This is a genomic window from Streptomyces sp. NBC_00846 (assembly GCF_045207325.1).
Taxonomy (GTDB): domain Bacteria; phylum Actinomycetota; class Actinomycetes; order Streptomycetales; family Streptomycetaceae; genus Streptomyces.
Window position 1 is genome coordinate 56,584 of record NZ_CP108846.1, and the last position, 56,111, is coordinate 112,694.

The 56,111-nt window shown below is 68.5% G+C and carries 54 protein-coding genes and 7 pseudogenes (2 of these 61 only partly in view); 25 read left to right on the forward strand and 36 right to left on the reverse strand.

Annotated elements, in window-relative coordinates; translation table 11 throughout:
* Window positions 1-293 carry the final stretch of an IS110 family transposase gene (locus OG936_RS00305; RefSeq protein ID WP_406491655.1) on the forward strand. The gene continues 625 nt to the left of window position 1, outside the view, so 293 of the gene's 918 nt are visible here — the last part of the coding sequence; the start codon falls outside the window, past its left edge; its stop codon occupies window positions 291-293.
* A complete protein-coding gene (locus tag OG936_RS00310) occupies window positions 280-714 on the forward strand; it encodes a transposase (RefSeq protein WP_406491657.1) in 435 nt (144 codons plus the stop codon). Before OG936_RS00305 ends, OG936_RS00310 begins: the two co-directional genes overlap by 14 nt.
* A gap of 88 nt (window positions 715-802) precedes the next feature.
* Here OG936_RS00310 and OG936_RS00315 read toward each other — a convergent pair.
* From OG936_RS00315 to OG936_RS00325, 3 genes and pseudogenes are all read right to left on the reverse strand, one after another.
* Window positions 803-1,248, reverse strand: a pseudogene (locus tag OG936_RS00315) (dihydrofolate reductase family protein); the annotation flags it as partial.
* A gap of 34 nt (window positions 1,249-1,282) precedes the next feature.
* Complete coding sequence (locus OG936_RS00320) at window positions 1,283-2,263, reverse strand: ankyrin repeat domain-containing protein (RefSeq protein WP_406491658.1); 981 nt, start codon at window positions 2,261-2,263, stop codon at window positions 1,283-1,285.
* A gap of 170 nt (window positions 2,264-2,433) precedes the next feature.
* On the reverse strand, window positions 2,434-2,835 hold the full coding sequence (locus tag OG936_RS00325) for a hypothetical protein (protein ID WP_406491659.1): 402 nt from the start codon (window positions 2,833-2,835) through the stop codon (window positions 2,434-2,436).
* Window positions 2,836-3,721: 886 nt separating this feature from the next.
* Between OG936_RS00325 and OG936_RS00330 the strand changes: the two genes are divergently transcribed.
* Complete coding sequence (locus tag OG936_RS00330; protein WP_406491661.1) at window positions 3,722-5,614, forward strand: SMI1/KNR4 family protein; 1,893 nt, start codon at window positions 3,722-3,724, stop codon at window positions 5,612-5,614.
* Window positions 5,615-5,833: 219 nt separating this feature from the next.
* On the opposite strand, the gene OG936_RS00335 is transcribed toward OG936_RS00330, so the two are convergent.
* From OG936_RS00335 to OG936_RS00350, 4 genes and pseudogenes are all read right to left on the reverse strand, one after another.
* Window positions 5,834-6,553, reverse strand: a complete 720-nt coding sequence (locus tag OG936_RS00335) for an IS6 family transposase (RefSeq protein ID WP_406491663.1) — start codon at window positions 6,551-6,553, stop codon at window positions 5,834-5,836.
* 89 nt (window positions 6,554-6,642) lie between these two features.
* Window positions 6,643-7,078: pseudogene (locus OG936_RS00340) on the reverse strand (relaxase domain-containing protein); the annotation flags it as partial.
* 357 nt (window positions 7,079-7,435) lie between these two features.
* Entirely contained in the window at window positions 7,436-8,200 is a 765-nt protein-coding gene (locus OG936_RS00345) for a DUF899 family protein (protein ID WP_406491664.1), read from the reverse strand.
* A 339-nt stretch (window positions 8,201-8,539) separates the two neighbouring features.
* Window positions 8,540-9,757, reverse strand: a complete 1,218-nt coding sequence (locus tag OG936_RS00350) for an IS110 family transposase (protein ID WP_406491666.1) — start codon at window positions 9,755-9,757, stop codon at window positions 8,540-8,542.
* 324 nt (window positions 9,758-10,081) lie between these two features.
* Here OG936_RS00350 and OG936_RS00355 point away from each other — a divergent pair, with 324 nt between their 5' ends.
* Together OG936_RS00355 and OG936_RS00360 are read left to right on the forward strand one after the other, a co-directional pair.
* Complete coding sequence (locus tag OG936_RS00355; protein ID WP_406491668.1) at window positions 10,082-10,414, forward strand: hypothetical protein; 333 nt, start codon at window positions 10,082-10,084, stop codon at window positions 10,412-10,414.
* A 49-nt stretch (window positions 10,415-10,463) separates the two neighbouring features.
* Entirely contained in the window at window positions 10,464-11,006 is a 543-nt protein-coding gene (locus OG936_RS00360; RefSeq protein WP_406491670.1) for a GNAT family N-acetyltransferase, read from the forward strand.
* Between the two features lie 77 nt (window positions 11,007-11,083).
* Here the strand turns inward: OG936_RS00360 and OG936_RS00365 are convergent, their stop codons facing one another.
* The 3 genes from OG936_RS00365 to OG936_RS00375 form a co-directional block, all read right to left on the reverse strand.
* A complete protein-coding gene (locus OG936_RS00365) occupies window positions 11,084-12,541 on the reverse strand; it encodes an IS701 family transposase (RefSeq protein WP_406491671.1) in 1,458 nt (485 codons plus the stop codon).
* 234 nt (window positions 12,542-12,775) lie between these two features.
* Window positions 12,776-13,072, reverse strand: coding sequence for a hypothetical protein (locus tag OG936_RS00370; protein ID WP_406491673.1), 297 nt, complete (start codon window positions 13,070-13,072; stop codon window positions 12,776-12,778).
* Window positions 13,073-13,121: 49 nt separating this feature from the next.
* Window positions 13,122-13,610 carry a hypothetical protein gene (locus tag OG936_RS00375; protein WP_406491674.1) on the reverse strand — a complete coding sequence of 163 codons (489 nt, stop codon included), beginning with the start codon at window positions 13,608-13,610 and terminating at the stop codon, window positions 13,122-13,124.
* A gap of 436 nt (window positions 13,611-14,046) precedes the next feature.
* Between OG936_RS00375 and OG936_RS00380 the strand changes: the two genes are divergently transcribed.
* Together OG936_RS00380 and OG936_RS00385 are read left to right on the forward strand one after the other, a co-directional pair.
* Complete coding sequence (locus OG936_RS00380) at window positions 14,047-15,225, forward strand: DUF418 domain-containing protein (RefSeq protein ID WP_406491676.1); 1,179 nt, start codon at window positions 14,047-14,049, stop codon at window positions 15,223-15,225.
* Between the two features lie 48 nt (window positions 15,226-15,273).
* Window positions 15,274-15,603: a helicase associated domain-containing protein gene (locus tag OG936_RS00385; protein ID WP_406491677.1), complete on the forward strand. Its 330-nt coding sequence runs from the start codon at window positions 15,274-15,276 to the stop codon at window positions 15,601-15,603.
* Window positions 15,604-15,625: 22 nt separating this feature from the next.
* On the opposite strand, the pseudogene OG936_RS00390 reads toward OG936_RS00385, so the two are convergent.
* From OG936_RS00390 to OG936_RS00420, 7 genes and pseudogenes are all read right to left on the reverse strand, one after another.
* Window positions 15,626-16,708, reverse strand: a pseudogene (locus OG936_RS00390) (IS630 family transposase).
* Window positions 16,709-16,791: 83 nt separating this feature from the next.
* Window positions 16,792-17,106, reverse strand: a complete 315-nt coding sequence (locus OG936_RS00395) for a hypothetical protein (RefSeq protein ID WP_406491678.1) — start codon at window positions 17,104-17,106, stop codon at window positions 16,792-16,794.
* Window positions 17,107-17,345: 239 nt separating this feature from the next.
* The gene (ltrA, locus tag OG936_RS00400) at window positions 17,346-18,812 is read right to left on the reverse strand and encodes a group II intron reverse transcriptase/maturase (protein WP_406491680.1); all 1,467 of its coding nucleotides are present in this window, start codon (window positions 18,810-18,812) and stop codon (window positions 17,346-17,348) included.
* 606 nt (window positions 18,813-19,418) lie between these two features.
* On the reverse strand, window positions 19,419-20,423 hold the full coding sequence (locus tag OG936_RS00405; RefSeq protein ID WP_406491681.1) for an IS3 family transposase: 1,005 nt from the start codon (window positions 20,421-20,423) through the stop codon (window positions 19,419-19,421).
* Between the two features lie 20 nt (window positions 20,424-20,443).
* Entirely contained in the window at window positions 20,444-20,827 is a 384-nt protein-coding gene (locus OG936_RS00410) for a hypothetical protein (protein ID WP_406491682.1), read from the reverse strand.
* Window positions 20,828-21,297: 470 nt separating this feature from the next.
* Complete coding sequence (locus OG936_RS00415; protein ID WP_406491683.1) at window positions 21,298-21,666, reverse strand: hypothetical protein; 369 nt, start codon at window positions 21,664-21,666, stop codon at window positions 21,298-21,300.
* Window positions 21,663-22,526 (reverse strand): IS5 family transposase, encoded by an 864-nt coding sequence (locus tag OG936_RS00420; RefSeq protein WP_406500278.1) that lies wholly within the window; start codon window positions 22,524-22,526, stop codon window positions 21,663-21,665. The genes OG936_RS00415 and OG936_RS00420 overlap by 4 nt, the downstream gene beginning before the upstream one ends.
* A gap of 394 nt (window positions 22,527-22,920) precedes the next feature.
* Here OG936_RS00420 and OG936_RS00425 point away from each other — a divergent pair, with 394 nt between their 5' ends.
* Entirely contained in the window at window positions 22,921-23,046 is a 126-nt protein-coding gene (locus OG936_RS00425; protein ID WP_406491685.1) for a hypothetical protein, read from the forward strand.
* A 292-nt stretch (window positions 23,047-23,338) separates the two neighbouring features.
* On the opposite strand, the gene OG936_RS00430 is transcribed toward OG936_RS00425, so the two are convergent.
* Both OG936_RS00430 and OG936_RS00435 read right to left on the reverse strand, forming a co-directional pair.
* A complete protein-coding gene (locus OG936_RS00430; protein WP_406491687.1) occupies window positions 23,339-24,016 on the reverse strand; it encodes an NADAR family protein in 678 nt (225 codons plus the stop codon).
* A gap of 121 nt (window positions 24,017-24,137) precedes the next feature.
* On the reverse strand, window positions 24,138-24,569 hold the full coding sequence (locus OG936_RS00435; RefSeq protein ID WP_406491689.1) for a hypothetical protein: 432 nt from the start codon (window positions 24,567-24,569) through the stop codon (window positions 24,138-24,140).
* Window positions 24,570-24,738: 169 nt separating this feature from the next.
* Between OG936_RS00435 and OG936_RS00440 the strand changes: the two genes are divergently transcribed.
* From OG936_RS00440 to OG936_RS00465, 6 genes and pseudogenes are all read left to right on the forward strand, one after another.
* The gene (locus tag OG936_RS00440; RefSeq protein WP_406491690.1) at window positions 24,739-25,020 is read left to right on the forward strand and encodes a hypothetical protein; all 282 of its coding nucleotides are present in this window, start codon (window positions 24,739-24,741) and stop codon (window positions 25,018-25,020) included.
* 314 nt (window positions 25,021-25,334) lie between these two features.
* Window positions 25,335-25,671 (forward strand): annotated as a pseudogene (locus OG936_RS00445) (transposase); the annotation flags it as partial.
* Between the two features lie 755 nt (window positions 25,672-26,426).
* Window positions 26,427-27,080: a hypothetical protein gene (locus tag OG936_RS00450; RefSeq protein ID WP_406491692.1), complete on the forward strand. Its 654-nt coding sequence runs from the start codon at window positions 26,427-26,429 to the stop codon at window positions 27,078-27,080.
* A 62-nt stretch (window positions 27,081-27,142) separates the two neighbouring features.
* Complete coding sequence (locus OG936_RS00455; protein ID WP_406491694.1) at window positions 27,143-27,670, forward strand: DUF6207 family protein; 528 nt, start codon at window positions 27,143-27,145, stop codon at window positions 27,668-27,670.
* A gap of 103 nt (window positions 27,671-27,773) precedes the next feature.
* Window positions 27,774-28,442 (forward strand): annotated as a pseudogene (locus OG936_RS00460) (hypothetical protein).
* Window positions 28,443-28,655: 213 nt separating this feature from the next.
* A complete protein-coding gene (locus OG936_RS00465) occupies window positions 28,656-29,078 on the forward strand; it encodes a hypothetical protein (protein WP_406491696.1) in 423 nt (140 codons plus the stop codon).
* Window positions 29,079-29,221: 143 nt separating this feature from the next.
* Here the strand turns inward: OG936_RS00465 and OG936_RS00470 are convergent, their stop codons facing one another.
* From OG936_RS00470 to OG936_RS00480, 3 genes are all read right to left on the reverse strand, one after another.
* Entirely contained in the window at window positions 29,222-29,503 is a 282-nt protein-coding gene (locus tag OG936_RS00470) for a hypothetical protein (protein WP_406491697.1), read from the reverse strand.
* 500 nt (window positions 29,504-30,003) lie between these two features.
* Window positions 30,004-31,695 (reverse strand): DUF885 domain-containing protein, encoded by a 1,692-nt coding sequence (locus OG936_RS00475; RefSeq protein ID WP_406491698.1) that lies wholly within the window; start codon window positions 31,693-31,695, stop codon window positions 30,004-30,006.
* A gap of 710 nt (window positions 31,696-32,405) precedes the next feature.
* On the reverse strand, window positions 32,406-32,834 hold the full coding sequence (locus OG936_RS00480) for an SRPBCC family protein (RefSeq protein WP_406491700.1): 429 nt from the start codon (window positions 32,832-32,834) through the stop codon (window positions 32,406-32,408).
* A 349-nt stretch (window positions 32,835-33,183) separates the two neighbouring features.
* On the opposite strand from OG936_RS00480, the gene OG936_RS00485 reads away from it, so the two are divergent.
* A complete protein-coding gene (locus tag OG936_RS00485) occupies window positions 33,184-33,363 on the forward strand; it encodes a hypothetical protein (protein ID WP_406491702.1) in 180 nt (59 codons plus the stop codon).
* Between the two features lie 194 nt (window positions 33,364-33,557).
* Here OG936_RS00485 and OG936_RS00490 read toward each other — a convergent pair whose 3' ends face one another.
* From OG936_RS00490 to OG936_RS00500, 3 genes and pseudogenes are all read right to left on the reverse strand, one after another.
* Window positions 33,558-33,842 (reverse strand): hypothetical protein, encoded by a 285-nt coding sequence (locus OG936_RS00490; RefSeq protein ID WP_406491703.1) that lies wholly within the window; start codon window positions 33,840-33,842, stop codon window positions 33,558-33,560.
* 25 nt (window positions 33,843-33,867) lie between these two features.
* Window positions 33,868-34,062, reverse strand: a pseudogene (locus OG936_RS00495) (helix-turn-helix domain-containing protein); the annotation flags it as partial.
* 1 nt (window position 34,063) lies between these two features.
* A complete protein-coding gene (locus OG936_RS00500) occupies window positions 34,064-34,192 on the reverse strand; it encodes a hypothetical protein (protein ID WP_406491704.1) in 129 nt (42 codons plus the stop codon).
* A 118-nt stretch (window positions 34,193-34,310) separates the two neighbouring features.
* On the opposite strand from OG936_RS00500, the gene OG936_RS00505 reads away from it, so the two are divergent.
* The 5 genes from OG936_RS00505 to OG936_RS00525 all read left to right on the forward strand — a co-directional run bounded on the left by OG936_RS00505 (window position 34,311) and on the right by OG936_RS00525 (window position 39,509).
* A complete protein-coding gene (locus OG936_RS00505; protein ID WP_406491706.1) occupies window positions 34,311-34,904 on the forward strand; it encodes a DinB family protein in 594 nt (197 codons plus the stop codon).
* Window positions 34,905-35,480: 576 nt separating this feature from the next.
* On the forward strand, window positions 35,481-35,759 hold the full coding sequence (locus OG936_RS00510; RefSeq protein ID WP_406500279.1) for a maleylpyruvate isomerase N-terminal domain-containing protein: 279 nt from the start codon (window positions 35,481-35,483) through the stop codon (window positions 35,757-35,759).
* A gap of 80 nt (window positions 35,760-35,839) precedes the next feature.
* Entirely contained in the window at window positions 35,840-36,643 is an 804-nt protein-coding gene (locus tag OG936_RS00515; protein WP_406491708.1) for a methyltransferase domain-containing protein, read from the forward strand.
* 313 nt (window positions 36,644-36,956) lie between these two features.
* Window positions 36,957-38,159 carry an enoyl-[acyl-carrier-protein] reductase FabV gene (gene fabV, locus OG936_RS00520; RefSeq protein ID WP_406491710.1) on the forward strand — a complete coding sequence of 401 codons (1,203 nt, stop codon included), beginning with the start codon at window positions 36,957-36,959 and terminating at the stop codon, window positions 38,157-38,159.
* A gap of 705 nt (window positions 38,160-38,864) precedes the next feature.
* A complete protein-coding gene (locus OG936_RS00525) occupies window positions 38,865-39,509 on the forward strand; it encodes a hypothetical protein (protein WP_406491712.1) in 645 nt (214 codons plus the stop codon).
* A 587-nt stretch (window positions 39,510-40,096) separates the two neighbouring features.
* Here the strand turns inward: OG936_RS00525 and OG936_RS00530 are convergent.
* The 5 genes and pseudogenes from OG936_RS00530 to OG936_RS00550 all read right to left on the reverse strand — a co-directional run.
* Window positions 40,097-40,314 (reverse strand): annotated as a pseudogene (locus tag OG936_RS00530) (lipase); the annotation flags it as partial.
* Window positions 40,263-40,574 carry a DUF664 domain-containing protein gene (locus OG936_RS00535; protein ID WP_406491713.1) on the reverse strand — a complete coding sequence of 104 codons (312 nt, stop codon included), beginning with the start codon at window positions 40,572-40,574 and terminating at the stop codon, window positions 40,263-40,265. The pseudogene OG936_RS00530 and the gene OG936_RS00535, both read right to left, overlap by 52 nt.
* Window positions 40,553-40,675, reverse strand: a complete 123-nt coding sequence (locus OG936_RS00540) for a hypothetical protein (protein WP_406491714.1) — start codon at window positions 40,673-40,675, stop codon at window positions 40,553-40,555. Before OG936_RS00540 ends, OG936_RS00535 begins: the two co-directional genes overlap by 22 nt.
* 90 nt (window positions 40,676-40,765) lie before the next feature.
* Window positions 40,766-41,434 carry a tyrosine-protein phosphatase gene (locus tag OG936_RS00545; protein WP_406500280.1) on the reverse strand — a complete coding sequence of 223 codons (669 nt, stop codon included), beginning with the start codon at window positions 41,432-41,434 and terminating at the stop codon, window positions 40,766-40,768.
* 50 nt (window positions 41,435-41,484) lie between these two features.
* The gene (locus OG936_RS00550; protein ID WP_406491716.1) at window positions 41,485-42,768 is read right to left on the reverse strand and encodes an RNA-guided endonuclease InsQ/TnpB family protein; all 1,284 of its coding nucleotides are present in this window, start codon (window positions 42,766-42,768) and stop codon (window positions 41,485-41,487) included.
* Window positions 42,769-42,788: 20 nt separating this feature from the next.
* Between OG936_RS00550 and tnpA the strand changes: the two genes are divergently transcribed.
* Window positions 42,789-43,217 (forward strand): IS200/IS605 family transposase, encoded by a 429-nt coding sequence (gene tnpA, locus OG936_RS00555; RefSeq protein ID WP_406491717.1) that lies wholly within the window; start codon window positions 42,789-42,791, stop codon window positions 43,215-43,217.
* Here tnpA and OG936_RS00560 read toward each other — a convergent pair.
* Window positions 43,139-43,417, reverse strand: coding sequence for a tyrosine-protein phosphatase (locus tag OG936_RS00560; protein WP_406491719.1), 279 nt, complete (start codon window positions 43,415-43,417; stop codon window positions 43,139-43,141). The two genes, tnpA and OG936_RS00560, sit on opposite strands and share 79 nt — an antisense overlap.
* Before the next feature lie 200 nt (window positions 43,418-43,617).
* Here OG936_RS00560 and OG936_RS00565 point away from each other — a divergent pair, with 200 nt between their 5' ends.
* On the forward strand, window positions 43,618-44,220 hold the full coding sequence (locus OG936_RS00565) for a YoaK family protein (protein ID WP_406500281.1): 603 nt from the start codon (window positions 43,618-43,620) through the stop codon (window positions 44,218-44,220).
* Window positions 44,221-44,364: 144 nt separating this feature from the next.
* Here the strand turns inward: OG936_RS00565 and rpmG are convergent, their stop codons facing one another.
* Entirely contained in the window at window positions 44,365-44,529 is a 165-nt protein-coding gene (gene rpmG / locus OG936_RS00570; RefSeq protein WP_383758066.1) for a 50S ribosomal protein L33, read from the reverse strand.
* Window positions 44,530-44,875: 346 nt separating this feature from the next.
* Here rpmG and OG936_RS00575 point away from each other — a divergent pair, with 346 nt between their 5' ends.
* Complete coding sequence (locus OG936_RS00575) at window positions 44,876-46,330, forward strand: PP2C family protein-serine/threonine phosphatase (RefSeq protein WP_406491721.1); 1,455 nt, start codon at window positions 44,876-44,878, stop codon at window positions 46,328-46,330.
* A gap of 164 nt (window positions 46,331-46,494) precedes the next feature.
* Here the strand turns inward: OG936_RS00575 and OG936_RS00580 are convergent, their stop codons facing one another.
* Window positions 46,495-47,994: a hypothetical protein gene (locus OG936_RS00580; protein WP_406491723.1), complete on the reverse strand. Its 1,500-nt coding sequence runs from the start codon at window positions 47,992-47,994 to the stop codon at window positions 46,495-46,497.
* 231 nt (window positions 47,995-48,225) lie between these two features.
* Here OG936_RS00580 and OG936_RS00585 point away from each other — a divergent pair, with 231 nt between their 5' ends.
* A complete protein-coding gene (locus tag OG936_RS00585) occupies window positions 48,226-49,362 on the forward strand; it encodes an aminoglycoside phosphotransferase family protein (RefSeq protein WP_406491725.1) in 1,137 nt (378 codons plus the stop codon).
* Window positions 49,363-49,518: 156 nt separating this feature from the next.
* On the opposite strand, the gene OG936_RS00590 is transcribed toward OG936_RS00585, so the two are convergent.
* Window positions 49,519-50,850: an N-acetylmuramoyl-L-alanine amidase gene (locus OG936_RS00590; protein ID WP_406491726.1), complete on the reverse strand. Its 1,332-nt coding sequence runs from the start codon at window positions 50,848-50,850 to the stop codon at window positions 49,519-49,521.
* 384 nt (window positions 50,851-51,234) lie between these two features.
* Here OG936_RS00590 and OG936_RS00595 point away from each other — a divergent pair, with 384 nt between their 5' ends.
* Window positions 51,235-53,448, forward strand: coding sequence for a germacradienol/geosmin synthase (locus OG936_RS00595; protein WP_406491727.1), 2,214 nt, complete (start codon window positions 51,235-51,237; stop codon window positions 53,446-53,448).
* Here OG936_RS00595 and OG936_RS00600 read toward each other — a convergent pair.
* Together OG936_RS00600 and OG936_RS00605 are read right to left on the reverse strand one after the other, a co-directional pair.
* Complete coding sequence (locus tag OG936_RS00600) at window positions 53,424-55,658, reverse strand: glycosyl hydrolase family 95 catalytic domain-containing protein (protein WP_406500282.1); 2,235 nt, start codon at window positions 55,656-55,658, stop codon at window positions 53,424-53,426. The two genes, OG936_RS00595 and OG936_RS00600, sit on opposite strands and share 25 nt — an antisense overlap.
* A gap of 304 nt (window positions 55,659-55,962) precedes the next feature.
* Window positions 55,963-56,111, reverse strand: partial view of a hypothetical protein gene (locus OG936_RS00605; RefSeq protein ID WP_266744363.1) — the final stretch only. It continues 352 nt past the right edge of the window; 149 of the gene's 501 nt are visible here — the last part of the coding sequence; its start codon lies beyond the right edge, outside the window — the gene reads right to left on this strand; the stop codon is at window positions 55,963-55,965.

Genomic DNA, 56,111 nt, shown 5'->3' on the forward strand with positions numbered 1-56,111 from the left:
CGGATCTGGCCCACGGCACGATCAAGGCCAGCCACGCCACCCTGGCCGAATCGTTGACCGGCCGTTTCGAGGAGCATCACGGGTTCATGTGCCGGATGCTGCTGGACACCGTCGACTACCTCACCGTGCAGATCGACAAGCTCACCGCCCGTATCACCGTGCGCCTGGCCGAGCTGTCCACCACCGAGGACGACCAGGGCCCCGGGCAGGGCACCCTGACCAATCACCGACATCGAACGCCTCGACGAGATCCCCGGCGTCGGCCCGAGCACCGCACAGGTGATCCTCGCTGAGATCGACCTGGACATGACGGTGTTCCCCACCGCCGGACACCTCGTCTCGTGGGCGAAGCTCTCCCCACGCACCCTGCAGTCCGGCAACATGAACACCTCCGGGCCCACCGGCAAGGGCAACCCCTGGCTCCGCGGCGCGCTCGGTGAGGCGGCGATCTCCGCCGCCCGCACGGACACCTTCCTCGGCGCCCGCTACCGCCGGATCGTCAAACGCCGCGGCCACATGAAAGCCCTGGTCGCCGTAGCCCGCTCGATCCTGGTGTCCGTCTGGCACCTCATGAACGACCCGAGCGCCCGCTACCGCGACTTCGGAGCCGACTTCCACACCCGCAACCTCGACCCCCACCGCAAGAGCCGCGACCTCGTCCGCCAGCTCAAGGCCCTCGGCCACGACGTCACCCTCACCCCGGCAACCGCCTGACCCCGCCCGCACCGCACCACGAGAACCTCCCGGCCGTCACCGCCGAAGGGCTATCTCGCCGTACCCATCTGACCGTTGAGTTTTCCGGTCAGACGTCACTGACTGGCCCGTTCTCCCCAGGGCTCGGAGGACGAGTCGGCTGGCGCGCCACGCGGTAGCGGAGGTAGACGACTCTCGAGCTGAAGGTGCGGGTCTCGACGAGTTCGAGATCCACCCGGCGCTCGCGCCGGGGAAAGAACGGAATGCCACCGCCCACCAGCACCGGGTAGACCTGGCCCGGTACTCGTCGATCAGACCCAAAGCGGCCGCCTCGGCGGCGAGAGCCGCGCCGCCGATCGCGATGTCGCCCTCCCCCCGGCTCGGCTCGGCTCGCAACCGCTCGATCTCCTCCGCCAGGCCGCCGGAAGCCAGGCGGGCATGGCCCTCCACCACCGACAGCGTGGTGGAGAACACCACCTTCGGCAGCGGCTTCCAGAGCGCGGCCCACTCGAGCATGGAGTCGTCGAGCGAGGGATCCTGGTCGGCGGTCTCCCAGGCCGAGATATCGCAAATACGGCTTCTCAAGACCTCAACGGCACCGCACGATACGGCGCGGTCCACGGCTCAATGCCCAGCAGTCCCTGCCGTTTGCCTTGGTGATGCCTCCCATCGCGCAGGCATACGCGAGGAGGTTGGCGTCGTAAGGGAAGGTGATGCCGGGTCGCTGCCAGAAGCGGTAAAGCCAGTGCTCCGGCGGATCATCCGCGAACGGTGTCAGAGAACCTATCTCCTCATGCAGTACCTTGGTGCCGTCGCGGTAGAGCGTGCCGGAGGTGCCGCCCTTGGGGTTGAAAAAGAGGCTGTAGGTGGTGGCCGGCGCCAGCCTGCGGGCCAGTTCATCGTCGTCCAGCTCATTCGAAAAGGGCTGGCTGATGATACAGCCCAGCGCGGTACCCGTGACGCCAACCGCATAGTTCCCGCCGGCGTCGAACAGGTCCATCTGGTCCATCTTGGAATCCTGCTGGAATACAGGGCACTCCGCAGGATCGGCACCGAGCCGACGGATGACCTCATCCTCACCGATGACATCGGTGAAGGTCACTCCCAGGCCTTCGGTGTAGATCTTCTCTGCTGAGAAGACGCTGATCAGCCGGTCCGCCCGCGCCTGCTCGGCCCGTTGCGCAACCGTCAACGGCACTGCCCCGGGCGTGCCTTCTACCAAGGGTGCAAGGCCCGTCGTCAGGGCGAGCCGCCCCGGTGTCCACTCATCCACGCACGGCCGCCACGCATCGGCTCCCGACTCCAGCAGCACCTGCACGGTCTGCCCCTGCAGGTGCTCGACTGCCCACCACAAAGGCGTACGCCCCAGTTCATCAGGTATATCCACCTCCCGCGTGTGGGCGAGCATCGCGGTCACCGCCTCAGCGGCGCCCGCCGCTGCCGCCAGATGCAGGGGTGTCTCCTCAAATGACCCATAGCGGGCAGTCGGAGACTCCCCGCCCGCAAGCCGCGCCCTGACAGATGCCAGATCGTTCCAGTTCTGGAGATGCCAGAAGTCTCTCGTACTCATCCCGTGATCATCGCAAACTGTGATCTCTCGGTTTCGGGACAGTGGTGGTGAGAGACAGTCGGCGTTGGTGTGTTGTCACTGGTCAGCGGTGGTTTTTGGGGTGGGGTTCGCTGTCTTGGAAGTGAGAGATGGTGTGCGTGCCTGCTGTCACCGGGCGATAGATGTGCAGGTCAGGCGCTGGCACGAAGGCGAGAGTTCTCAACGTCATGCGCGCGCCGGGCCGCTTCCCCGCTCTTGAGACCGGCCCGCTCACCGCGGGTCAGGTCCCGGCGGATCGCCCGGTGCAACGTGGAGAGCGACGGCACCGCCGGGGCGTCCGGATCCTCGGCCGCCCGCTGCACCAGCTCGGCGTGGACCCGGGAGGCGTTACCGCCCCACAGCGCCAGCAGCCGCCGGACTTCCGCGGTGACCGTGAAATGGGACGACTCCACCCGGGCGAGGCGGTGATCCTCCCGGGCAGCGGCCAGCCACCGCCACACCGTCCGCTCCGATTTCCCCAATGCCCGTGCCACCAGGCGCACATGCGCGGCCGTCAGCTCTCCACGCCCGTCGAGGTTCAGCAGCCGGGGCATCGCCGCCTCCCGCCCCAACCGGGGCGGGAACACGGCGGCTGGACCGCCCACACGATCCTGGTCAAGGCTTCTCGGCATGGCGGCCCCCGTCCCACAAGCACTGGACGACACGGTTTGGCGTCCTGGTCCCAGATATCCCAGCCCTTCGTCACCCAACTGACCGGTATCGGCATACGACTGACAGCAATCACCGCCATCCGATACAGCAGCGGTCGCGTACGAAGCTCCACCGCCGCTGAGCTTGTTCTTTCCTCGATCCGGTCAGGTTGGCGAGTTCAGGTCGGCGAGGAGGTAGGCAACGGCAAGGCCGGTGATGAGGTACTCCTCGAAGATCTGGTTGTTCAGGGCCAAGGGGGATCGTTCCTGCCGTATGGCCTCGATGGCTGTCGTCGCTTCCCAACCCAGCTCGATGAGGGTCTGCGCGATGACGAGGCCAGAGCGGTTGTAGCCAGCGTTGCAGCGGACCCAGACGGCGTGCGCGCCGCCTCGCGGCTACTCCTAGGGCGACCCGCCGCCGGGGCCGACCGGGCGGCGGGCAAGGCCTCCTGGCGCCGGGGCCCAGGCGGCGTCGGCCGGGAGCGGCTGCGGTCCGCGCGGTGGTGCGGGCCGGCGCCCAGCGGGCGGCGCTCGACCATCCGCCCAGTCGCCATATCTCCCTCCCGACCCCAGCGGCCGGACCGAGGCGCGTACGGAACGGCTGCCGGTCAAGAAGTCGCCGTACGGCCCACTGGGCGCCTCCGAGTACGAAACGACCCTCCCCCCGTCGGAGCAGTGCCCGAAGGGCGCTCAGATGGCAGCCTGCGGCCTCGTGTTGTGCGCGCTGGCGGAACGGAGTCAGGAGCGCGAAGCGGGGCCGGCTGTCGGTGGCGGCTGCCACAATCGGCCCGTGATCGAGAACCGCTTTGACTGGCAGCAGTTCTTCCGTCGTTGGCAGGAGGAATGGATCCCGGACGAGGACGATGTGGAGGACCTGGCGGAGGGCGGCCTCACCCTCGCCGGCCTTGCCCTCTCCGCCGCGCCCGCGGCCGAGGCGGAGATAACCGCCGCCGAGGAACGCCTGGGCACCCGGCTCCCTCCGTCCTACCGGCAGTTCCTCGGGGCCAGCAACGGCTGGCGGCTCGACAAGGGGTCCATCTACCGGCTGGGCGCGGCTCACGAGATCGACTGGTTCGGGGATCCGCTTGAGCTGACCGCGATCTACCAGGAGGGGTTGACCGAGCACTCGACCGAGCAGGAGGTGCTGCTGGCCGGGATGTGGCGGCGGGCACTGCAGTTGGAGACCGACTCGGACATGTCCTACGCCCTGCTGGACCCGGGCGACACCGACGAGGACGGCGAGTGGGCTCTCTACGTCTACAAGGGGTGGAGCGGCGAACCGCCGGATCGGTACCCGTCGTTCCGCGCCTACATGCAGCGGATGTACCAGGACTTCCACTCCGCCCGGGCGGGCAGTCCCGGCTTCGTGAACGACACCACCCGGGCCCTGGACGCCGACGTGGAGCGCGCGCGGCGGGAGGCCCTGAGCGGGAGGTGGGAGAGTGCCCAGGAGCTGCTCACCGAGGCGGAGCGATACGGACGGCCCTGCGCCCGGAGCATGCTGCGGCAGCTGGAGGTGCTGTCGCGCGGCGGCGGGTACTACGGCTTCGGTGAGCTCGTCGCCGATCCGCGCTACACGGGCGAGCTGGTGCCCGTGATGGCCGCCGCGCACCTGCGGGACAACCGTTCCGGCGTCCTGCCCCGCCGGTTCGTGCTGGGCACCGAGACCGACGACGGCGTCACGGCGGGCGCGGACGCGATCCTCGCCCAGGTGCGCGACGGTTCCTACCGCTATGCGTCGGACGGTGCCTTCGGACGGGCGGTGGCCGAGGCGCGGGAGTCGGCGAGGTGGGGGGACACGGACGCGGCGTGGCGCATGATCCGTGCCGCGCTGCCGTTGTGGTCGCAGCCGGGGCCGGACCTGCTGGCGCCGCTCGGTCTGCTGGCGGACCCTGTACTGGGTCCGGTGGTGACGCGGGAACGCGGCCTGGAGCTGCTGGCCACGCCTCGGGCCGGCCGACCGGGCCCTGTGCCCGATCCGGTGCCGGACCTGGATCCGCCGGGACTGTGCTGGCTGGCGGACACTCCGCGGTGGAACGCCCCGCACGACTCCTACCGGTGCCTGTGGGTGGAGGGCACGGAACCGGAAGCGCTGCCCGGCCTGGTCGGGGAGGACGGGTGCGCGGGCCTGACCGCTCCGCCCGGCCGCCGTGCCGGGCGGTTCCACCACGGCCCTGGGCAGTGGGACGATTCGGCGCCGTGGGAGGACCGGGCCGTGGTGTCGGTGGGCCGGACGGGCTCTGGGTGGGCGTTCGCCTGTGACGCGGCCCCGCGGATGTCGGCGCCCGGGAACTTCTTCGTGTCCCTGGCCGCCGCCGCCTCGCGCGGTGGACGCGCGGTGGTGCTATGGGCGCGCCGCGCTCGCGACGGCCGCCTGACGGTGTTCCACCTGTCGGTCGCCGAGCGGGGCGAGGAACTGTACGCGTACACGCTGCGCGGCACGGACGTCGAACGCTCGGGGCCGGTGCCCGGGACCCTCGATCCGGAACGGGGCCTGCACGGCGTCGGCGAGGCGGACCGCGAGCGGTGCCTGCTGGCCGCCGTGCAGGACGAGTTCGGTCTGTCCCTGCCCCGGCACGCCCTAGTCGAGGGCGTACTGCCGCAACTGACCACACGGTCCTGGAACCGTGCGCCGCGGGAGGGCGAGGCCTACGGGTACACCACGATCCGCTTCGGGCGGTGACGAAGACGCGCCGCCCGGCGCGGGCTGGCCACGCCGGGACCACGGGAACTACCGGGAATAGTGCGGGGTGAGGGAGCCCGGTCAATGTGGCTGTCGCCACGGCAACGAGCCAGGGCTGGTGGGTGAGTGCCGAGTGTCCACGCATAGAGCGAGCGGCGTTGTCACGTTGGTGGGGTGTTGATCGGTTGAGGGCGTGTGGGGGTTGGGCGGGGGCCTGGGTCACGCTGCGGTGGGCGGGGCGGTGGCGCCGGTGATCTGGTCCCAGATCACGAAGCGGACGGTCATCTCGGTGCGGTGGTCGCGGGCGGTCCTCCGGTGCCGGCGTGGCCGGAAGTGGGGTGAGATGCCGCTGAACGCGGACAGGAATCTCTGAGCTCCTCCGACGCTGCGGAAGCCTTTCATGGCGCGTTCGCGCTGCCTCGTTGGCTGGTGGGAGTTCTCGGCCCGGTTGTTCAGGCCTTTGTGGGAGCGGTGCTCGACCGAGGGCATCACCTCGCTGTGGGCCGCTCCGTAGGAACGGAGCTTGTCCGTGACGATCACCCTCGGCACGGCCCCGATTCCTTTGAGGAGCCGACGGAAGAAGCGCCTGGCCGCAGCCTTGTTGCGCCGGTTCTGGACGAGGATATCCAGCACGTTGCCGTCCTGGTCGACCGCGCGCCAGAGGTACTTCTGCTCGCCGTTGATCGTGATGAAGACCTCGTCAAGATGCCACTTGTCGCCGGGGCGGGGACATCGGCGGCGCAGCGCGTTGGCGTAGGGCTGCCCGAACTTCAGACACCACCGGCGGATCGTCTCGTAGGACACGATGACGCCGCGCTGCAGCATCAGCTCCTCCACCGCACGGAATGACAACGGGAAGCGGAAGTACAGCCAGACGCAGTGGGAGATCACCTCGACCGGGTACCGGTGCCCCTTGTACGACGGCGGCGTACTGCCCACGGACAACCCCCTCCACCGTGATCAACCCGAAGATCATCCCACCCGGTCAGCCAACGTGACAGTGCCCACGCGACTCCTCCTGGGGTCCGGCGCTTGAACGCGCCGCGCATCACGTACACCTCGGCGACGGTTTCGACGGCGGCCAGGGCGACGTCGACGGCTGGTTCGCGCCCGCGCCCACACTGCCGCGGCCGCCACCCGCGCCCGCTCCGCCAACCGGTCGATGACGTCGGCACCGTAGGCCCGGATCGCCGAGGCCCGCCATCGCTCACGCAGCTCGGTCAGCGACAACAGCACCGTGCGCTTCGGCGGGCGCGTCCGGTCGGCGGCCTGGCAGTCCAGCGCGTAGGAGGCCCGCTCCCCCGGCGGGTGCCCCTGCTTCTCCTCGTAGTCGGCCACGAGGACAGACATCGCGTCGGCGATCTGCTGACGGCGGGTCGACTGCCAGCCGATGAGCCGCTGGTCGATGCCGGCAATCTCCATGACCGGCCGTCGGCCGGGCGTCGCCTCGCGCGGCTCCCACGCTGTAGGGTCCACGTCTTCGTGCGCACCGCTTCCTGCGGAAACGCCGGAATCCAGGCTCGATGCGCACTCGTTCCGTCGGCCGGGCGTGCGCAATCCTTTGGTGCCGCGGTTGCTCGCCGGAGACGCGGCCTCGGCATCGGCGCAGGTCAGGGTCCCAGCAGGTTTCGCCGAGAAGACAAACGAAGTAGCCCCTGACCTGCGCCTGCTTGGGGGGTGAGCGCTGGTTTGCGGCCGCTGCAGGCGCCGCGATGTCTGGCCGCGGGCCTCCCGGTGGTCCGCGACGCGCGGCTACACGGAGATCGCCCCGGGCTGCACGGTCATCGCCGACCCCTCCGGCCCTGCGTGGCCGCTTGAGCGTCAGGGCCTCGGTGTGAGGTCGTCGGAACGGCCAGCCTCGAGTCGTGACCACTGAGGGATGGGGCGTCCGTTGCTCCGCAGTCGGACGTGATCGGCGGGCGTGCCCTGAACGCGGGGCCAGCCGGAGGGTGAGTCTTCCCACAGCTCCTGACGTCCGTACACGGTGAGGTCCATGAGTGCATAGCTGTAGTCCATGGCCTCTACGCCGCGCAGGGTCGTCCAGTAGGTCTCGAAGATGCGGTCGCCGTCCCGTAGGTAGCACACGAGGTGCATCATGCCGACATGGCGTCCGACCAGGAGCACGTCCTGGGAGGGGACTGCCGAGTACCACGGCACGTCCCAGCCCATGAAGTCGCGGTAGCGGCGGCTTGCCTCGTAGGGGCCCTGGCAGAAGACCGCGTAGGTGATGTCGCGCGAGTGAAGGTAGGATAGCTCCTCAACCTGGGTGGTGACCCACGTGCAGCCTTCGCACTGCTCGGCCGCGGGGTGGCCGTGGTGCCACATGAAGTAGTAGGCGATGAGCTGGCCGCGCCCTTCGAACGCTTCGAGCAGAGTGACCGGCCCGTCGGGCCCCGTCAGCTCGAGATCGGCGGCCACCTCGACCATGGGCAGGCGCCGTCGGGCCGCAGCGATCGCGTCACCTTCCCGGGTGTGCGCCTTCTCCCGCACCCGCAGCTTGTCCAGTTCTGCCTGGAAGGTGGCCCGGTCGGCCACCGCCGGCAACGCCAACGCGCGGTCGGCCGTCCTGTTCTCCTGATCAGTCATGACCTTGTCCTTTCGTCCCTTCGCCGGCCGACGTCCGCTGCCAAGGCGAACATGATGTCGTCACTTGCTCTGCTCAGCCTGTTTCGCCAGGCATGGTCACCGACTCCGAGCGAGTCGTAGAGGGACTCCAGGATCACATCCTTATCGGGGCCGAGCGCGACGCGGCTCGATTCACGCTGGTCAGCGGCGTACGACAGCGGCCAGTTTCTGATAGAGCGTCAGCCGCGCAGGCTTTTCGCCATACCTCTGACGCGTAAATAGAGCCTGGTCAGATGGGGTGTGGGCAGGGGTGGGTGCCCGGTGGTCGCGGAGGGCCGCCGGGTGTGCGGGGTTTGTCGGTCAGGCGGCGGTCTCCCTCGGGTTGAGGGTGTAGCCGAGTTGGTTGAGCTGGTTGATGGCCCGGCGGGTGGCGCGTTCGGGGTCGCGTTGGGTGAAGTAGGTGCCGCCGAGTTCCTGGTAGGAGACGTTGTCGGTCAGCATGTGCCAGATCGCGGTGATGATCGAGTGCTCGACGGCCACCAGTGCCCTGAGAGGGCCGCGGCGGGCGGTCAGCCGTTTGTAACGGGCCTGCAGGTAGGTGTCCTTGGTTCTCACGGCGCCGAATGCCGCGAGGCCGAGTGCGCCTTTGAGGTAGGGGTTGCCGGGCCGGACCTTGGTGTTCTTGGTGCGGCCGGCGGACTCGTGGTGGCCGGGGCAGACCCCGGCCCAGGATGCGAGGTGCTTGGCGGAGGCGAACCGGGTCATGTCCCCGCCGGTCTCCGCGATGATTACTTCCGCGGTGGCCTGGTTGATGCCGGGGATGGTGTCGAGCAGGTCGAGGGCGTCACGAAAGGGTGCCATCGCCTCTTCGATGCGTCCGGTGAGCTGGTCGTAGTGGTTCAGGTGCAGGCGGGTCAGGAACGCGTGGTGTTCGCGGAAGCGTCCGGTCAGGGCCTCGGTGAGTTCGGGGATCTTGTTGCGGAGCTTGCGTTTGGCCAGGTCCGCGAGGACCTGGGGGTCGGCTTCGCGGCGGATGAGGGCTTCGAGCATGGCCCGGCCGGAGACGCCCATGATGTCGGAGGCGACCGCGGAGAGTTTGATGCCGGTGTCCTCCAGCAGCTTCTCCAGCCGCTGGACCACACGGCCTCGTTCACGGGTGGCGGTGGTCCGGGCGCGTGTGAGGTCGCGTAGTTCGCGGACCGGCTCGGGCGGCACGAAGGAGGGCCGGACCAGGCCGTGGGCGCCGAGCTGGGCCAGCCAGGCCGCGTCCGAGACGTCCGTCTTGCGGCCCGGCAGGTTCTTGACCTGCCGGGCGTTGACCAGGATCACGTTCAGGCCCTCGGACAGCACGTAGTAGAAGGGCTTCCAGTAGTCCGAGGTCGCCTCGATCACCACCAGCGTCACCTGTGCGGCAAGCAGGTGATCGCGCAGGGCGAGGACCGCGTTCGTTGTCGATCCCCACGTCGTGGTCTCGGTCGTGAAAGACCCCCGCCGCTTCGTACTCGGGGGGCGGACGCACGCCTTGGCGTCCTTCTTGCTGATGTCGAGGCCCACGCAGCGTTCGTGCAGCACGTCCACGGTCTTGCTCCCTCCCTCTCCGGACAGCCGGGCAACGCCGTTCCGGGAGGGCCAGGGTGAATCAGGAATTCTGACGCACGTGCTTCGCAGCAACACTCCACGGTTCCCGTGGAAGGCCCCCAGCACCACGCTGACCTGCGAGCTCGCTGGCATCACAGAGGCATCGGTTTCGGCCGGAACGGACACCCCAAGGTTCCCCAACCGGCATCAGCTCACGTCAGGGCAGACAGAAGCACCTCCGGCGCACGCCACGGCATTTACCACGCCCCCGGCGCGCACCGAAGGTGCACTGGATCGCTGACCTGCGGAAACGCGAAAGTCCCCGTGCCGAAGAACCCTCCCGAGTCCATGCAGCACCACCTGCGCCAGCGCCTGAACACCCGCGCCAGGGAACGCTGGCCGCAGCTCAGCGGCGTCCAGGTCCGCTTCCGCACCGGATTCGCCTACGTGACAGGCCAACTGCCAGGCGAGGAAGACCCACTGCCCTTGTGCCGCTTCCGCTTCACCGGTGTCCCGCACACCTGGGGCTTCGTCCTCTACCTCGCCAGCCAAGGCACGTACCAGGACAATTTCCTGCCCACCGGACTCCCCTTCGGATCCCCCGAAGAAGCCCTCGACTGCGCCTGCGGCCTCTACCTCGGCGACCCCACACCCTGACCACTGAGACCGAACCGCCCACGTGGCGGTCCGTCACCGGGAGGATTCCATGCTGCTGCCCGTCTCGCCCGTGCGGTTGGCCGGCCACGATCTCATACTGCGGGAGTGGGAGAACGCGGACCTGCCAGCCATGGTCGAGCTGTTCGACGAGCCCGAAATCGCTGACCGCACCCCGCTCTCTTCGCCCTTCGACATGAAGGCGGCACGCGAGTATCTGGAGATGATCCACCGCACCCGAGCCGAGGGGCAACGTCTCCACCTCGCCATCACGACCGACGGCCGCAAACCCCTCGGCGAAGTGCTGCTCAACCTCTCCCGAGGCACCATGGGCTATGGCGTCGGCACCGCCCACCGCGGACAACGCCTGGCCCTGCGTGCCGCGCAGCTCATGACCGACTACGCCCACCAGATCTTGGAACTGCCCCGCGTCCTGCTGGAAATCGAGGCTGACAATGCCCCCAGCATCGCTGTCGCACGCGACCTGGAGTTCCGCCTCACTAACGACGGGCCAGAACGAGTCGAGGGGAAAGGCCGGGCCTTCATCCTGCACACCTGGGCCCATGACACCCCAGCACGCCCAGGTGACCACTGACCCCTGAGCACGCCACACAGCGCCTCGCCGGAGCGCCCAGCCACAAGCACCCCTCCACCAACATGCGCGGCGCAGCACTAGCGGTGGTTTGTTAGACCGGGGAGTAGAGATCGAGTGGGTGGCCTGCGCCGACGGCGTTGATCAGGGCTTGAAGTTCGGGTGGCGGGGGTGCGTTGCTCCAGGCTCGCCAGCAGCGTTGGAGGGTGGTCCAGGGGTCGAGCCAGGCCCGGACGGCGCGAATCGCCTGCGGCCAGCTGGCCGGTTGGGGCTGGTGGGGTCTGCTGGGGCCCCCTCTCAGCCGGCCCCACCGCTGTGACAGTCGGCGGGGCCGTGGGGACGACGGCGGGCTCCCGGTCCGGAGGTTGAGCGAACCAGGTGTCCCAGCAGAACGAGAACGCGCAGTTCACCAGGGTCTGGTGGCGGCGGATGGCGGTATCGGAACGGACCTGGAAGTCGGCCCAGCCCAGTTCGTCCTTGATCTGCTTGTAGCTCTGCTCGATCCAGTGTCGGATGCCGTAGATCCGGACGACTTCATGCAGGTCGGCGGCCGGTTCGGAACTGTCGGCCTCGCGGGGTCCGCCGGGGCGGGGCAGGTCGGTGGCCAGGTACCAGGTGGTTTGCGGGGGAAGGGTGGCCGGGTCGGTGGTGGCCACGACGAGACGGACGTTCCCGTCGGGTCCCCACCAGCCGAGGCGGGCGTCGGCGGCCCACCAGGTCTCGGTGTGTCCGTCGCGGAAGGTGCGCTCGACGGAGGTCCAGTCACCCGGGTGCTCGGGGTCCGTCCAGGTCAAGGCGTGGGCGGCATGGACGGGGGTGTAGGCGTCCTTGCCGTAGGCCCAGGTGCCGTGGCTCGGTTTGAGGGCCATGACGAATGGCAGTCCTGCCGCGTCGAGTTGTCTGCGGAAGCCGTCCTGGTCGCCGTAGGCGCAGTCGGCGGCCACGGCGCGGAAGGCTACCCCGGCAGCCTTCGCGGTGCGGGCCAGTTCTGCGGCGATCTGCAGCTTGGTGCGGAAGCCGGGGTCGCTCTTGCCCTTGGGGAAGTGATGGGCGGGGCTGTAGGGCACGGCGTGCAGCGGGTAGTAGAGGTTCTCGTCGGCCCAGCAGGTGGTCACGGTGACGATGCCGTTGTCGGTCTTGCCCAGCCGGCCCAGCCACTGGCGGCCGATGTGCGCGGTCGCCTTGCCGTCCTTGCGGTCGCCCGAGTCGTCGATCACCAGCACCCCGCCTGGGTGCGGGGCGGTCGCGGGATCGGTCAGCAGCAGTTCCAGTCGGCGGGCGTTGACCTGCTCGTGGTCCCAGGTCGACTCGGACAGGAAGAACTGCAGCCGCTGTACCGAGGCGTGCTGGGCCCCGACGACGGGTTCGGCGCCGGCCAGGCAGGTCAGGGTCTTGTTCCGGTCCCGCGGCAGCAGCAGTCCCGCGAGGTACTCGCGGAACCCGCGGCGCTGTGCCAACGTCGAGAGCAGGTCATCGAAGCGCGCGGCGTAGGCTTCCAGCGGGCCCGGAGCGGGCGGACATGGCAGACGGCGAGTCATCACAAGCCCCCAGGCGGCGAGGCGACGTTCCTCTGCTACCGGCCTACTACGACCCTGACCCGCCGTCAACAAACCACCGCTAGCCCGGTTCGCGACGGCGGCGGGCTGGATGACGGTGGTCATGGTGGTGGCCCCTCTCGTGTCGGATCGAGTAGTACTGTCCGTCCGGGGTCCGGACGGACACGATACGCCGCGCACCCGGGGACCGTGGTCCTGCCCGGGCATTCGGCAGCTTCAGGAAACCCCCGTGGCTGGCGGGGGTTGCGCGAGCCGGTCCAGCCGCCCGCACAAGGCGCGGACCAGCCGGGCGCGGCCCTGGGCGCAGCGCAGGGTGCCTTCCGCCGGGGACATCGAGGCGGCGCACCGGGTGCGCGCGAGAGTGCCCGGCATCGTCGGGTGGTGCGCACCGGTGCGGTGCCGGATCGTGGTGCGCACGAGAGTGGAGTCCACCGTCAGCCGGTGCGCACGGGAGTGGAGCCCACCGAGTGGAGTCCACTCGATGCACAGCATCCGATGACGGGCGTCGTGCACCGGATGCAGAACATCGTGCGGTCCACTCGGTGGACGATGCCCGACATCGTCACCACAGCCAGGCGTTGGAGTGCCGCACACCGAGCACTGCACCCCGGTCGGCCAGGCGGCCGGCTCCCACCACCCGGGACAGAGCGCGCGCGTCACGGCGCGCGGCCGCGTTGCCGATGCGGTTCTGCTGGGACCGGGACCGGCGGCCGCGCCGACTACAAAGCCCGCCTTGGCGAGCCCTGCCGGTTGGACTGGGTCGGCGACGTCCCCTGAACTTCTGTCTCTGCGACGCCGCCCCGCCGCCGGGCGTGGGGCAGGCGGTGCCGTCAACCAACGCCCCGGAGGGCGGGCCTCGCCTCGCTCGTATGGATGGTGTGCACGGCGTCGGCGAACCCTGCCAGGCGATCGCCGCGTTAGATTCGGCATGACGATCGACGCCCAGCACATCGACGAGCCCGGCCTCGTGGTTCTCGACATCACCGCCGCCGACGAGGAAGAGAAGATCACTGAAACAGTCGCAAGCGGCAACATAACCCGCGATCTCCATGACCGGGCTCTTGCCGGGCGTTACCTCGCGCGTGGCCCCATAGGGAGCGCTGATCTGGTGACGGTCCTCGCCATGCAGGTGGTCAACCGCCGAAGGCGGTCACCTGGCGCCACCATGCCCCCGGTGACCGCACACGGTGACCGAGAGGCTTCAACTGGTGAGGAATACGCGCCTCTCGATTACGCGAGGTCGCCAGTTTCAGGCCCCCACCGAGAGCCGGATCACATACGTTCCGCCTCGCCGTCTGTACATTCGAAGTACACGCGCCGATGGCTGTCCATGCCTGCTGCACCGAGCCCAAAGCCCCAGATGACCGGGGCGGCTCCGCGAGCAGCGGCTCCGGACACCCGGCGCAGGTGGGCCTCCGCCGGATGGCGGGGCGGCCCGGACATCTGCCGGTCACCCGGCGATCAGCCCACTCTCAAACCTGGAAGGCATGACACAGTACTCAGACGTCGCAGCTCCTGTGGTAGACGCCCCGGCCCCCGTGCGCGACAGCGGAAAGGTACCGGCGGGTCGGCTGATCGGACTGGATCTGGCCCGCGGACTCGCGGTGTTCGGCATGTACGCGGCTCATGTGGGGCCCGACCCTGACCAGGGCGGTGCGATCGGCTTCCTGATGGAGCTGGCCCACGGCAGATCCTCCGCTCTCTTCGCCTTCCTGGCGGGTTTCGCCGTTGTCTTCATCACCGGGCGTGTGACGCCGAAGACGGGCCGGGCCGGGCGTCAGGCAGTGGCCAAGGTGGTGATCCGGGCCGTGATCCTTCTGGCCCTGGGCACCGTGCTGACCATGAGCGGCATCCCGGTCGACGTGATCCTCGCCTTCTACGGCCTGTACTTCCTGCTCGTACTGCCGCTGTACCGGCTCGGCGCTGGCCCCCTGGCGGCGATCGCCGTGGGAACGGCCCTCGTCCTGCCGCAGGTGCTCTACGTGGTGCAGCAGGCGATCGGCGACAGTGGCGTCCGCTCGCCCGGTGAGCCCGACGGCATCGTCTCGCTGCTCTTCACCGGCACCTACCCGGCCCTGACCTGGATCCCGTTCGTGATCGCCGGCATGGCCGTGGCCCGCCTGGACCTGGCTGCCACCGCTGTCCGGACACGCCTGGCCCTCTCGGGTGCCGTCCTCATGATCACCGGCTACGGAGGCTCCTGGCTGGCGCTGCACGTCGCTCCCGGCGCCGCCGACGCCATCGGCGCGGGTGGGGCGAGCGCGTGGTGGTCCGACATCGCGGGCTATCCGTCCGGTGACACCCCCGCCTGGCTGCTGGCTGCCTCCCCGCACAGTGAGACCACCCTGTCGATCCTGGGCAACACCGGTGTGGCGATCATGGTAGTGACCGCGTGTCTGGCCGCGACGGACGCCCTCCCGCGGCTCCGGTTCCTGGCCCGGCCGGTCATCGCAGTCGGTTCCATGTCGCTGACCGCGTACGTTTTCCACCTCGTCGGCATCCGGTTCCTGGGCATCGAGGAACTACCAGGATCGCCCCTGTATGTTCTATTTGGCTTCATCGCGGCCGCCTTGGTGTCCGCGACCGTCTGGTCGCGCTTCCAGCAGCGCGGACCACTGGAATGGATGATGGCCAAGGCGACGGGCCTGGCCCGGCACATCCGCTGAGCGCAGAACCGGCTGGACCGGTAGAGGGCGGCTGTCAGCCTGCCGTCGATGTGCGTGGTCGCGTGCTTCGCCGCGGTGCGGGAGATGCTCGTGAACGAGAGCGCGCTCGCGTATGTGGCGCCTGGTGTCACCGTGCACGGGATGGACGTCGGCCGGTGGCTGGATCGGCGGCGCCAGCACGAGGTCTGGCAGGGGCTGATGGACGGGCACCGTGAGCGCCTGGAGCAGCTCGGTGTCATGCTGCTTCCACCGGAGCAGGAAGCGCCCGCGAAGCCGTCCAAGGGGGCCTCTGGCTGGTGGCCCTGGCGGCGCAGTACAAGGGCGCGTACGGGCTCTGTGACGGCCCCCAGGGCCCACGTAGAGCGGCTGGTGCCGTGACCGCATTGGTTCGCCGGGTTGGTCAGGCCGCGATCTTGAGAGGGCGTCCGCCCCAGCGGATGCCTTTCTCACTGCGGATGCGGGCACGTTCCCAACGTTGCTTGGCCAGCACGTCAGGGTGGCGAGCGTTGGTATTGCGCCAGCGCAGGTAGCGTGCAGGGCCCGGGTCTGTGCGGTGTGGTTGCGGCGGTTGGAATTGGCGATGGTGAACTGCCGTAGTGGTCCGAAGTGGGCTTCGATCGGGTTGGCCCAGGACGCGTAGGTCGGGGTGAAGCACAGCTCGACCCGGTTCTTCTTCGCCCAGCGGCGGATCTTGTCGCCCTTGTGGGCGGACAGATTGTCCAGGGTGACGTAGATTGGGGCGCCGTCCGGGCGGGCTGCCCGGATCGACTTCGGCGCGGCCAAGGTGTTGTCGGCGCCCTCCTTGAGGCGGTTGACGCCCCAGAGCTTGTCGTCGCCCACCGAGTAGCAGCCGTGGAAATACCGGACGCCGTGGGTGCGATGGTAGGTCGCGGGGTGCCGCTCGGGTCGGCCCTGCTCGGCCCAGCACACCCGCCGGTGGGCCGGATACCGAGCGGCCCGAACTCGTCGAACGCGAACACTCGGTCTGGGAAGCGCTCCAGAACCGCCTCGATGCGGTCCAGCTTGGCATCGCGCTCGGGGTCTGGCGACTCCTTCCAGGTCTTGGTGCGCTGGAAGGTGACGCCGCGACGGGCGAGCAGGCGCCGTAACGCCTCGCGGCCGATCCGGATCACACGGCCATGCACGCGGCGCAGGTAGGCGGCGAGTTGGTCGGGCGGGTGGTGGCCGTCTGGATGACGAAGTCCTCGTCGTCAGCACTGAGCAGGCGGGGACGGCCTCCCGCCCACTGAGGGTCCAGGCAGGCTAGGCCGATCTCGTTGAACCGGTGGATCACGTCGCGGACGGTGTCCTCGTCAGCCTGGACCAGCTTCGCGATCACCGGGACCCGGTTCCCGCCGGCCGAGGCCAGCAGCATCATCGTGCGCCGGAACCGCACCGAACTGGTGCTGCCCCGGCGCACGATCTGCTGCAGTTTCTGCCCCTCCTGGCCGGTTAACCTGCGCGCACGGACAGGCTCGGCCATCGCCTCCAACGGTCGGATCGGACGTCATCGCGCACATCCAACCGCCGCGACCACGAGCCGGGCGAACGTTCCCGGTCGGAGGGCTACTTCTCGCGCAGAGTCTCGCCTTCGGCTGCCAGCACAGCCATGTCGCGGACGTGCATGTAGTACCTGGCCGCGTACTCGTCGTCGATCGCCGGGAGAACCTTCTCGAACACCGCCGTCAGCCGGATCAACCCTTCACCGCGCTGTTCGTCGAGCGGGCCGTTGAGAACGCCCAGGGCGTAGCCGTAAGAGTCCGCATCCAGCATCACCATGTCCTGGTCCTCGATGTCCAGGCCTCGGAAGCCTGGCGGGAACGGCATGGCCATGTGCTCGGCCATCACCTGCGAGAGCGCTTCGAGCTTCTCTTCGAACATGCACAAGATCCTGCCGGATCCCACCCGGCGAACCAATGCGGTCACGGCACCAGCCAACCACAGAGGTGGGGTTCTCGTTCTCTGCATGGCGGAGGCCAAGGGCGTGCCGAGCCGGTTGAGTCGGCCTGAAGCGCGGTTCCGGTGTTGCCACCGGCCCGTTTCTCCAGGCCGCTCTCCGAACCCGGCGTACCCGTCTCCGAGTACCGGGCTCTCCACAGTTCCTCTCGTCGGACTGGTTGTCAGGCTGTGGGCCAGGGGCTGGGGATCGTGTCGCCCCGGTAGCGGTACCGGGTGATCGCCGGTGTCCGCGCCAGGTTGATCAGTTCGACCCCGTCCGCAGTGATCGGCAGCCATGACCCGTGAGGGCCAAGGAGCCGGCTGCGGACGTCCTTCCAAGACCAGCGGTGCATTGTCTTGAGCCACATGATCACGCGATGCCAGAGGAAGGCCCCGAGCATGCGGAACGTGTGCTTCGCGACGGCATGCCGGAAGTAGTTGGCCCAGCCGCGCATGATCTGGTTGAGCCGGATCAGCACTTCCCTGGGGTCAGCCTGTGACGTCCTGCGGGTCAGGGCACGGATCTTGTCCTTCACCGAGCGGACGGGCCGCGCGGCGATGAACGCGTAGACGTACCACTTGTTACTTCCCCGTTTGCGGCGCCGCCGGATGCGGAACCCGAGGAAGTCGAACCCGTCCTCTATGTGCGCGATTCGGGTCTTGGCTGGTGACAGCCTCAACCCCAAAGGTTCGAGCACGGAGGCTACTTCGCCCTGGAGGGCCGCCGCATCCTCGGCAGAGCCATGCACCATGATCGCGAAATCGTCCGCGTAGCGGACAATTCGCCAGTTGGGCAGGCCATGCCGACGACGCTTGCGACGCGGGTACTGGCCATCCATCCGCCCGCCGGGCAGCCAGTCGCGGTGCAGGTGCTCGTCGAGCGCCGACAACGCGACGTTGAAGATCAGCGGGGAGAGGATGCCGCCCTGCGGGGTGCCGGTGTGGGTGTCCCTTCGCTGGCCGTCCTCATTGAGGATGCCTGCCTTGAGGAACGCCTTGACCAGCGCCAAGACACGCTTGTCCTTGACCCGTTTCCGCACGGCGCCCATAACGGCGCGATGGGAGACGTTGTCGAAGGCCGCTTCGATGTCGGCGTCCAGCACCCAGTGATATCCCTTGGAGCCGAAACGCTGGATCTCCGCGATCGCGTCCTGAGCCCGCCGTTTGGGCCGGAACCCATAGGAGACCGGCAGGAAGTCGGCCTCGAAGATGGGTTCCAGCACCAGCTTCAGCGCGGCCTGAACGGTCCGGTCCGCCACCGTGGGAATACCGAGGCTGCGAACCTTTCCCGACCCGCCCGGCTTGGGGATCTTGCGCTCCCTCACCGGCAGGGGCCGGAACGCGCCGGACTTCACGTCCGAGCGCAGACCGTCCAGGAACCCGGGTGCTCCAATATCCCGCTCGACGTCGGTGACGGCCACACCGTCCACGCCGGCGGTTCGGGCTCCCTGGTTGCCCGCGACCCGGTCGAACGCCACGATGAGCGTCGCCGGGTCATGAACGAAATTGAACAGGTCGTCAAACCGGCGGCCGGGGTCGGCCACCGCCCAACGGTGAAGCTTGGCCTGCATCTCCAGTACCCGGCCGAAGGGCCCCGCTGAGGGATCTCCTTCCGGAGCGCCGCCGTTCGGCGGCGCGTCTTCTGGCATTACAGCATCCTTCCCTTCATGGAACTACTGCCGCCCTTCCCCTTGCTCCGGGCTCTCCCCGGCTCTGAGTACTACGGCGGCTCCGCCCCCTCCCGCACCGGTCGACCGACGGTGGGTCCAGCCTCGAACTCCGCGCTGGCGGCGCGGACTCGTGACGGATGCGGGAGGGTTCCCGTGTTCACTGCTGACCGTTCGTCGCAGGAGGTGCCCGACTCTGTCCCGGCGGCATCGCCACGGTTACGCCGCAGGCATTCACCGTGGCCTCCCGGGCCTGCATCTACAGACCTGCCCGAGAGTTCCCCGCTCCCGTACTGCGGAAGCGGTTGCGCACCGCCATCCGGCCCAGATCCGCCAGGTTCGAGCCGGTGACTCATTACGGGACGTAAACGCCGGTTCCTCTCGTACACCTCTGCGTCTCGCTCGCCGGACCCGACCCATCTGGCAGTGCTGGACCGTCCCGGCTCGACGCCTCTCGGTTCAGGCTGCCGTCAGCTACGCTCGCCCCGCTACGACGGGGCTCGCGGTGCAGGTCTTCCACCTCCACTCGGTCAAGCAGCGCTTTGCACGGCGCACGAAGATTTCAAGTCCAGTGAGACGTTTGTGACGCTATGAGATCTGTGGTGCGGGTTCCCTGCGCTTGGCGGGGTCGTTGATCCACGCTTGCTGGGGAATCTCGGGCGGTGCGGGGCGGCGACCGAAGCGTTCGGGGTGGCGGGCGAACGCTTCGGCGAGCGTGACGGCTCTCTGGTCGCGGACCTCCTCGGCGGTGCCGAAGTGGACGCTGGCGGGCGTGTGCCATCCAATGCCCGAGTGCCGGTGCTCGTCGTTGTAGTACGCGATGAATGCGTCGAACCACTCGCGGGCGTGGGCCAGGGAATCGAACCGCTCGGGGTAGTCGGACATGTACTTGGTGGTCTTGAAATGGGTTTCGCTGTAAGGGTTGTCGTTGGAGACCTTCGGCCTCGAGTGCGACCGCGTCACCCCCAGACCGATCAGTAGTTGGGAGACCTTCTTCGACGTCATCGAGGTGCCGCGGTCCGCGTGCACGGTCTGGGGCACGATGCCGTTGCGGGCGATGGTCTCGCGGATCAACTCCTCGGCCCGCAGCGCCGACTCGGCTCGCTCGACGGTGTGGCCGACGATGTACCGGCTGAAGATATCGATGATCACGTAGGCGTGATACCAGACGCCCTTGACCGGTCCGGCCGCCTTGGTGATGTCCCAGGTGAACACCTGCGACGGGCCGGTGGCGACCAGCTCGGGCACCGCCTTGGCGGGATGGGTGGCCTGCCGTCGGCGCTCACCGGACTGATCCTGCTCGCGCAGGATCCGGTACATCGTCGAGACGGAGCAGTGATAGCGCCCGGCATCCAGCTCGCGGGCCCAGATCTGCGCGGGCGCCAGCTCGGCGTACTCGTCGCCGTTCATCAACTCGAGTACCGCAGCCCGCTCTTCGGCCGTCAGGGCCGACGGCTGCATCTGCGGGGCACGTGTTCTGCGTGGTGGTGGGGGCCGGAGCCGGCGGTAGTGCGTGGCGCGGGAGCGGCCGGTCAGCCGACAGGCGGCCGTGATGCCCAGTTGAACCTCGACGCCGGTGAACGCCTCGTCCACGACAGGGTCGGCGGCAGGCTTCAGTCCGCGCTCTCGGAGATCATTTCCAAGAGCGCGGAAGCTTTTCCCATCACCTCGAGTGCGGCCTTGTTCCGTGCCAGGTCCTTCTGCAAGCGCTCCACCTGCTGCCGCAGCTTTTCGTTCTCCACCTCCGCGGCGGACTTCTTCGCACGGGCCGGGCTCGTTCGGCGGTCGACCAGGTTTTCCAGGGCCCCGGCATCCCGGGCGGCCCGCCACTCCTTGACATGCGAGTGGTAGAGGCGTTCCCGGCGCAGGACCGCGCCCTTCTCGTTCCTGGGCGCGGAGTCGTACTCTGCGACGATCCGCAGTTTGTACTCCGAGGTGAAAGTGCGGCGCTTCGACCTCGGCGCCGGCTCGGACCCGACGGGCTCTGTGCCGGCCATAAGGGACGGTTCTCCTGTCGTGCCCTCTCAGGCGAACCCCGCAGAACGGGATGTCTCACCCAAGGCTGACAGAGAGGGAGCCGGGTCTTCGACGTCGACCTCGATGACCACCACCTGAGGCGGATTCGTCGGGTGATCGCGAACAACACGGCCCCACCCGTCCCGTACCGAGCCGATCCGCGTTCCGAACCCGGACGCTGAGGGAAACGGTCTTCTCCTCCTGGCTGTTCCTCGCAGCCCGCAGGCTCCCCGCGCCGTGACAGCTACCCCGACGAAGGAATCAAAGGACATCCTTCGCTACCCCAGGCGCGGTGGGAGTCAGACCGAGTGGCTCACGGAAACGATGGTGGCAACCGGCTCTACGGCCGGCGCCCTCTCGGAGGGCGCCGGCCGTAGACGGTCTCACGCGGCAACGTGATCGCGCCTGGGTTCCTGATCGCTTTGGTGGAGCCCGCAACTCTCAGTGGACGTTAAGTCCGTTTCTGGTAGCGGCCTCGTCCGGGTTGGGTGAGGAAGCCTTGGCGGAGGAGGCGTGCGAGGCGGCTTCGGGTGATGTTGACGGATACCTCGTCGGTGGGCAGGTCGAGGAGTTCGTGCAGTTCACGGGCCCGGAACACCTGGTAGGCGGTGCTCGTCTCGGTCTGAGGCGGGTCGGGTTCGGTTGCTGCCGGGGCGGCTTCCGCAATGACTTTCCGGGCGATGTCCAGCTCCGTGAGTCGGGCCTCGGTCTCGGCCAGGGCGGCGGTGAGGTGGTCGATCTGCCCCTGGAGTTCCCCGGCACGGGCGGTGGCCGCCTCGTGCTGGGACCGGAGGTCGGCGAGGAGTTCGGTGACGTTCACGCGGCCAGCCCGAGACCGTCGCGCCAGGCGGGGCTCGGTGTGGTCAGGCGGCGGGTCATGTTCGCGGTGGAGGCCCAGTAGACGCGTGAGGCAGAGGTGTCGGGCCGGTGGTCGTCCTTGCGGGCCAGGCGCCGGTGCAGCAACAGGGTTCCGTTGACCTGTTCCACGATCCACCGCTTGGGCTGCGGGACGAAGCCCTTGCCCTGGTCGGCGGGGTTGCGGCGGACGATCTCGACGTCGATGTCGTTCAGCACGCCGTGGATGACGACCTCGTCCTTGAAACCCTGGTCCACCAAGGCTTTCTCCAGCCGGTTCCCGCACTTCTCGGCGGCCTGGTCGAGCAGGGCGATGCCGGCGGCGTTGTCGTGGGCGGAGGCCGGCAGGACGACCACGCCGATGACCAGTCCCAGGACGTCCACGGCCAGCCCGCGCTTGACGCCCGACACCTTCTTGTTGACGTCCAGTCCCGTCGTGGTCTTCGGGACACCGGCAGCCGCACGCACGGACTGGGTGTCGACGATCACGAGGGACGGGTCCTCTAATCGGCGGGCCTTCTCCCGCACCTGGCAGCGCAGGAGTTCCTGGATCCGCTGGTCCAGGCCGTCCTCGCGCCACAGGCTGAAGTAGTAGAACACCGCCGACCAGGACGGCAGGTCATGGCGAAGGTAGCGCCACTGACAGCCTGTCCGGTTCTGATAGAAGATCGCGTTCACGACCTCCCGCAGGTCACAGGATCCCCGGTCACCGGTCGCCGACCGTGCCACTCGGTCCTGCTTCCAGCCCGTGATCATTGGCTCCAGCAAGGCCCACTGCTCGTCCGATAAGTCGCTCGGATACGGCTCTCTGTCCCTGCCCCGAATCCCAGCATGTCCATGCCCAACGCCAGCCCCGTACTGCAATCAGTCACACGATCGAGCGATCACGAACCGATGAAGATCGGACTTAACGTCCACTCAGATGATCTGGTCCGGCAGCAGCGGATATCAGCGTCCCGCCCCGCTGCGTTGCGATCGTGCCTGTCACGGGTTGATCGGTTCGCGCACGGGGGTAGTGAGCGTGCATGGATGAGACCCTGGTGGAAGAGAACTTCGCGCTTATGGACGGCCGCGACATGAACGTCATCCTCGGCCTCCTCGACGGGCTGAACCTTGAGGCCGAGCCCACTGCGCCACGCAGCAGCGGCAGGGGCCGCCACTGGGAGCTGACCATGTACTGGCAGCCGGCGGGACCGACCCGGAGAGTACCGAGGCGGGATTGCCCGGCACGGTCGACGAGATCAGGGACCACTTCGTCGCCGCCGGGAAGCAGCCGCCATCGAGGGTCGCCGTCTACCGTCGGGATGGGCTGGTGCTCTGGACCTTCCAACTGGACGCCGGGTAGGTGATCGGCCACGGGACGAAGCGTTGCGGTGCGTCGGATATGAAGCCGCGCACGCCGGGGCCGGCCCCACTGTGGCGAGGAGAAGCTTGCGGGGCGCTATGACTTTGATGTCCATTCACCTTGTTGCGTGTCGCCCGCTCTTCTCCAATGATCTGGTCCGCCACGCGGAGACCGGACCAGATCGGTTGAGACCGTGACCAGGCCGAGCAGGACGGGACATTCTCGATCCGTATGTATCCGTCTCACCGAAGTTTGATCAGTCTCGACGAAGTCTGACCGGCCCGCTTGAGGGTCACGCACCCGAACCGGTCGCAGCCCCCGGATCCCAATATTGCCGCGCATGCGGTTCGGAGCGGACACGTTCGAGGAGACGGCCTGCCCAGTTGCGGCCGCGGCCGGCGTTGTCACCCCGGAAGGACGAGTCCACGTCGTCGTGGAGCACTGTGGCGTCGTTTGTGGCCGGCAGGATCTCGGCCAGCTCGGGGTGCTGGTCGTACTCGGCTCGCAGCAGGCTTGTCATGACGGCGGTCCGGGCATGTTCCCAGCCCTCGCCGAGCGGCGTCCCGGCCGCGAGCCTGCTTGCCGCGGATGAGGTGTCCGCCGTCACGGTCTCGGCCCGGACCTCGGGCTGAGCGACTGACAGGGCCCAGTAGGCGTGGGCGGCGGAAGGGTGGACGACTTCTCCTACGGTGACCGGGGCGGGGTAGTCGTTTCGCAAGCCGCGCACGCCGGGGTCGGCCACTGGCCTGTTGGGATACCAGTGGTAGAGCTGGACCGCCGGAGGGTGCGCAGCCACCGGTCCGTCTGCGGGGATGCGCGCGGGCCGCTCGGCCAGCCACTGGGCTCGGTCCTCGAAGTACGCGAGGGCGCTGTCGTAGACGTCCTGCGTGACCGGCGGATCGACCGGCAGGCAGGTCTGGCCGCCGGGCCCTGCCACCAGCACCCGCAGCGGCCCGTCTTTCCGGTCCATGTCGCCCAGCGCGTAACGACGCCGGGATGGGCGCGGGCTGCGGCCCGGTTCTCCTCCGTCCGGTTGGCGGGGAAGGTGTCGACGGCGGCGAGGCAGCGGCCCGTCGAGTCGGGCCGCCCGTTCAGCTGGTCGATGGTGTCCTGTACTTCGGCGACCAGTAGGTCAGGGGTGAGCCAGGTGCGTGGCTCACGGAACTCCAACCCGCCAGATCGTGCTCGGATGCCTCAGCGCCGTCCGGGAGGCTGGTGGCCACCCAGCCACTGCGGAGCTTCTCCTGGAACTCCTCGAGGGTGACCAGGCCCCAGCAGTCGATGAGCCCGTCGGCATGGATGAACATGGCTCCGGCGCGGTAGCGCTCCACCGTCCGGCGCGAGACACCCAAACGCTCCGCCAAAGACTTGGTGGACCCCTTCGCCCGCGTGAGGAGGACTTTCACCTGAGACTTTACGGATTTCGGCGCGGGCCGGGTGAAGACCTTCCGCTCCGCCCGCGCGAGGACCTCCAGAACCTTGCCACGGCGCGGGGCCGGCTGCTGCTGTCCGTGCTCGCTCATGCCTCCGGGGACCACGGATCACCTGCGGACAGATTCCGAAGTCCGCGCAGGTGGCGACGGGCGCTGTCGGCGGTGCGACTTTGACCGCTAGTTGGCGGATTTGAGCGATAGTTGGCGAGCCCAGACCCGTGGGCCGCCGCAGGACACGCTGGGGCACTTTGGAGACGTTATGGATTTGCTTGCGATCCTCGATGAGGCGGTGGCCGCTCTCAAGGCTCCTCTGGGAGAGGACGACCGAAGCCAGGGCTGGACCGATGATCTCCGGAGAGAGGTTCAGGAAGAGATTTCGATCAGCCGTTCAGTACTGCGCCGCCACGGATCCGGCATGGTGCGGTACCTACGTCCGCGCCTTGACGAGTGGATGAAAAGCGAGGAGATACGACTGGGACGCCTCCAGCACCTGGTGTCGGATGTGCAGCGGCGGCTCGTGGACGCTCGCAGCACGGTGTGAGGCACATCGGCTGAACTGCCGATCCGAAGCTGACAGGCCGGCCAAAGGAACCGCCAGCCGGCTACCAGGCAAAAAACCGCCGACTACGAATCAACACGGCCCTTCGACGGGCGGCTCCCCGGATGCGACTCGCCATGTAGCGCTCAAAGGCACAGGCGTCCGTCCGTACGGCGGGAGGCATGACGACGTCCTCCGCCTCCGAACCGGTGCCGGTGCCCATCCGCGTGCTGCTTCCCGGGGACCAGGAAGTCATCGCGCACCTGTGGTCGCGGCACCAGCTGCGCGACGGCTGCGGCCGAGGCAGCCGCCCCGGAGCGCTCCGCCGACTTCGCCGATGCCTGGGGAAGAAGTATCCGGCGATCGTCCGGCTCCGGGAGAACGCCTGGGAGGAGTTCACTCCGTTCCTCCGCTTCGACACCGAGATCCGCCGCTTCGTCTGCATCACGAACGCGATCGAGTCTGTCAACGCCAGGATCCGCCGGGCGGTCAAGGCCCGCGGACACGTCCCGAACGAGACCGCCGCTGAAATGCTTCTACATGACCATCATGTCCCTGGACCCCACCGGCACGGGCCAGGCCCGCTGGACCATGCGCTGGAAAACGGCACTCAACGCCTTCGGCATCACCTTCGACGGCTGCCTCTCCGCAGCCCGTCAGGAAACCCAACCACGCTGGATACACCGCTCGTTTGGCAGACCCCGGTCAGGGCGCGGCCTTGCTCCTCTTCGCGGGCGACCTGCCGGGCAAGGACGTCGCGGTACGGGGTGACGGCGGCAAGAACCAGGCGCTCAGCACCCCTCGGCGGGCGGGCGGCGCCGGTCTGGCCGCGGTGCGCGCACCGTTCCGGACGGGCTGTCCCGGGCGTTTGGATCGCGTGGGCGGCGCCCGGCAGGAGGCGGGTCGGTCCACGCAGATGGTCATCGTGCCCGGACGGGTCCTGGTGCTTGCCCGCTCGGGTCCTCCGGGCGACCGGCCGAGGCCGCGGCGGGCAGGCCGTGCCCGCCGGTATTGGTCACCGTCCGGCCTGGACGAATCCTGCTATGCGCGGTCACGTTCGTCGTGCAGCCACCGTTCACGTGGCTTCTTGGAACCTACGGCAGGCCACATGTCAAGCAGCGACTTGCCGATACTTCCCGGCGCCCCACCGCCACAGTGGGTGAGTGGACGTCAGAAGATCACCTGCAAGGGCTAATTGCCATTCAACCCGCCACGGTGCAGGCGATTTTGACGGTTAGTCAGTTCCGTTTCAAAGTGGTGTAAAGGGGCTTTGCATACCCGATCAGCCCCACGAAGCCGGGGGTCCCGATTTGCTCGATATGACAGGAATAGGGGGTGTTAGTACGTTCAATCACACACCGGCTGTTACAGCGGGACTGTCTCTGAGTCCGAGAAGGAGAACAAGCGACATGATCATGACCCGTTCCCACGCGATCGCGGCGGCCGTCGCGGCCGCCGCGGCACTGACCGCGACCGGCATCACCTACGCCTCCGCCGTCCCCGCCCCCCAGGCCCAGGAGGCCCCGGCCTCCGTCCTCGCCCAGGCACCCATGGGCGGGGAGGGCGGCAACACGGGCAAGGGCAACGAAGGCCGGGGCAACGAAGGCCGGGGCAACGAAGGCAACGAGCGCCGGGGCAACGAGCGTGAGGGCAAGCGCCATTACGAGGGCCGGATCCACATCAACGAGCGCGAGTTCTCCGGCCGCCCCGACGGCTGCATCACCGTCGTCAGCGGCCTGGGCGCCAAGAGCTTCAACATCCGCAACGACAGCCGCAACGAGGTCGAGGTCTTCCGCGGAGCCGTGTGCGACAACGGCGCCCCCATCGCCACCGTCGGCCCCCGCAGCTCCGCCAACAACGTCCGCCCGGGCAAGGACGAGGACGAGGACTTCGAGAAGGGCGAGCACCACGAGAAGAAGCACCACGAGAAGATGAATGACGGCGTGAAGGTCAAGAACGGAGTCATCGCCAGCTTCCGCGTCGTCAAGCGCCACCACGGCGAGGGCGGCGATTTCGGCGAGGGCGGCGGTTTCGGCGAGGGCGGCGGTTTCGGCGATTACTAAACCAGCAACCGCCTGATGCGCATGCTGGAGAACTCCGGCCCGCCGTAACCGGGCCCGGGCCCTTGGGCCAGACGCACAACACAGAATCCCGGCCCGCCGTAACCGGGCCGGGATTCTCGTCCGGCCTCCAGCCCCAAGGATATCCCTTCCCGGAACATCCAGCTCGGGACCGCGAAGGTGCGTGGAGGCGTCGACGAGGGCGGTATACAGCCGTACGGGCATGGCACCGAAACCCCGCGCAGCACCTCAGAGAGCCCGGGCTTGCCGACCTCCACATCACCGCAGCCGACCAAGCAACCACCCCCGCCGTCATGACCGCACTCGAACAGCAGTCGGCCACACCAGGGACCGGGCCCGTACAAAAAGTGCCCGGCGAACCAGGAGCCGAAGCACGCATGCACGCGGACACCCGGCGGCTCACGGATCCGGACCCCGGCACGGCCGGTGGGTTGTCACCGGGGCCCGGGTGCTGCGGCTACCAAAGCTGCTGGATCTCCCGGGGCGTCCCGGTGACTCACACGACCCCGGACATGCCCCTTGAGCTGGAATTGGTGCAATCCAACACCGTTTCCTGGAACCAAAGTTACTGAGACAGAAACCCAGACATTCACAGGACCCATTCAGGATCGAATCGGTCCTGGTGTCATCGGTGTCAGCAGGAAACACCGCAACCGACAGCCGCTGGAAATCTCGATGCGTTCGCGTCGCGCCGCCCGTTCCGCCCGTTCCGCCCGTCTCGCCCCGGCCGCCGCGGCCGTGACGGCCCTCGCCACCACCGCCTGCGACCCCGACGACGAAACGGACACCGGCAGCTCCGCCACCCCTCCTCCGCCGTCGCCTCCACCGGCAGCGACAGCAACGACAACTCCTGCGGCGACAACCCCTCCACCAGCGGCTCCAACTCCAGCGGGTCCACCGACAAGGCAGACTCCGGCGACGACAGGAAGAACAACTACGGACAGTCCCGCGGCACCAACGACCTGGACTTCACGGTCACCTCGAAGTCCCAGGCCGGCAGCTACTGCCTCGTCACCGCCAAGGCCAAGGCCGACATCACCTGCCACCTGGAGAACAACACCCCCAGCGAGTCCTTCGGCTCCGGCGCCGACGGCGTCGCCTCCCCCGCCGGACAGGATTAGCGAAGACCCCAACAAGCTCACCGGCTCCACCGTCGCCTACACCGGTATCAGCCCCAAGACCACCAACAGCAATGCCGGCAAGGAGATCGAGAACGCCGTCATCGCCACCAACGACGATCCCGGCCCCGCCGAACTCAAGCCCCCCGACACCGCCAACGCCGACAAGCCCATCGTCACCAACTGGGCCACCAACCACGCCGAGGCCGTCCCCGTCATCGTCTGACATCTGTACGCCGGGCAACCGCCCCACTCCGCTCCACTCTCGTCCCGGACCCCGACGTGTCGTCCCGGCAGCGGTCCCGGACTGCCGTGGAGGCTCTGGACGCCGGCGCGATCCGGGCCTCGCTCCCCATTCCCGCCGGTCTCCGGCGGCACAGCGGCGGACCGGATCGCAAAAGCCCTCGGCACACCCACCCAACCGGGCAAGAAAGCGGCCATGACCGCGCCCGCCGCCCGGCACCTCGTCGACCGCAAACTGTTCACCGAGCTGAGCGCGAACCCCGACGCAACGCCGCTGCGCCCCCGGCAGGTCGTGAACGTCCGCCGACGGGAAAACCTGGCACAGCTGCTCACCGCCGACACCCCCTCGGGCCGCAGCCGGCCGCAGCCCGGCACGGCGTACACCGACTTCGACCACATGGTGCGCCTCGGCCGGACACACTCCCCGCAGCCGACCGACGCCCGCTTCAAAACAAGCCGGGCCGAGGCCATCGACATCCCGCTCTACACCACGGCGTCCGCCGATACAGTCACCCCCGCCCACCCCGAGGCCGACCGGGAGCAACTGCCCACGATAGACAAAAGCCGGTGCCCACCGCTCGCGTCACCGCACCCGGCACCGACGCCCGCACCCGCATGAGCCTCCAGGCACCCATAAAGCACCAAGACGACACAACCCCGCCCGGCCGCGGACCAACGGACCCCACGCCGGACCCCCCGAGCATGCGACGAAGCACCCGAACAAGACACAACAACAAAGACGCCCCGGCCCTACCACCACGACTATGCGACGAACAGCCAGAGCAAAGCAGTGAATTCAGCAAGCAGCACGGCAACCCATCCAACACGATCTCCACCCCGACCAGCCTGGACCACTTCACCACCGACCCGTTCCAGGGCCACCAGCCTGCCCGCCGCACAACTGAACAAAACGCACAAACCACCCAAAGACAACACGGGCAAACCAACCGCGACAAAACGACCCACTTCAGCGCCAATCCGGAATCCACCCAGCAACCCAACACCACCATGCCCCACGACAAAACCAGCCACAACAACGACCACACCAACGGCATGTCCACCACCCACAACCTGCCCAATTGCGGCGTCTACTCGAATCCCGACATGGGCTTCACCTCCGGCGCCCCGACTCCCCCTGCCCACACGTCTGCTGGCGGCCGCCCTCACGGGCCCCCGAACAGACCTGAACGCCAAGGACGCGGGAAACCACAGCCCGGAACCGAAAGCACCGGCCGGGCACGCCGGGCCGAGTCGAACAGCTCCGGCACGAAGCCGGCCCCGCACGTCGAAACGCTGCTCCGGATAGCTCCTTCCGCCCACCCGGAACAGCGCTTGTGCGTGCAGGTGTCCGTCCGCCAAAGGGAGGTACACCCGGTTGCCCTGAGCAGCGAACTCCTCGGACTTCTCCGCCATGCCAGTCAGCGCCTGCGCCTCGAACTCGGTGCCGACAGCCGTGGACCGACGCCGTGCTCGTCGCGGCCCTTCTTGGACATCTTCATCGAGCAGCACTCCAACAAAACCAGCACGGTAGGACAATTCCGGGACTACAGCGCCGCGAGATTACCGACCAGATCGTCAAGCCCCAACGAGCCCTGGGAAAGAGCCTTCATATGCCAGGCCTTGAGGTCGAAGGCGGCACCATGGCGGCGCTTCGCGGCCGCACGGCCCTGGAGCCAGGCGCGTTCGCCGAGCTTGTAACCAATGGCCTGACCCGGCCAGCCGAGGTAGCGGTCGATCTCGCCGTTGCGGCGGGCAGCCGGACTGCCGTTGTAGGTGGCCATGAACTCCGCGGCAAGCGCCGGGGTCCAGCGCTCACCAGGGTGGAAACCCGAGTCGGCGGGAATGGCGAGCTCGAGATGCATACCGATATCGACGATCACCCGGATGGTCCGCAGCATCTGCCCGTCCAGGAAACCGAGACGACGCCCGGGCTCACAGAAGAAGCCCAGGTCGTCCATGAAACGCTCGGCATACAGGGCCCAGCCCTCGATGTTCGCGCTGACCATACCCTCGGTGACCTGGTAACGGCTGAGCCGGTCGGCGACCGCGACCCACTGAGCGAGCTGCAGATGGTGGCCAGGAACACCCTCGTGATACCAGATGCTGACGAGCTGCCAGGTCGGAAAGGTGTCCTGGCCAAGGGTCGGCAGATAGGTACGTCCCGGGCGGCTGAAGTCAAGGCTCGGACCCTGGTAATAGGGCCCGGAAGCGCTGCCCGCGGGCGCAATCCGGGACTCGACCTTGCGAATCGGACCGGAAAGATCGAAGTGGCTGCCGTCCAGGGCAGCGCTCGCCTCGTCCATCAGCTCCTGCAACCAGTCGCGGACAGCCTCCTCACCCTTGACCGCGTGGCCGTGCTCGTCCAGGTGGTGCATGGCCTCAAGGAGAGTGGAGCCGGGCAGGACACGCTCAGCTTCGACACGCATCTCAGCGAGCGTCCGGTGGAACTCGTCCCACGCCCAGGCATAAGCCTCGTCCAGATCGAGCTCAGCACCAGTGTTGTAGCGGGCGGCGCGCCGATAGCGCTCTCGGCCGACGGCGTCCGGGGTATCCGCCGTAGCGGGAACGTAGGTGTCGCGCAGCCACTCACGGAACTCGGAAACGGCAGTGGTGGCTTGGCAGGCGGCGGCGTCCAGCTCGGAGCGCAGCCGCTCGGTACCATCCCCGACGAAGTCCGCGAACCAGCCCGCGCCACTGCCCGCATGCTGTCCGCCGGCCTCCCCGGTCCAGCCGGCGAGCTGGCCGATCACCCCAGCGGCCTGCCGGGGAGCAGCGAGCAGGCCACGGGAGATCCCCTCGGTGAGGGTGGCCCGGTAACCGTCCAGCGCGCCAGGCAGGTTACGCAACCGCCCGGCCACCGCCGCCCAGTCCTCATCGGTCGTAGTCGGCATGAAAGTAAAGATCGTCCGTACCTGATCAACATGCGCACCCACAGTACGCAACTGCCGGAAGCTCTCCCCCGTGTCATGCATCGCGAGCTCGGCCGTGAGACGTTCCCGCAACAGCCGGGCACAAGCCAGTTCAGCGGGATCACCCGACACAGGAGCCGCATCGAGCGCGGCCAGACCACGACGAGCAAACTCGGCATGAGCCTCGAAGCCATCCGGCGACAGGTCCGGTTGCCGGTCGTCACCCCGGTTCAGACCCAGCCACGCGGAGATCAACGGATTATGTGCGGCCACCTCATCGAGATAGCCGTCAGCAATACTGCGCGGAGTAACCAATTCATCAGCCATACACACATCCTGACGCACCATCGAACCAAGCCACAACGCTCAAACCCGCTCTTCGTCCCGGTCGGCGGCACTCGGCCCGCCCCGCCCGGCGGGGACTGATCCGGTGTCCTGAGCGGCGCGGGCCCTCTTCACCCAGCCCCGCAGGGACTCCGAACTGACCCCGAGCTCCCGGGCGAATCGGTCGCTGTCCGTCCCGACGAACGGACGCGCTCGATCACTTCCCGCTTGTCCTCGTCCGAGTACCGATTCGTGTACTCGCTTCCCGCCTGGCACCGCTTCCTCTGGGCTCTCGCGTCCCAGTCTCCAGGTGTCCACGATCAAAAGGAAGCTTCACTTCGGTCGTGAACCCGCCCCGCGGACCGCCCCAGTCCGTGGTCACTCGGCTCGACGGAAACGCCCCCGGACGGCTCCCTCTGCACCTCGCCCGGCTTGCGGACTCCGGCCGCGTGTTGATGGGCCCGGCATACCGTGGAATCGACGTGAAGATCCCACGTGATCGAACCCCGCGCATCGGGCCCCACACTGGAGCTGGGAAAGGATCCGGTGCCGTGGCAACTCGGGTACGAACGCGTCGGTGACAACAACCTCGTGTATCTGATGACAGAAAGCGCTGGGAACCAGGAGTTCCACCGCAGGCCCCCGCCCGTCGACGGGCGACAACTACCGCTGAGGCACACGATCCCTACCCGAGCACGACCAGCACGTCGTGATCAGTGTCGGCTCTCCAGTAGGTCCTTGAACTTCTCCAGGTCGGTCCGGACTGTGTCTTCGATCGCGTGGACCTGGGCGAATCCCTTCGGACCGCCGAAGGTCGCCCGTACGGTGTCCGGGTCGTACTCCAGCCGGACTTGCAGCTGGGTGTGCTGGTCGTCCAGCGGGTTCACGGCGAAGGCCGCTTTCAGCTCTGGGCTGTCCACCGTCCAGTCCATCACCTGACCCTTGCCTCGATCGGCAATACGGGTCTCGAAAACCTGCTCGTCATCCCCGATCCGAACGTCGAGATGGGCTCGGCTGCTGCCGTGCCCAGTGGCGCTCTTCACACCTTCCATGAACTTCGGGTACTCATCGATGCGGTGCAGCTGCGCCCAGACCTCCTGCGCCGGGACATTGACGTCGACCTGTTCTTCGAGCCTGCTCATCGGGAGCCTCGCTTCCCAGCCCGGCCGCCCGGGCCATCGGTACTTCCAGCCTGCTCTGCTTCCCGCCCCTCGGCCACCCAGCCCGGTTCTGACTCCCCTGGGCCGGCCTTGAGCCCGGAGGAATTCACATGCTGTCCGCCGCCGCTGTAGGTGTTCACCGGGTCGGTTGGCGGCCTTACGACGGCGGGAAGCAGGGGCTCGTACGGAGGTACTACCTCCAGTCGTACGCCCTGGCCCACGAGCCCCAGACCACCGGGCACGACGCGTTCGTCATGAGGACCACGGCCCAGCAGGGCATGAAGCTGCACCGCCCCGAGCGTTGCCTGGCCCTGGTCGCGAGCGCCGTCGGGTGCGCAAGGACGAGATCCGGGCCGTGCCCGAGGGCCGCGGCGGCAGAGTGAGCGCGGCCGAGGAGCTGGCCCGGCTGCGGGCGGAGAACGCCCGGCTGCTCAAGGCCGAGCAGGAGTGGCAGCTGGAGCGCGAGATCCTGCGCCGGGCAGCCTCCTATTTCGCGCGGGAGGTGAAGTGAGGCCCCGTCGCTGGGACTTCATCTCCGGCAACCGCTCCGACTTCGGCGTCAAGCGGATCTGCCGGGTGCCCGGGGCGTCCTGCGCCGGCTACTGCCAGCACCTGGCCACCGAGCAGGCCCGTGCCGAGCGCCGGGCCGAGGAGAAGCGGACCGTGAGCGAGATCGGCGCCATCCACGCCCGGCGCGACGTGGCTCTACCTCGCCACGGTCATCGACCTCTGCTCGAGGACGGTGGTGGGCTGGTCGATCGCCGAAGCGTTGCCGCTTGCCTTGATCACCCAGGTCGCCTGGGCCCGACGGAGGCGACAGTAGCCGTACTTGTCATCGCCCGGGACCTGACGCCGACTGCCGACGCACTCGTCGACGGTATGTTGCTGGCCGTAGGTACGGCAGCCGCGGCAGAACTGGCCGGGCAATTGCCCCCGGGCGAAACAGCCCGAGCAGTAGGCCACCGGATTGCTCTCGCTGATCTTCCCCATAGTGATGGTGACCAGGTCACATCGGGAGATCGCCGGTCTCACAGCCGAGCACGACGCAGATCACGTCCAGGTACTCCAGCTTGAAGGAGACTGGCTGGCCGGACAACAGGCCGGGCATCTTCCCGGCCGAGATCACCAAGCCGTGTTCGGTCAGGCTCCGCTGGAGCTCGGACGCCTTCCAGAACCCTTTGTTCGCGGCGGTCAGCCGCAGATTCCACACTTCATCCCATCAGTCCTTCCAGCTGCTTCGCGGCCCGCTGCTGCCCGGACACCCAGGCGTCCTCGACCTCGGTCTGCTGGACGTGTAATGGTGGAGTCGGATATGGGAACTGTCCGAATGCCTGCCGCATCAGGACTCCCGGGACGGCCGGTTCGCCGGTGCAGACGGCCCGGTCGTCGGCTGATGCTTCCCGGGGATCAGGCAAAATCAAGCGAGCGCTGTCGGCAGGTGATGCGAGACTCTGCCCCATGAAGCCCAATGATCCTAAAGACGACCTGCACCGCTACCTCAAAGCAGCCCGCGAAGCCATCATCTGGAAGCTGGACGGATTGTCCGAGTACGACATCCGCCGCCCCCTGACGCCGACCGGCACCAACCTCCTCGGCCTCGTCAAGCACCTCGCCAGCGTCGAGTTCGGTTACTTCGGCCCGACCTTCGGCCGCCCGCACAACGAATCCCTCCCCTGGCACGAGGAAGGCGCCGAGCCCAACTCGGACATGTGGGCACCCGCCGACGAGTCGCGCGAGGATGTTCTCAGCCTCTACCGCCGCGCTTGGGCGCACGCGGACTCGACGATCGAGGCGCTACCGTTCGATGCGATGGGCCACGTCGCGTGGTGGGGCGACAACGGAGACGTGACGCTTCAGCGGATCATGCTGCACATGACGGCCGAGACGAACCGGCACGCCGGCCACGCCGACATCGTCCGCGAGCTGATCGACAGCAAGGTCGGTATGCGGGAGGACAACAGCAACATGGATGGCGGCGACGAGGCCTGGTACCAGGATTACTGGAACCGACTGGAGGCGTCCGCCAAGGAGGCTCAGGCCAAGCAGAGCTGAGGTCGTTCGGGGAGGCGATTGCCTTGGTAACTCGTTGTTGCCTGCCTCCCCGCTCCCATCGCATCAAGGCGTCGGCGGTGCCGGAGTGGATGCCGCGGAGTCGTCCGCAGGCGGTGCAATGAGCTTGGCGTCGGTCGCAGCCGCCGCAGCGGGGCAGTTCGGTCAGCCTGGAGAGCGTGCAGGGTGCAGTGGGGCCGCCTTTCGAGCAGACCAGCACGGGCAACGCGCAGCAGTTGGGACAGATAGGCCCGTCTTGGGTGCGGGTTCGCACCCGCCGCCGTTCGCCGCTGCTGACGCAGACCTCGGTGTTCGCAGGGTCGGTGATCAGGCAGTTCGGACACAGCGGCCGCCCTCGGCGTCGCGCGTGGCCGGCTCGCGCTGGGCTCCGCAGCGTACGCATTCTTCGATGCGGCTGGCGCACGCGCACCATGAGCCGCCTGATCTCCCGCCTCGACCGCATCTGACCCCCACCCCGGCCCAGTCCGGGCCCGGGCCCGGCCCCGCACAGCCGGACGCGGCACAACGATCGACACCCGAAAGCAGAACTCCCGTGTCCGACATCGCACACCGCTGACTCTGCTCTCCGACGAATTCCTCGCGCGCATCGCGGCGACCCCGACGACCCGCTGGGACGCGTCCAGCCCCTGCGCGGGCTGGACGGCCCGCGACGTGGTCGCCCACGTCATCAACGGACCCCGCTGCATCCTCGCCGTGGTCAACGGCAAGCCGCCGACGGTGTCGGGATCTCCTCGGCAAGCGGATCTCGGCAGACCGAGGCCGCCCATCGCGCCGTGCGGTCGCTCTCGGCAGCGGGCCGGGGGCCGGTTCGCCTCGGTACGGGGAGCTCCGGCGTAGAGGCGTGACAGACGGATCCCCGCCGGCGAAGACCGCCCCGGCAACCGGGGCCCGACTGCCCCTTCTGCCAGAATCACCACATGGCTGAACACGACACGGACCCCGGCTACCTGCTGGACAACCAGCAATCGGAGGCGGGGATCCGCTTCGGCGCCCTCAGCGAGTTGTTCGATCCGGTGACTTTCCGGCATGTCGACCGGCTCGGGATCACCGTCGGCATGCGGTGCTGGGAGGTCGGTGCCGGCGCTCCGTCCGTACCACTCGGGCTGGCCGAGCGAGTCGGTCCGACGGGAGCGGTGATCGCCACCGACATCGACGTGTCCTGGACCCGAGACGTCCACGGTGGTGTGATCGAGGTGCTGCGGCACGACGTCGCGGCCGACGCTCCGCCGCCCGGCGGCTTCGACCTTGTCCACGCCCGGCTGGTCCTGGTGCACGTCACCGACCGCGCCGAGGCGCTGCGCCGGATGATCCAGGCGCTGCGGCCCGGCGGCCGGCTGCTCCTGGAGGACGCCGACCCGGGGTTGCAGCCACTGTTGTGTCCGGACGAGTCCGGTCCCGAACAGCGGCTCGCGAACCGGCTGCGATCCGGCTTCCGCGCCTTGACGGCGGCACGCGGCGCGGACCTCGCGCACGGGCGAACCCTGCCCCGGCTGCTGCGTGAGGCCGGTCTCGAGGACGTCCAGGCCGACGCGTACTTCCCGATCACCTCGCCGGCTTGTGCCGTCCTCGAGGCCGCGACCGTGCGGCAGATCCGCCACCTTCTGGTGGCGGAAGGACTTGCCACCGACACGGAGATCGACCGCCACCTGGCGAACGTCGCCACCGGACGCCTCGACCTTGCCACCGCCCCGATGATCTCCGCGTGGGGACGGCGCCCGTAACCCTCCCCGCTTGCCTCTCACACGATTCCGTCGTCCAGCTGAACCGCTCCTCACCGTGCTGACGAGTTCGTTCCGGTCCCTTCGTACGATCGAGGCACCCAGGGACCTGCCCGTCGGCCACAGGATGGGCATCCGGTCACGTGCGCGGCTGCCTCGCTCTGCTCGAACTGGTGGAAACCCTCCAAGGCCGTCTCGCGATCGTTGTGCCGGATGAGATCACCGCCCCTGTCCGTACGGTCGCAGACTTGCAGGATGCGGTGGCCCACCTGATGGCTGCCGCGCTCTCATCCACGCCGATCCCAAGGACCTGATCGTGAGCGAACGCGTCATCTCCCCCCTGAACCGTGGCTTCCTCTTCCTCGACTCCCACCCGGCCGGCTGCCGCAAGGTGGTGGCCGACATGTGGCGGGCCGTCCCCACCCGGCAGCCCGGCGGGGACGGGCCGGTGGCGCTCGTCATCGGCTCGTCCGCCGGGTACGGGCTCGCCGCCACGATCGCCGGGCTCGCCCGCGTCGGGATCCGCGGCATCGGGGTGTGCTTCGAGAGGGCACCCGGGCGGCGCACCGGCACGGCCGGCTGGTACCGCACCGCCGCGACCGCCGAACTGGCCCGCGAGTACGGCCGGGACATGGTCTTCCTCAATGGTGACGCGTTCTCCGATGCGATGAAGGACCAGGTCGCCGACCTTCTCAAGCAGCGGTACGGGCGGCTGGACCACCTGATCTACTCGGTGGCTGCCCCGCGACGCACCGACCCGGACACCGGCGTCACCTACTCCTCCGTCCTCAAGCCGATCGGCGATCCCTACCGGACCAAGACCCTTACGTTTGACGGCTCCGGCGCCCCGGAGGTCACCGAAGTGGAAACCGCCCCGGCCGCGGGCGACGACATCGAGCAGACCACCGCGGTGATGGGCGGCACGGACTGGGAGCGGTGGATCGACTACTTGGCCGGACGCGACCTGCTCGCCGACGGGTTCACCACCGCCGCGCTCTCCTACATCGGCTCGCCCCTGACCGCGGGCATCTACCGGCAGGGCACCATCGGCGCGGCCAAGGCCCACCTCGAAGCCACCGCCCGTACCCTGAACGAACGCCTGGGCAAGCTGGTCGGCGGGCGCGCACTCACCTCCGTCAACGGGGCCGCCGTCACCCAGTCCTCCACCGCCATCCCCGGCATCGCCCTGTACGTCGGCCTGCTGCGTGGCGTCCTCGATGAGGGCATGGTCCCGCCGATCGACCAACTCACCGAGCTGTGGGACCAGCTCACCGGCACCCGCCCCCTCGCTCTCGACGACGACGGCCGAGTCCGCCTCGACACATGGGAGCTCACATCCCCGGTCCAGGAGGCCGTCGCCGACCGCTGGAACAGCGCCGCCACGAACAGCATCGGTGACCTCGCCGATCTCGACTGGTTCCACTCCGAGGTCCAGCGCCTGTACGGCTTCGCCGTACCCGGCATCGACTACACCGCCCCCGTCGACACCGACATCCCCTGGCCGGACCCGAGCGTCTGACCCCACCCTTGGAGGAACGCCGTACGCCTGCCCACCGAGGACACCCTCGTCCGCCGGCAGCAGGACCTGGAGACGACGTGCGCCGCATGTATCGACCACGAACTGCGCCAGGACACTGCCCGGATCAGCGACGGCCGTGCACGACGCGGCCGTCGCCCTCCTGACCAGGCACGGTTCGGAGAGCCGGAGGACATCGCCGGCGTCGTGCACCAGGTCAGGGCCTCGGGCTTTCGCCTCCGTCCCGGTTGCACACGATCTCGGCGCAGAACACCCGACACGAAGCGCGGCATGTCCCGTGTCCGGTGGCGGTGGCGCTGATCAATGGCTGCGGTGTTGGGTTCTGCGGTGACGGGCACAGCCCACCTGAGCAGCCAGGATGGGGGCGGGGCGTGGCCGACGGACGTTCGGGGTGGTGGCGTGGAACTGCTGTGTGGGGCGTGTCAATGAATGACACGCCGTCGCAGGAGTGAGCGTGTTTCAGCAAGTCGCCTGGACAGGCTAACGACATCTCAAGTGCCCTGAATTCAGGGACTAGTTCACTTTGTCTAAGATTATATGAAAATAGCATATGGCGTATATTGCGTACCTCGATCGATGTTCCGGCACCTGCACCCAACACATCCGATATGACAGGTATGGGGACCGTCAGTACGTTCAGTCTCGGGTCGGCTGCTCAGCCGCCCCCTCTGAGACAGGAGAAGTGACATGGCTACCCGTTCCACCGTTGTTACGGCCGCTGTCGCGGCCGCCGCGGCCCTGGCCGCAACCGGCATCACCTACGCGTCGGCCGCCACCACCGAGCCGGCCCAGGCCGCCCCCGTCGTCCAGCAGGCCGCCCCCGCCGTCCAGCAGGCCGCCCCCGCCGTCCAGCAGGCTCCCGCCCCCGTCGCAGCCCTCGAAGGCGGCGACGGCGGAAAGGGCAACGAGGGCAAGGGCAACGAAGGCAAGGGCAACGAAGGCGGGGGCAACGAAGGCGGGGGCAACGAAGGCGGGGGCAACGGCGAGGGCCGTGGCCACGAAGAGGGCCGCCGCCACTACGAGGGCCGCATCCACATCAACGAGCGGACCTACTCCGACGAGCGCGGTGGCTGCATCACCGTCGTCAGCGGCCTCGGTTCCAAGAGCCTCAACATCCGCAACGACAGCCGCCGGACCGTCGAGGTCTTCCGCGGCGCCACCTGCGACAACGGCGCCCCCATCGCCACCGTCGGACCCCACAGCTCCAGCGACGGCGTCTTCCCCGGCCACGTCCGGGGCGGCGTGTGGGTCAAGGACGGCGTCGTGGGCAGCTTCCGCGTGATCGACCACCGCTTCGGTGGAGACCGCGACCGCGGTGACGGAGACTACTGACCGAGTCATTCGGTCGACGTGGAACCCCGGCCCGCCGGAATCGGGCCGGGGTTCCACCCCGAACTCACCACATCCCCTGCACGACACACAATCCCCGGCGAACCCGGCCCATCCGGCCGGCACAACGTGGCACCGGCGCGGCAGACGCCATCCACGACCCAGCCGCCCAGAAGCCCGCCCCACCCCCACCTAGCCACCTTCGATGCCCGCACCTCGGCGGCCAACACCTGGAGGACCGAGGTGCGGTGGTGACGACCGGATGGTGGTCCGCCGTCTCGGACCGGCGGCTTCCGCGGTTGCCCCGCAGGTCGGCTTCGCCCGGGCAGAGCCGGGCGACGTCGACGACGCGTTCGGCGCAAGTGACCGGCCCCCGGATCCGAGGGCCGGTTCTGCCTGTCGGTGTCCTGCTCGTCGTTCGACGGTGCGCCGGTGACAGGCGCACCCCTGCGGGCCATGTCGAGCACGCACGGTCCACCGACTTCCCCGCGAACCTCTCTCCCGCGGCTACACCATGGCCGTCAGCAGGGGCACCCGGCTGATGCAGTCAAGGGTGCCGGGGCTCCGGAAGGCGGCGACAGGAGCGTCTTGGGCCAGGTCGTGCTGGGGCTTACGGCGTCGGAGACTGGCTGATCGAAGTGCCTTGGTACAGCCACTTCTTGCGGCTCCTGTCCGGCAGGGAATCGACGGGGGCGTCGGTGCGCGGCGCAACCAGTTGGGTGATCTCGTTGTGCGGCAGCCAGATCTCGACATCCTTCACACGGCCGGAAAGTCCGGAGAGGCGAACGGTGCCGATCGGTCCGGGCCGCCTCCACCGCCCACGACAGCTTCCATCCTGACGCGTGCGTAGTCCTCGGCGGCTCGGGACGGGTCCACGTCCTCGAAGTCCGCTTCCTTTCCCTTCCCGGGGTCGTACATCGGGTCGAGCGTCTGACCGGCGAACCGCTGCCGGAACCACGTGCGTTCGACCTTGGCCATGTGGCGGATCAATCCGAGGAGTGTGAGGTTCGACGGCGAAACCGTCTGCTCGGCGAGTTGCTTCCCGGTCAGACCTGCGCACTTGTGCAACAGGTGCCGCGGAACCAGGCGAGGTAGCCGGTGAGCATCTCGCCGTCACCGGCCACGAGCGAACCGGGCGTACGCTCAACTTCAGGTGCTGTCCATGCCATCCCTTGATCTTGCCTCGTGCCCGCCGGACCGGGACAGGGCTTTTCCCGCTCGGACTTCGGCGTGACCTGCGCGCGCCGAGGACGCTGGTTTCAGGCACTCCCTACGGCCGAGGAGCGCTCGGCCGGTCGCTCATCGCCGACGGGCTCGAGAAATTTCTCGCGCAGGGCGGCCAGCAATTCCTCGTCGGCACCCAGGAGTTCGGCGGCGTACGCGCGGACGGAGCCGTGGGTGGCGGCGAGATCCGCCAGAAAGAACCGCATGATGTCGGCGGGTGCCCGGCCGTACCCGGGCCAGACCGGTTCCTGACCGTCGTGGTCCGCCCTCCAGTCGGCCAGGAGCCGTTCGGCGGCGAGTTCGGTGAGGGCGAAGTCGGCGACGATGTCGTCCTCGGCCACACCGAGCAGGGACAGGACCAGTGCGGCGAGCAGTCCGGTGCGGTCCTTGCCCGATGCGCAGTGGAAGACGGCGGGCCCGCCGTCCTCGGTCGCGAGCACGTCCAGGGCGCGGCGGAGTTCCGCGACTCCGTCGTGCGCGACCTCCGCGTACCGGTCGGCCAGGAAGCGCCCGGTCTCCACGTCCGGGCCGAGTGCCGCCTGGTCGTAGGGCCGGTGCTCGATGCCGAGGTGGTGGTAGCGCAGTCCCGGGGCGTCGGGCACCCGGCCCTTGGCCGCGATCTCCCAGTCGTAGCGCAGATCGATGACAGTACGGACGCCGAGGTCCAGGAAGCGGTCCCAGTCCTTGCCGCGGAGCTTGCCCAGCGAGTCGGATCGTTGAAGTGCTCTCCCGGCTGAAGCCGGGAGATTCCTGCTTACCTTGCGGTAGCGGGCTTGACGCGCTGCGCGCGCCTGACGACTGCCCTCCCGGCAGCCGGGATGAGCGCGAGGCCCATCCGGTACAGGTGCAAGACGTTGTGGGCTGCGTTGTGGTCGGCGTTGCCCGACCAGCCGCAGTCCGGGTTCTTACACACGAACACGGCCTGGCTCTCCCGGCTGCCGGGCGTGGTGATGCCGCACGCCGAGCAGCGTTGGGAAGTTCCGGGGGCGGGGACCTTGTGCAGGGTGCCCCCCAGCCTGGCGGTCTTGTACGTCAGCATGGTGACCGTCCGGCCCCACGCCTCCCCGCTGATGGAGCGGTTCAGCCCAGATTTCTGGGCGACGTTCTTCCCCGGCTCTTCGATGGTTCCTCTGGCGGATTTGACCATGTTCGTGATGGTGAGTGCTTCGACCACGACCGTGCCGTAGGTGCGGGCGATGGCGGTGGTCGTCCGGTGCTGCCAGTCCAGGGCCCGGCGCTTGGCTTTCGCGCGGAGTCCTGCGATCTGGTCGTAGGTGCGGTGCAGTCGGCGGCTGGTGCGCTCGCCGGGCTTGCGGTGCTGCTTACGCCGGGCGGCGCGCTGATCCAGATGCAGGAGCTTGGCCTTCTCCTTCTCCGTCAGCCACTCGCCGTGCTCATACGTCTGCCCGTCCGACAGGGCGATGGGCACGTTGACGCCCACGTCGATGCCGACTTCCGGCCCCTGGTGGGGCTCGGGCCCGGCCTCCAAGGTCTGGACACGGAAGGTGATGTGCCAGCCGAGCACGTCCTTGACCAGCCGGGCCCCGGTGATCCGGTTCTCCGTGGTGGCGTGCTTGCCCACGGGCAGGTCCTTGGTCCAGCGGAAGCGGACCCGGCCCACCTTGGGAAGGTTGACCTGCCCCCACCGGCGATGCACGCGGGTGATGTTCAGGTCGCGGCCCTGCGGGATGTCCACGGACATCACCGTGCGAAGACGGCCCTTGAAGTTCGGGGCGTCGGCGCGGCCCTCCCAGCAGTTCTTCCACGCCCGGACATACGTCTTGAGCACCGCTTGCGCGGCCTGCGCGGGAAGGACGGCCAGGAAGTCGATGTCCTCGCGGGCCTGCCGGATCGCGGCATCCGCGTTGGCGAGAGTCCGCTTCTCCTTCGGCATCATCTGCCACCAGGCGTGCAGCAGGTTCCACAGGGTGCGGGCCGCGTGCGCCTGGTCATCGGTCTTCAACACTTCGGCGTGCGACAGTGCAAGCCGGGCACGGTGCCCGAACTGCCGCTTCACCAGGGTGTCTTGACTCACCATCGAAAACCTAACATTGGTTTATGTCGCCACGCTGGAACCCAAATCCCGATGTCAGAACCGGTCGCCATGTTGTCTACAACCTGCACGTTCACTTGGTTTTTGTTACGAAGTACCGGCGGAACGCGTTCACCGACGCCATGCTGACCCGCACCAAGGAGATCACGCGGGACGTCTGCGCCGACTTCGAGGCCGAACTGAAGCAGTTCAACGGAGAACAGGACCACGTCCACCTGCTCGTGCACTACCCGCCGAAAGTCCAGCTCTCCAAGCTGGTCAACTCTCTCAAGGGCGTCAGCTCCCGGCGGCTCCGCCAGGAGTACACCACGCATGTCCGCCGGCACCTGTGGGACGGACACTTCTGGTCCGGCTCCTACTTCGCAGGATCATGCGGCGGGGCACCCCTGACCGTCGTCAAGCAGTACATCGAAAACCAGCAGCGCCCCGCCTGACCGTCACCCCGAAGACGAAGAGCACTCCGGCACTCCGCGCCTCCGAGCCAAAGATGGCCTTCACCCCCGACCTGAAGGGCGGAGCACTGGCCAAGATCAGAGTAGAGCCGCCCCCAGCGGACCGGGCGGCCATTTCCTCCTCGATATCCGCCCACATCACGGAAGTTGTGCAGTCGATCGAACGCTATGTGTCTGTTCATACTGCAGCACCATAAGACAACGCCGACTCGCGGCCGGCCCGGTCCGGCGCCCCGGCCGGTGCCCGGCTATGACCGGCCGTACCGTTCGCCGCGCCGGGCCGGCCGCGAGTCGGCGTCTTCGGCGGGACTGAGCCGAGAATGCAGGCGTGTCTACTCCTGCGCTCCCCGCCGGGCGCGATCCACGGGACGCATGGTCCCTGCTGCTTCTGTCGGCTGCTTCCGGCGCGGCCGATGCGTTCGCCTTCATCTGCGTCGGTCAGGTCTTCGCCGGGGTGATGACCGGGAATCTGGTGCTGCTGGGCGCTTCGGCGGCCGGTGTCGGGGAGCACGGGGTGGCCCTGCATGTGATCACCGCGCTCGCTTCGTACGGCGTCGGTGCCGCATGCGGTGCGCGGATGAGTGAACGGTTGCGGTGGCCGCTGCCGGTGATGCTGCTGATCGAGGTGGTGCTGCTCGGGGCAGGGGCCGTGCTGTGGGCGCTGGATCCGATCGCCCCGGACGGGGACCGGCTGGGGCTGCTGGTGCTCATTTCCGTGGCCATGGGGATCCAGGGACGTGTCCTCGCCACGCCCACCAACTACTTCACCGGCACTCTGACGTCCCTCGTCGGCCGCGCGACGCTCCGCTCCTGGAACCGGGGGGACGCCTGGGTGGCCGGCCGGCTGATCGCGGTCGTGGCGGGTGCGTCCGTGACCGCGCTGGCGGTACGGCTGTGGCCGGGCGCCGCTGCCGTGGTGGCCGTGGTACCGGCGGTCGGTGCGCTGCTGACCGAGACCGCGCCCAGGAGGCCGCGCAGGGGCTGACCGCACCCGCCCCGGGAATCCTTGACCGGTACGGCCCTCCAGACACAAGAACAGGCGCAGGAGAAGGCGCAGCAACGCGTAGCAGATGCCGGACAGGAACCGCCGCAGGCCGGGGCAGCAGGACGCCCCGGCCTGCGACTGGGCTCAGCGTTCCTCGCGGAAGAGGACGTGCCGCCCCGCGATGGCGTCGAACTTGCGCAGGACCAGTCGGTCAGGGTTGTTCCGGCGACTCTTGCGCGTCACATAGCTCTGCCCCGTTCCGGCCGTCGACCGGAGCGTCACGACGGGGCGGGTCTCGCTGCGGGCCATGGATGCCTCCGGGCTGGCTGTCCGACCCCAGCCCCCTTATGGGAATGGGTGTCGTTTTCGCTCTGCACCTGTAACACGAGGGGGGCACCGCCGCATTCCCGCCCATGCGGAATCCGGCGTGCGTAGGCGCGCGGCTGTCCGCGCACGCCGGGTGAAGTGTGCCAACGTCCGTCGACAGCAAGGCTGTTCGACTGGCTGGCGCGCCCTGCTCAGCCTGTGGCATATGCCAGAAGCAACAGCGCATCGAGTGTTGCCAAATCCCTTACAGCCCCCCGCAGCCTGTGCAACAGTCGTCTACGGTCCACCTTTCAGACCTGGTCGCGCCGCGCCTGTATCGGAGTACGAGATGCCGTCCCCTCTGTCTGCGGACCGCCCCGCCCCTCAGCCACCCGAACGCGATGCCGTCGATGCCGTCGATGCCCTGATCAACCGGACCCGTCGACTGCGTGGCGATGTGGATGCCGTACGGCGGGAATCGGTGCTGATCGACGAGGAAGATCCGCAGATGCGCTGGCAGCGCGCGCTCTGCGAGCTGGCCGTCCATCACCTCGACGATCTCGGCACACAGCTGGGACAGCTCAAGGAGGGCATCCCGTCGCAGGCGCCGGAACAGCCCACGGGGATTTCGGCGCAGGACGTCCCGGACATGTCCTCCGGCCGGCCGGAGTCCGGTTCGCTCATCGGCAGGGTGGGCAGCGCGGAGTGGAATCTGCTGACCGACGAAGTCACCTGGTCCGAAGAGCTGTTCGAGATCTTCGGCAGGTCACGCGACGCGGGGCCGCTCTCGCTGGACGACCTTCCGTCCGTGCTCCTGCCCGAGGACCAGCCGCTGCTCACCTCTCTGGTGACGGACTGTCTGGTCGACGGAAAGCCGATCGACGGCGAATTTCGTATCCTGCGGACGGACGGCCGGATGCGTACGCTCCACATGATGGGCGAGCCCGTCCTCGACACCGACGGGTGCACCGCCTCCATGTGGGCGGTCCTGCGCGATGTCAGTGAGCTGCGGCGCAGCCAGCAAGTGGTGCTTCGTAGCCATGATTCGCTGCGGCGCCGGGAGCACATGGCGCGGACCGAGCACCGGATGGCGGTCGAGCTCCAGGAGGCCGTGCTCCCCCCGTGGCGGGGCTCGCTGCAGCTGCCCTCGAAGGGAGCGGGCGCGCTGGACATCGCGGCCCACTACCTTCCGTCGGAGTCGAGTTCCCTGATCGGCGGTGACTGGTACGACGCGCTGGAACTGCCGGACGGCAGGACCGTGCTCACGGTCGGCGATCTGACCGGCCACGGCATCCAGGCCACCTCGGCCATGGCGATGCTGCTGGGCGCGCTGCGCGGGATGGCGGTGGCCGGCATCGAGCCGGGGACCCTGATGGGGCATCTCAATCAGCTACTGGAATCCTCCGTCCAGCCTGCCCTCGGCAGCGCTGTGTGCTGTCGATTCGATCCGTCCACCGGCATTCTCGCCTGGGCGCAGGCGGGGCACCCCGCACCGCTGCTGTTCCGCGACGGTGAAGGGCGCCCGCTGCTGCCACCGGACGGGGTCCTGCTCGGCGCGACCTCCGGGGTCGCGTACGAGCAGGACGAAGTGCACCTGCTGGCCGGTGACGTGCTGGTGCTGCACACCGACGGCCTGAACCGTCACAGCGACCGGAGTGCGAGCCCGGACGCCCTGCTCGCACTCGCGCCGCACTTCGCGCGGGCCCGCACGGCACAGGAGTGCGTACGGACGGTCGTCACGGAGTTCGGCGGCACCGAGCGCCTCGACGACGCATGCGTGCTGATCGCCCGCATCGGGGCGTAAGGCACAGCGGCACGCAAGGCGTGCGGCATAACGCGGTGCGCAGGACTACGAGCCGCCTACAGGTGCGGCGTCCCGATGACCGGCGCTCCGAAAACCGCTGCTCCGACAACGGTGGGTGGTAGGGCAGTTGTTGACCGGCGCCCCGTCATCGCGGCGCCCTCATGTCAGATCTCGGACGAGCGCCTGCGCTGCTTGATGACGGAACTCTGCGGCAGCGAGAGCTTGATCTCCTCGCGCAGGTCCGCGATCTTCGCGTAGCCCGCGAACTGGCCCGTCAGCCGGTACATCTCGCGCAGCCGGTCCCAGGTGCGGTGCGAGGAGGTCTCCCCCATCGACACCAGGGCGAGCCGTGCGTAACGGTCGGCCTGCTCGGGATCGTCGGCGATGAAGCACGCCGAGGCGAGCGAGATGTAGTCGAAGATCTTGGACCGCTGGCGTCCGTTGGCGCGCAGCTCCAGAGCCTGCTTGGCATGACGTTGAGCCACGCTCGCCGCCGACGGCTCGTGTTCGGCGAGCGTACGGAACGCCAGCGCCTGCATGCCGTGCAGATCTGCCTCGTCGAACATCTGCATCCAGCTGGGGGGCGGCACATCGCTCTTGTCCGAGACGAAGAGTTCCTCGGCCTTGCCGAGCGTGCGTCGCATCGCCTGGCCGCGGCCCATGGACGCCTGTGCCCAGGCCTCGATGGTGTGCAGCATCGCCTGGGTACGTGGCAGAACCATGTCCCCGGAACCCGACTTGGCGAGCTTCATCAAATCCAGGGCGTCGTCGGGACGGCCCAGGTGGACCATCTGACGGGCTGCCCTGGAGAGCGCCTCGCCCGCGCGCGGGCGGTCGCCGCCCTCGTGCGCCGCGTGCGCCGCGATGACGAAGTACTTCTGGGCGGTGGGTTCGAGGCCGATGTCGTGGGACATCCATCCCGCGAGGACAGCGAGGTTGGCGGCGACGCCCCAGAGGCGGCGCTGCAGATGCTCGGGGTGACGGTAGGCGAGCATGCCACCCACCTCGTTGAGCTGGCCCACCACGGCCTTGCGCTGCAGTCCGCCGCCCCGGGAGGCGTCCCAGGCGCGGAACACCTCGACGGAGCGTTCGAGCGCCTCGATCTCCTCCGAGCCGATGGGCGCGGCCTCGTACCGGTCGAAACCGGCCGGGTCTGCGTACAGCGGGTCGTCGGTCCTTGGAGCATCGGCCGCCAGCACAGGGTCGGTATGCAGCCAGTCGTGCATGGGGCCAGTGATGGTCGATCCTGCGGCGAGCGCGGCGCCCGCGCTCACCAAGCCGCGTCGGTTGAGCATGAGGTCCATTCCCGTGAATTCGGTGAGGACCGCTGCCGTCCGTTCGGGCGCCCACGGAAGTCCGTCGGGATTGTCCTGCGTCCCGACCTCTTGCCGATTCCCCACACGCCCGCGCCGGCCGAACCCGAGGTCCTCGATGGTCACGACACGACCGAGCCGCTCGGTGAACAGGGCAGCCAGCACTTTGGGCACGGGATCGCGGGGGGACTCCCCCATGTCGATCCAACGCCTCACCCGCGAGGTGTCGGTGGCCAGCTGCGGGTGGCCCATGGCCGCCGCCTGCCGGTTCACCATTCTCGCGAGTTCGCCCTTGGACCAGCCGGCGAGGCCGAACAGGTCGGACAGGCGGGTGTTGGGTTCTCCGGTCACGTCAAGCCCCCAGGTTCTCGGCTGTGTTGACAGTAACCCCCTGTCAGGTGCCCAGCGAGTATTCGCCACGGTTCGCCAGGGTCCGCCAGATGGTCTGCCACCCGCGCACCGGTGTCAGGTAGGAAAGCGCCACCCCGCCCGGCAGCCCTAGGTACTCCCCAGGGTGCCGAACGGCCGCCGGCCGGGGCGGTGCACGCAACTTGTCGGCGCACGAAGGGATCTGTCTCGCCCATGTACACAGCATCGTCCTCCGTGACCGCCCCGCCCCGGCCGCTTCGTCCCCTGGGTGCGGGCGGCGGACCGTACCTCGCTCCGCATGCCGCGCCCCCGGCACCCGGCACGGTCCGGCCACGGCGGCCGGCGGGGCTGGGCGGACCGCCGCTCAGCGGGCGGCTGGACCTCTCCGGGCCGCAGGGCGCCCAGCTGAGGATGGCGATCGCCTCGGTCCAGCGGATCTGCCCGGAGTTCAACCCGGTGCAGGTGCTGCGCCGCAGCGGCCGCTCGGTGCTCCTCGTCGGCTCGACCGGACGGGCGACCGCGGTCGCCAAGTGTTTACTGGACCACTCCCCCGCGTGGTCGGAGCGGTTCCGTCACGAAATAGCTGCATACCGTGCGTTCGTCCGGCACCGCCCGCCCGTGCGGGTGCCTCGGCTCATCGCGGCCGACCCGGAGAACTGCACGCTGGTGATCGAGCGGATGCCCGGCCGGGTGGCGGCGCTGACCCGGCATCCGTCGGAGGCCCCGCCCCGCGCCGATGTGCGGGCCGTGCTGGGCGCGATCAGCCGGGTCAATGCCTGGCGGCCGGCGCCGGGGCTCTTCGAAGCACCGCTGGACTACGCCTCGCGGATCGCCCGGTACCACGAGCTGGGGCTGTTCACGGACCGTGATCTAGGTGATCTACAGAAGCTGCTGCACGGTCTGGCGCACGCGGGCGGCCGTCAGGGCATGGGGCAGTTCTGTCACGGTGACGCGCTGCTCTCCAACATCCTGCTGTCGCCCACGGGTCCGGTCCTGGTGGACTGGGAGCACGCGGGCTGGTATCTGCCGGGCTACGACCTGGCGACGCTGTGGGCGGTCCTGGGCGACGCTCCCGTGGCGCGGCGTCAGATCAGCCAACTGGCCCAGGCCAAGGGGCCCGACCAGCGGGATGCGTTCCTGGTGAACCTGATGCTGGTGCTGACGCGGGAGATCCGTACGTACGAGACGGCCGTCCAGCGGGCCATGCGCGAGCCGGTGTCCCCGGGCGCCGGTCAGGACCGGCCGGGCGTGCTCTCGTCGAGTGAGGAGCAGCGGCTGCTGCTGCGCCGGCTGCACGACGACTGCGCGATGGCCCGCCGGGCCGTACGTGCCGCGGTCGGCACTCGCTGACCCCGCCGGGGGAGCGCGTTGCGGGTACGGTGCCGACACACTGGTCCCACAGCGCACCCATGTGGTGTCAGGAACCCGGGCCGTGACCGGACGGCTCAAGTTGCCCCTCCGTGCGCGGAGGCCTCACACGGAGGGGCACAGGGCGCACCCGCGGTCTCAGTGCGCGCGCACGATGTCCACGTCGGACGCCTTCACGAAGGCGATCCGGTGGCCGATCTGCACCGTCACGTACTTCTCCTTGCCCTGGAAGTACGCGTGGTCGAGCGGGTACGAGGCGTCGATCGTCGGGGCGTAGAAGAAGCCCGTGGGTGCCTCACCGCCGCCGGGGTAGGACTGACCGGCCTTGATGGTGTACTGGAGCGGCGAGCCCACCCGCTGGTCCGCGAAGTCCGCGGGGTAATCGGACTTCTCCGGGTACGCCACCCCGTACACCGGCACCTCCGTACGGCCTGCCTTCGGCTTGACGACGTAACCGGCGGTGGGCGTGGTGGTCCTGGTCGCGGCCGGGGTCTGGAACCAGGCCTTCTGGCCGTACCACCAGATCGCCGTCCAGCCGGGGGCGTGGTCCGCGACGACGGCCTGCTGGGTGGCGCTGATCTTGCTGCCCCAGTCGGCGGCGCAGTTCGTGCCGGGCGTGCCGTCGGTGTGCAGGCCGGGGTCGGAGAAGAGCGGCGCGTCGGCGGACGGTGCGGTGCGCAGCGGGACGGCGCTGGAGCCCTGGACCGGCAGGTCGACGCCCTTCTCGCAGTCGCGGAAGGCCTGCTTGTTCTTTTTGAAGTCCGGGCTGACGGTGACGAGTTCGCTGTTCTTCGGGGCGCTCGGCACGGTGGGCTTGCCGAGTAGCGTCATGAAGTGGTTCCAGTCCCAGTACGTGCCCGGGTCCCAGTGCATGTTCTTGGTGCCCGCGGCGCTGGTGGGCGGTACACCGTCGTGGCCGATGATGTGCTGTCGGTCGAGCGGGATGTCGTACTTGGCGGCGAGGTAGCGGACCAGCTTGGCGGTCGAGCGGTACATCTCGGGGGTGTACCACTTGGCGCCGTCGACGGCGACGCCCTCCTGCTCGATGCCGATGGAGTGGCTGTTGACGTACCAGTTGCCCGCCTGCCAGGCGACGTCCTTGCCCTTGACCATCTGTGTGACATGGCCGTCGCCCGAGCGCACCACATAGTGGGCCGAGGTCTGTTTCAGCGGGTTCTGGAAGATCTTCAGGGTGGTGTCGAAGTCTTCCTCGGTGTCGTGCAGAACAATGAATCTGATCTTATTGGTGTGCGGCCGGTCCGAGGTGTCGTAGTTCCCGTACGTCTCCTTGTCGGCCGGGTCACCCGTCTGCTGGTAGGCCGCCGGTACCCAGTCGCATTCGAGGCCGCGCGGGCATTCCGGCCGCACCCCGTCCGCACCGGCCTGCGCCGCGGGACTGAGCAGTGCCATGCTCAGTGCGCCGACCGTTGTCAGCGCGAGTGCGAGTCCGGTCCTCTGCTTGGACGTCATGACAACCCTTCTTGGAGCCGTACGTGATGGAGCCGTGGGTGATCCGATCTCACTGTTCCGCCGTGCGCGCACACTCTCTGACCTGATGTGATGGCGCGTCAAGGGTTCGGTGGGGGCCGCGCTTCGAGTCAGTGGACCAGACCACTGGCAGGATCTCTGACCTGCGGTCGGAAAGTAGCAACCGGCCGTTGGCGGCACCCCGTTACCTGGGATTTACGAGTGGTCGGCCGGCCCGCGGCATACGGTGGCGCGCCACGAATGGGCGCACATTTTGTGTGACTAATCCTGGATGTGCGTGCCCCGAACGGCCGAAGGGTAGTGCTCGCGCGGACACCACCGGTCCGTGCGGCGTACGCACGGAGATCTCTGAAAGGCCGGACGCACATGGCTCAGCCCTTCACCCTGCCGGACTTCTACGTTCCGTATCCGGCACGGCTCAATCCCCATGTCGAGGAGGCGCGAGCGCACACCAGGAAGTGGGCGCGCAGCATAGGGATGCTGGAGGGTTCGGGCATCTGGGAGGAGAAGGACCTCGACTCCCACGACTACGCGCTGCTGTGTGCGTACACCCATCCCGGCTGTTCGTCCGAGGCGCTCTCGCTGGTCACAGACTGGTACGTGTGGGTCTTCTTCTTCGACGACCACTTCCTGGAGCTGTTCAAGCGCACCCCCGACCGTGAGGGCGGGAAGCGGTATCTGGACCGGTTGCCGGCGTTCATGCCGATGGACCGCAGGGCCCCGATGCCGGAGCCGACGAATCCGGTCGAGGCGGGGCTGGCCGATCTGTGGGCGCGGACGGTGCCGGGGATGTCCGATGCCTGGCAGGACCGGTTCGCCGAGGCGACGAAGAACCTGCTCAACGAGTCGCTGTGGGAGCTCGCCAACATCAACGAGGGGCGCATCGCGAACCCCGTCGAGTACATCGAGATGCGCCGCAAGGTGGGCGGTGCCCCGTGGTCGGCGGGTCTTGTGGAGTACGCGGCGGGCGCGGAGGTCCCCGAGTCGGTGGCCGAGGAGCGTGCGCTGCGCGTGCTGCGGGACGCCTTCTCCGACGGCGTCCATCTGCGCAACGACCTCTTCTCGTACCAGCGGGAGGTCGAGGACGAGGGTGAGAACAGCAACGGTGTGCTGGTCCTTGAGCACTTTCTCGGCTGCTCCACGCAGGAGGCCGCCGACGCGGTGAACGACCTGCTGACGTCGCGGCTGCAGCAGTTCGAGAACACGGCGCTCACCGAACTCGGCCCGCTCTGCACCGAGAAGGGGCTCGACCCGGCGGGCACCGCGGCGGTTCTGGCGTACGCCAAGGGGTTGCAGGACTGGCAGTCGGGCGGGCATGAGTGGCACATGCGTTCCAGCCGCTACATGAATGGCGGCGGGGCCGGTGGGACCGCTCTCGGTTTCGGCATGGAGGCGGCCTCGATCCGGCTGACTGCCCGCTCGGAGTCGGCCCGGCTGCGCAGCCACACCCATGTGCCGTACCAGCATGTCGGTCCGTCCCTGCTGCCCGATTTCGAGCTGCCCTTCGGTACGACGCTCAGCCCGCATCTGGACGGGGCGCGGGTGCGGATCGTCGACTGGGCCCGGCGCATGGGAATCCTGGAGGCGCAGCCGGGAGTGCCGGGCTCGCACATCTGGGACCAGGAGCGGCTGATCGCGACCGATCTGCCGCTGTGCGCGGCGGGGCTGCACCCGGACGCGACACCGGATGAACTGGATCTGTCCTCGCAGTGGCTGACCTGGGGGACGTACGGCGACGACTGGTTCCCGGTGGTGCACGGGCGGGCCCGCGACCTGGCGGGGGCCAAGCTCGCCAATGAACGTCTGTCGCTGTTCATGCCGCTGGACGGGTCCCAGGCGCCCGAGCCGGTCAACGCGCTGGAGCGGGGACTGGCGGATCTCTGGGCGAAGACCTCCGCGCCGATGGACGCGAGCGGGCGCCGCGCCTTCCGGACGGCGGTCGAGGAGATGACCGCGAGCTGGGTGTGGGAACTGGCGAACCAGGTACAGAACCGCATTCCGGACCCGGTGGACTACGTCGAGATGCGGCGCAAGACGTTCGGCTCCGACCTCACGATGAGTCTGTGCCGGCTGGGCCACGGCAGGAAGGTGCCGGAGGAGATCTACCACAGCGGTCCGCTGCGCTCGCTGGAGAACGCGGCGTCGGACTACGCGTGCCTGCTCAACGACCTGTTCTCGTACCAGAAGGAGATCGAGTACGAGGGTGAGGTGCACAACGGTGTCCTGGTCGTGCAGAACTTCTTCGGAGTGGACTATCCGACCGGGGTGGCCATCGTGCACGATCTGATGAAATCGCGGCTGCGGCAGTTCCTGCACGTCGCCGACGAGGAACTCCCGGTGCTGTACGACGACTTCGGGCTGGACGCTCAGGCGCGGGGGATCCTGGCAGGGTATGTGCGGGAGCTCAAGCACTGGCTCGCGGGCATCCTGATCTGGCACCGGGACTGCCGGCGCTACCGCGAGCAGGATCTGCGGCGGGGCACCGGCACCCCGTGGCACCTCAGCGGTCCCACGGGGCTCGGCATCTCGGCGGCGCGGGTGACCGCGCTGTTCGCTCAGCCCTCGGCGACCAGCGTGTAGCGCCCGCCCGCACGCGCCTTGAAGACCTTCTCGCCGCTCGCGAACAGCGTGCTGCGGACGGTCACTTCGCGGCTGCGGCTCGCCGTGATCACCACACGGCGGGCCTGCCCCGCGGCCCATTCGATGTCGACGGCGAAGCCGCCCCGGGCGCGCAGCCCGCGTACCGATCCGTCCGGCCAGCTCGCCGGGAGGGCCGGGAGGATCTCGACGGCGTCGTGCTGGCTCTGCAGCAGCATCTCGGCGATGCCCGAGGTGGCGCCGAAGTTGCCGTCGATCTGGAACGGCGGATGGGTGTCCCAGAGGTTGGGCAGGGTGGAGTTCTTCAGCTGTTCGGCGAGCATCTTGTGGGCGTGGTCGCCGTCGCGCAACCGCGCCCAGAAGTTGATCTTCCATGCCTTGGACCAGCCGGTGCCGCCGTCGCCGCGGGCGCCGAGGGAGACCTTGGCCGCTTCGGCCCACTTGCTGCCGGGCTCGATCTGGCGGCCGGGGTGGAGACCGAAGAGGTGCGAGACATGACGGTGGTCGTCAGCCAGGTCGTCGCGGTCGGTCTTCCACTCCTGGAGCTGGCCCCAGGAGCCGATCCGCAGTCCGGGGTCGAGCCGGTCGAGGGCCGTTTCCAGCCGGTCGCGGAAGGCGGGTGCGTCGCCGAGGGTGCGGGCGGCCTCCAGGGTGTTGGTCAGAAGGTCGTGGACGATCTGCTGGGACATCGCGGCACCGGCGGTGAAGTCGCCGTGCTCAGGAGAGTAGCTGGGGGTGACGACGAGCAATCCGTCGCGCGGGTCGGTGCGCAGATTGGCCAGCCAGAATTCGGCGGCCTCCTTCATCGCGGGATAGGCGGTGGAGCGCAGATAGCCGGTGGATCCGCTGAACCGGTAGTGCTCGTACATCTGCTGGGTGAGCCAGGCGGCGCCCTCCGGGAACCAGAAGGCGGTGGACCAGTCGTGGACGCCGGTGAAGCCGTACGGGTTGGTCTCGTTGTGCACGACCCAGCCGGCGGTCCCGAACATCTCCTTCGCCGTCCTGCGGCCGGGGGCGCGCATTGCCTCGATGTAGCGGTCGTACGGTGCGGTGGTCTCGGCGAGGTTGGTGGCCTCGGCGAGCCAGTAGTTCATCTGCAGGTTGATGTTGCTGTGGTAGTCGGCCGACCACGGTGGGGTGGTGGAGTTGTTCCACACGCCCTGGAGGTTGGCGGGCAGCGAACCGGCCCGTGAGGAGGCGATCAGCAGGTAGCGGCCGTACTGGAAGAACAGCGCTTCCAGGGCCCGGTCGGCGGGGCTGGAACCATCCGTGTACCGGGCGAGCAGCTGATCGGTGGGCAGGTCGGGCAGCTGCTGGCCGATGTCGAGGGCGACCCGGTCGAAGAGGCCGCGGTGGTCGCGTACGTGGGCGTCGCGGAGCTTCTCGTACGAGGCCCGGGCGGCCGCGTCCACGGCGGCGGTGACCGCCGGGTGCGGGTCGTCGCCGCGGTAGGCGGGGTAGCTGTCGGCGTAGTCGGTGCCTGCGGCAAGGACGAACCATGCGCTGTCGGCGCCGGTGACGGTGAGGGTGCCGTCCGCACCGGCGGTGACGGTGCCGCCGCTGGTCCGAACGCGGAACTGGGCCTCGAAGCGCAGGCCGTTGTCCTTCAGCGCGCCGCGCACGGTGATCCGGTCCTGGGCGGCGGTGGCCGTGAAATCGCTGCGGGGCGAGGTGTATCGCAGGGTGAACGACACCTGGCCCGGACGGTCGGCGGCGAGGCGCCCCGCGATGACTCTGCCCGGGTGGGAGACGAAGAACTCCCTTGTGTGGACGGCCTCTTGATGGGTGTACGTGACGACGGCGAGGGCATTGCGCAGATCGAGGGTGCGCCGGTATGAGGCGTCGGGGGCGGCCGGGGCGTTCGGCAGATCCAGCCACAGGTCACCGAAGACCTGGTAGGCGCCGTAGCCGCGGCGCACCTGGCCGAGCTCGGCGGCGACGGCGTCCGGGCCGAGGGCGCCCTGGCTGTCGAGGCGGTGCTGGACGTCGGCCAGGGCGCCGGGTCTGGGGGTGGTCCAGTTCCCGAAGTCGTAGCCCTGCGCCGAACCGGGACCGCCGGTCCACAGGGTCTTCTCGTTGAAGGTGAGCCGCTCCGAGGCGAGTGTTCCGTACACGCTCGCGCCGAGGGCTCCGCCGCCGATGGGCAGCGATTCGCGCTCCCAGGAAGCGGCCGGGGTGTGGTAGCGGAGCATCGGCTCCGTCTGTTGTGTCGAGCGCGCCGCACCCGTCGATTCATCGGAGGTACCGGCAGCGGACGCCGTGCCGGACAGGGCAGGGAATCCCAGGGCCAGAGCGCCGGTTGTTCCGATCGCTGCCTTCACTGTGGTGCGTCGCGTGATCCCGGATGTCATGCGGCCGACCGTAAAGGTCCGACGACTGGCCGACAAGGCACATGACAAAGCGGCCTCTTGGACAGAGGCCGCGAGCACTTGGACGGATGTTCGGGCAGGTGCCCGCGGCCGCCCGATGCGCAGGGGCGGCCGGCGAAGAGGCGATTCAGCCCTGCTGGAACAGCTCGGCGGGCAGGGGCTTCAGCAGGGTGTACAGATCATCGGTGATCGGCCGGTTCCAGCTGGCGATGGTCACGAGCACGCCATCGCTGCGGTCGAACTGGACGCAGGAGATCCGGCTCTCGGAGAGCTTGA

Bases quoted from the DNA above. Each gene is read 5' to 3' on its own strand.
- OG936_RS00320 (WP_406491658.1), bottom strand. From the start codon at position 2,263: ATGAGTACGAGAGACTTCTGGCATCTCCAGAACTGGAACGATCTGGCA.
- OG936_RS00325 (WP_406491659.1), bottom strand. From the start codon at position 2,835: ATGCCCCGGCTGCTGAACCTCGACGGGCGTGGAGAGCTGACGGCCGCG.
- OG936_RS00345 (WP_406491664.1), bottom strand. From the start codon at position 8,200: ATGACTGATCAGGAGAACAGGACGGCCGACCGCGCGTTGGCGTTGCCG.
- OG936_RS00360 (WP_406491670.1), top strand. From the start codon at position 10,464: ATGCTGCTGCCCGTCTCGCCCGTGCGGTTGGCCGGCCACGATCTCATA.
- OG936_RS00365 (WP_406491671.1), bottom strand. From the start codon at position 12,541: ATGACTCGCCGTCTGCCATGTCCGCCCGCTCCGGGCCCGCTGGAAGCC.
- OG936_RS00375 (WP_406491674.1), bottom strand. From the start codon at position 13,610: ATGGAGATCGCGGGTTATGTTGCCGCTTGCGACTGTTTCAGTGATCTT.
- OG936_RS00380 (WP_406491676.1), top strand. From the start codon at position 14,047: ATGACACAGTACTCAGACGTCGCAGCTCCTGTGGTAGACGCCCCGGCC.
- OG936_RS00385 (WP_406491677.1), top strand. From the start codon at position 15,274: ATGTGCGTGGTCGCGTGCTTCGCCGCGGTGCGGGAGATGCTCGTGAAC.
- OG936_RS00395 (WP_406491678.1), bottom strand. From the start codon at position 17,106: ATGTTCGAAGAGAAGCTCGAAGCGCTCTCGCAGGTGATGGCCGAGCAC.
- ltrA (WP_406491680.1), bottom strand. From the start codon at position 18,812: ATGCCAGAAGACGCGCCGCCGAACGGCGGCGCTCCGGAAGGAGATCCC.
- OG936_RS00410 (WP_406491682.1), bottom strand. From the start codon at position 20,827: ATGGCCGGCACAGAGCCCGTCGGGTCCGAGCCGGCGCCGAGGTCGAAG.
- OG936_RS00430 (WP_406491687.1), bottom strand. From the start codon at position 24,016: ATGGACCGGAAAGACGGGCCGCTGCGGGTGCTGGTGGCAGGGCCCGGC.
- OG936_RS00435 (WP_406491689.1), bottom strand. From the start codon at position 24,569: ATGAGCGAGCACGGACAGCAGCAGCCGGCCCCGCGCCGTGGCAAGGTT.
- OG936_RS00440 (WP_406491690.1), top strand. From the start codon at position 24,739: ATGGATTTGCTTGCGATCCTCGATGAGGCGGTGGCCGCTCTCAAGGCT.
- OG936_RS00450 (WP_406491692.1), top strand. From the start codon at position 26,427: ATGATCATGACCCGTTCCCACGCGATCGCGGCGGCCGTCGCGGCCGCC.
- OG936_RS00465 (WP_406491696.1), top strand. From the start codon at position 28,656: ATGACCGCGCCCGCCGCCCGGCACCTCGTCGACCGCAAACTGTTCACC.
- OG936_RS00475 (WP_406491698.1), bottom strand. From the start codon at position 31,695: ATGGCTGATGAATTGGTTACTCCGCGCAGTATTGCTGACGGCTATCTC.
- OG936_RS00480 (WP_406491700.1), bottom strand. From the start codon at position 32,834: ATGAGCAGGCTCGAAGAACAGGTCGACGTCAATGTCCCGGCGCAGGAG.
- OG936_RS00490 (WP_406491703.1), bottom strand. From the start codon at position 33,842: ATGGGGAAGATCAGCGAGAGCAATCCGGTGGCCTACTGCTCGGGCTGT.
- OG936_RS00500 (WP_406491704.1), bottom strand. From the start codon at position 34,192: ATGCGGCAGGCATTCGGACAGTTCCCATATCCGACTCCACCATTACAC.
- OG936_RS00505 (WP_406491706.1), top strand. From the start codon at position 34,311: ATGAAGCCCAATGATCCTAAAGACGACCTGCACCGCTACCTCAAAGCA.
- OG936_RS00515 (WP_406491708.1), top strand. From the start codon at position 35,840: ATGGCTGAACACGACACGGACCCCGGCTACCTGCTGGACAACCAGCAA.
- OG936_RS00525 (WP_406491712.1), top strand. From the start codon at position 38,865: ATGGCTACCCGTTCCACCGTTGTTACGGCCGCTGTCGCGGCCGCCGCG.
- OG936_RS00540 (WP_406491714.1), bottom strand. From the start codon at position 40,675: ATGGCATGGACAGCACCTGAAGTTGAGCGTACGCCCGGTTCGCTCGTG.
- OG936_RS00550 (WP_406491716.1), bottom strand. From the start codon at position 42,768: ATGGTGAGTCAAGACACCCTGGTGAAGCGGCAGTTCGGGCACCGTGCC.
- tnpA (WP_406491717.1), top strand. From the start codon at position 42,789: ATGTCGCCACGCTGGAACCCAAATCCCGATGTCAGAACCGGTCGCCAT.
- OG936_RS00560 (WP_406491719.1), bottom strand. From the start codon at position 43,417: ATGAACAGACACATAGCGTTCGATCGACTGCACAACTTCCGTGATGTG.
- rpmG (WP_383758066.1), bottom strand. From the start codon at position 44,529: ATGGCCCGCAGCGAGACCCGCCCCGTCGTGACGCTCCGGTCGACGGCC.
- OG936_RS00575 (WP_406491721.1), top strand. From the start codon at position 44,876: ATGCCGTCCCCTCTGTCTGCGGACCGCCCCGCCCCTCAGCCACCCGAA.
- OG936_RS00585 (WP_406491725.1), top strand. From the start codon at position 48,226: ATGTACACAGCATCGTCCTCCGTGACCGCCCCGCCCCGGCCGCTTCGT.
- OG936_RS00590 (WP_406491726.1), bottom strand. From the start codon at position 50,850: ATGACGTCCAAGCAGAGGACCGGACTCGCACTCGCGCTGACAACGGTC.
- OG936_RS00595 (WP_406491727.1), top strand. From the start codon at position 51,235: ATGGCTCAGCCCTTCACCCTGCCGGACTTCTACGTTCCGTATCCGGCA.
- OG936_RS00600 (WP_406500282.1), bottom strand. From the start codon at position 55,658: ATGCTCCGCTACCACACCCCGGCCGCTTCCTGGGAGCGCGAATCGCTG.